Source organism: Kocuria sp. CPCC 205297 (assembly GCF_040981035.1).
Lineage (GTDB): Bacteria > Actinomycetota > Actinomycetes > Actinomycetales > Micrococcaceae > Kocuria > Kocuria marina.
In genome coordinates this window covers 230,685-284,937 of the sequence record NZ_JAVKPY010000003.1, presented here as the reverse complement: position 1 = coordinate 284,937, position 54,253 = coordinate 230,685, and the positions used below count along the sequence as shown (strand labels likewise).

Annotated in this window: 46 protein-coding genes and 2 pseudogenes (1 of these 48 running past the window's edge); 28 read left to right on the top strand and 20 right to left on the bottom strand. The window is 70.4% G+C overall.

The features are described from left to right. Positions 1-151 (top strand): transposase (locus RF650_RS04280; RefSeq protein WP_368814157.1); only part of this gene is annotated, 151 nt, incomplete at its 5' end. A 192-nt stretch (positions 152-343) separates the two neighbouring features. Here the strand turns inward: RF650_RS04280 and RF650_RS04275 are convergent. Further along, positions 344-643, bottom strand: a complete 300-nt coding sequence (locus RF650_RS04275) for an AzlD domain-containing protein (RefSeq protein ID WP_313361878.1) — start codon at positions 641-643, stop codon at positions 344-346. 1 nt (position 644) lies between these two features. Continuing rightward, positions 645-1,355, bottom strand: coding sequence for an AzlC family ABC transporter permease (locus RF650_RS04270; protein ID WP_368814154.1), 711 nt, complete (start codon positions 1,353-1,355; stop codon positions 645-647). Between the two features lie 78 nt (positions 1,356-1,433). Here RF650_RS04270 and RF650_RS04265 point away from each other — a divergent pair. The 7 genes and pseudogenes from RF650_RS04265 to RF650_RS04235 all read left to right on the top strand — a co-directional run bounded on the left by RF650_RS04265 (position 1,434) and on the right by RF650_RS04235 (position 9,903). Further along, a pseudogene (locus RF650_RS04265) lies at positions 1,434-3,491 on the top strand (alpha/beta fold hydrolase). Positions 3,492-3,592: 101 nt separating this feature from the next. Then, positions 3,593-5,500, top strand: coding sequence for a translational GTPase TypA (gene typA, locus RF650_RS04260; protein ID WP_064846062.1), 1,908 nt, complete (start codon positions 3,593-3,595; stop codon positions 5,498-5,500). Between the two features lie 50 nt (positions 5,501-5,550). Next, entirely contained in the window at positions 5,551-6,408 is an 858-nt protein-coding gene (locus RF650_RS04255; RefSeq protein WP_368814153.1) for a PIG-L family deacetylase, read from the top strand. Then, positions 6,405-6,890 carry a hypothetical protein gene (locus RF650_RS04250; protein WP_240505702.1) on the top strand — a complete coding sequence of 162 codons (486 nt, stop codon included), beginning with the start codon at positions 6,405-6,407 and terminating at the stop codon, positions 6,888-6,890. The genes RF650_RS04255 and RF650_RS04250 overlap by 4 nt, the downstream gene beginning before the upstream one ends. A gap of 62 nt (positions 6,891-6,952) precedes the next feature. Continuing rightward, a complete protein-coding gene (fdxA, locus tag RF650_RS04245) occupies positions 6,953-7,276 on the top strand; it encodes a ferredoxin (RefSeq protein ID WP_131332594.1) in 324 nt (107 codons plus the stop codon). A 4-nt stretch (positions 7,277-7,280) separates the two neighbouring features. Next, a complete protein-coding gene (gene dapC / locus RF650_RS04240) occupies positions 7,281-8,426 on the top strand; it encodes a succinyldiaminopimelate transaminase (protein WP_368814152.1) in 1,146 nt (381 codons plus the stop codon). A 175-nt stretch (positions 8,427-8,601) separates the two neighbouring features. Further along, positions 8,602-9,903 carry a citrate synthase gene (locus RF650_RS04235; RefSeq protein ID WP_131332596.1) on the top strand — a complete coding sequence of 434 codons (1,302 nt, stop codon included), beginning with the start codon at positions 8,602-8,604 and terminating at the stop codon, positions 9,901-9,903. Positions 9,904-10,051: 148 nt separating this feature from the next. Here RF650_RS04235 and galE read toward each other — a convergent pair whose 3' ends face one another. Both galE and dapD read right to left on the bottom strand, forming a co-directional pair. Continuing rightward, on the bottom strand, positions 10,052-11,068 hold the full coding sequence (galE, locus tag RF650_RS04230; RefSeq protein ID WP_368814151.1) for a UDP-glucose 4-epimerase GalE: 1,017 nt from the start codon (positions 11,066-11,068) through the stop codon (positions 10,052-10,054). A gap of 112 nt (positions 11,069-11,180) precedes the next feature. Beyond that, positions 11,181-12,152 carry a 2,3,4,5-tetrahydropyridine-2,6-dicarboxylate N-succinyltransferase gene (gene dapD / locus RF650_RS04225; protein WP_368814150.1) on the bottom strand — a complete coding sequence of 324 codons (972 nt, stop codon included), beginning with the start codon at positions 12,150-12,152 and terminating at the stop codon, positions 11,181-11,183. Positions 12,153-12,285: 133 nt separating this feature from the next. Here dapD and dapE point away from each other — a divergent pair, with 133 nt between their 5' ends. The 4 genes from dapE to RF650_RS04205 all read left to right on the top strand — a co-directional run bounded on the left by dapE (position 12,286) and on the right by RF650_RS04205 (position 16,006). Continuing rightward, positions 12,286-13,389, top strand: a complete 1,104-nt coding sequence (gene dapE, locus RF650_RS04220) for a succinyl-diaminopimelate desuccinylase (RefSeq protein ID WP_064846067.1) — start codon at positions 12,286-12,288, stop codon at positions 13,387-13,389. A gap of 119 nt (positions 13,390-13,508) precedes the next feature. Beyond that, positions 13,509-14,408 (top strand): TIGR00730 family Rossman fold protein, encoded by a 900-nt coding sequence (locus RF650_RS04215; protein WP_368814149.1) that lies wholly within the window; start codon positions 13,509-13,511, stop codon positions 14,406-14,408. Then, positions 14,405-15,679 carry a hypothetical protein gene (locus RF650_RS04210; RefSeq protein ID WP_368814148.1) on the top strand — a complete coding sequence of 425 codons (1,275 nt, stop codon included), beginning with the start codon at positions 14,405-14,407 and terminating at the stop codon, positions 15,677-15,679. Before RF650_RS04215 ends, RF650_RS04210 begins: the two co-directional genes overlap by 4 nt. A gap of 159 nt (positions 15,680-15,838) precedes the next feature. Next, entirely contained in the window at positions 15,839-16,006 is a 168-nt protein-coding gene (locus RF650_RS04205) for a DUF3117 domain-containing protein (protein WP_064846068.1), read from the top strand. A gap of 72 nt (positions 16,007-16,078) precedes the next feature. Here RF650_RS04205 and crcB read toward each other — a convergent pair whose 3' ends face one another. The 3 genes from crcB to RF650_RS04190 are packed head-to-tail and all read right to left on the bottom strand — an operon-like array spanning position 16,079 to position 17,510. Then, positions 16,079-16,450, bottom strand: a complete 372-nt coding sequence (crcB, locus tag RF650_RS04200) for a fluoride efflux transporter CrcB (protein ID WP_368814147.1) — start codon at positions 16,448-16,450, stop codon at positions 16,079-16,081. Next, entirely contained in the window at positions 16,447-16,881 is a 435-nt protein-coding gene (locus RF650_RS04195; protein ID WP_368814146.1) for a CrcB family protein, read from the bottom strand. The genes crcB and RF650_RS04195 overlap by 4 nt, the downstream gene beginning before the upstream one ends. Next, positions 16,878-17,510 carry an O-methyltransferase gene (locus RF650_RS04190; RefSeq protein ID WP_064846071.1) on the bottom strand — a complete coding sequence of 211 codons (633 nt, stop codon included), beginning with the start codon at positions 17,508-17,510 and terminating at the stop codon, positions 16,878-16,880. The genes RF650_RS04195 and RF650_RS04190 overlap by 4 nt, the downstream gene beginning before the upstream one ends. Positions 17,511-17,826: 316 nt before the next feature. Here RF650_RS04190 and RF650_RS04185 point away from each other — a divergent pair, with 316 nt between their 5' ends. Both RF650_RS04185 and RF650_RS04180 read left to right on the top strand, forming a co-directional pair. Beyond that, complete coding sequence (locus RF650_RS04185; RefSeq protein ID WP_368814145.1) at positions 17,827-18,444, top strand: hypothetical protein; 618 nt, start codon at positions 17,827-17,829, stop codon at positions 18,442-18,444. 46 nt (positions 18,445-18,490) lie between these two features. Further along, a complete protein-coding gene (locus tag RF650_RS04180) occupies positions 18,491-18,850 on the top strand; it encodes a sec-independent translocase (protein WP_085107176.1) in 360 nt (119 codons plus the stop codon). A gap of 86 nt (positions 18,851-18,936) precedes the next feature. Here RF650_RS04180 and RF650_RS04175 read toward each other — a convergent pair whose 3' ends face one another. The 3 genes from RF650_RS04175 to RF650_RS04165 are packed head-to-tail and all read right to left on the bottom strand — an operon-like array spanning position 18,937 to position 22,077. After that, positions 18,937-20,124, bottom strand: a complete 1,188-nt coding sequence (locus tag RF650_RS04175) for a P-loop NTPase (RefSeq protein ID WP_368814144.1) — start codon at positions 20,122-20,124, stop codon at positions 18,937-18,939. Then, the gene (locus RF650_RS04170) at positions 20,121-20,786 is read right to left on the bottom strand and encodes a DUF1003 domain-containing protein (protein WP_241246790.1); all 666 of its coding nucleotides are present in this window, start codon (positions 20,784-20,786) and stop codon (positions 20,121-20,123) included. Before RF650_RS04170 ends, RF650_RS04175 begins: the two co-directional genes overlap by 4 nt. Beyond that, the gene (locus RF650_RS04165) at positions 20,779-22,077 is read right to left on the bottom strand and encodes a CBS domain-containing protein (protein WP_035965335.1); all 1,299 of its coding nucleotides are present in this window, start codon (positions 22,075-22,077) and stop codon (positions 20,779-20,781) included. Before RF650_RS04165 ends, RF650_RS04170 begins: the two co-directional genes overlap by 8 nt. Before the next feature lie 181 nt (positions 22,078-22,258). Here RF650_RS04165 and RF650_RS04160 point away from each other — a divergent pair, with 181 nt between their 5' ends. Next, a complete protein-coding gene (locus RF650_RS04160) occupies positions 22,259-23,347 on the top strand; it encodes a general stress protein (RefSeq protein ID WP_368814143.1) in 1,089 nt (362 codons plus the stop codon). A 162-nt stretch (positions 23,348-23,509) separates the two neighbouring features. Here RF650_RS04160 and RF650_RS04155 read toward each other — a convergent pair whose 3' ends face one another. Next, entirely contained in the window at positions 23,510-25,117 is a 1,608-nt protein-coding gene (locus RF650_RS04155) for an aminopeptidase P family protein (protein ID WP_144997951.1), read from the bottom strand. Positions 25,118-25,316: 199 nt separating this feature from the next. Between RF650_RS04155 and RF650_RS04150 the strand changes: the two genes are divergently transcribed. Further along, positions 25,317-26,168, top strand: coding sequence for a PHP domain-containing protein (locus tag RF650_RS04150; protein WP_368814142.1), 852 nt, complete (start codon positions 25,317-25,319; stop codon positions 26,166-26,168). A 71-nt stretch (positions 26,169-26,239) separates the two neighbouring features. Here RF650_RS04150 and RF650_RS04145 read toward each other — a convergent pair whose 3' ends face one another. The 5 genes from RF650_RS04145 to RF650_RS04125 all read right to left on the bottom strand — a co-directional run bounded on the left by RF650_RS04145 (position 26,240) and on the right by RF650_RS04125 (position 31,433). Continuing rightward, a complete protein-coding gene (locus RF650_RS04145) occupies positions 26,240-27,112 on the bottom strand; it encodes a site-specific DNA-methyltransferase (protein WP_368814141.1) in 873 nt (290 codons plus the stop codon). Next, positions 27,113-28,735: a DEAD/DEAH box helicase gene (locus RF650_RS04140; RefSeq protein ID WP_368814156.1), complete on the bottom strand. Its 1,623-nt coding sequence runs from the start codon at positions 28,733-28,735 to the stop codon at positions 27,113-27,115. It abuts the gene before it with no gap. A gap of 337 nt (positions 28,736-29,072) precedes the next feature. After that, the gene (locus RF650_RS04135; RefSeq protein ID WP_368814140.1) at positions 29,073-29,306 is read right to left on the bottom strand and encodes a DUF3107 domain-containing protein; all 234 of its coding nucleotides are present in this window, start codon (positions 29,304-29,306) and stop codon (positions 29,073-29,075) included. A 90-nt stretch (positions 29,307-29,396) separates the two neighbouring features. After that, on the bottom strand, positions 29,397-30,077 hold the full coding sequence (locus RF650_RS04130) for a TetR/AcrR family transcriptional regulator (RefSeq protein ID WP_098053933.1): 681 nt from the start codon (positions 30,075-30,077) through the stop codon (positions 29,397-29,399). 39 nt (positions 30,078-30,116) lie between these two features. Next, positions 30,117-31,433 (bottom strand): glutamyl-tRNA reductase, encoded by a 1,317-nt coding sequence (locus RF650_RS04125; protein WP_368814139.1) that lies wholly within the window; start codon positions 31,431-31,433, stop codon positions 30,117-30,119. A 134-nt stretch (positions 31,434-31,567) separates the two neighbouring features. On the opposite strand from RF650_RS04125, the gene hemE reads away from it, so the two are divergent. The 8 genes from hemE (at position 31,568) to hemL (ending at position 40,582) form a co-directional block, all read left to right on the top strand. Continuing rightward, complete coding sequence (hemE, locus tag RF650_RS04120) at positions 31,568-32,737, top strand: uroporphyrinogen decarboxylase (RefSeq protein WP_368814138.1); 1,170 nt, start codon at positions 31,568-31,570, stop codon at positions 32,735-32,737. After that, positions 32,734-34,221, top strand: coding sequence for a protoporphyrinogen oxidase (gene hemG / locus RF650_RS04115; RefSeq protein WP_085107679.1), 1,488 nt, complete (start codon positions 32,734-32,736; stop codon positions 34,219-34,221). The genes hemE and hemG overlap by 4 nt, the downstream gene beginning before the upstream one ends. A gap of 118 nt (positions 34,222-34,339) precedes the next feature. Then, positions 34,340-35,056: a hydrogen peroxide-dependent heme synthase gene (gene hemQ / locus RF650_RS04110; RefSeq protein WP_098053941.1), complete on the top strand. Its 717-nt coding sequence runs from the start codon at positions 34,340-34,342 to the stop codon at positions 35,054-35,056. Position 35,057: 1 nt separating this feature from the next. Next, on the top strand, positions 35,058-36,263 hold the full coding sequence (locus RF650_RS04105; protein ID WP_368814137.1) for a ferrochelatase: 1,206 nt from the start codon (positions 35,058-35,060) through the stop codon (positions 36,261-36,263). Next, positions 36,260-37,204 (top strand): hydroxymethylbilane synthase, encoded by a 945-nt coding sequence (gene hemC / locus RF650_RS04100; protein WP_368814136.1) that lies wholly within the window; start codon positions 36,260-36,262, stop codon positions 37,202-37,204. The genes RF650_RS04105 and hemC overlap by 4 nt, the downstream gene beginning before the upstream one ends. Continuing rightward, on the top strand, positions 37,201-38,157 hold the full coding sequence (locus RF650_RS04095; RefSeq protein ID WP_368814135.1) for a uroporphyrinogen-III synthase: 957 nt from the start codon (positions 37,201-37,203) through the stop codon (positions 38,155-38,157). Before hemC ends, RF650_RS04095 begins: the two co-directional genes overlap by 4 nt. A gap of 16 nt (positions 38,158-38,173) precedes the next feature. Beyond that, complete coding sequence (hemB, locus tag RF650_RS04090; RefSeq protein ID WP_368814134.1) at positions 38,174-39,181, top strand: porphobilinogen synthase; 1,008 nt, start codon at positions 38,174-38,176, stop codon at positions 39,179-39,181. 81 nt (positions 39,182-39,262) lie between these two features. Further along, the gene (gene hemL / locus RF650_RS04085) at positions 39,263-40,582 is read left to right on the top strand and encodes a glutamate-1-semialdehyde 2,1-aminomutase (RefSeq protein WP_368814133.1); all 1,320 of its coding nucleotides are present in this window, start codon (positions 39,263-39,265) and stop codon (positions 40,580-40,582) included. Between the two features lie 148 nt (positions 40,583-40,730). On the opposite strand, the pseudogene RF650_RS04080 reads toward hemL, so the two are convergent. Further along, positions 40,731-41,420: pseudogene (locus RF650_RS04080) on the bottom strand (3'-5' exonuclease); the annotation flags it as partial. 384 nt (positions 41,421-41,804) lie between these two features. Here RF650_RS04080 and RF650_RS04075 point away from each other — a divergent pair. Then, positions 41,805-45,350, top strand: a complete 3,546-nt coding sequence (locus tag RF650_RS04075; protein ID WP_131332611.1) for an ATP-dependent DNA helicase — start codon at positions 41,805-41,807, stop codon at positions 45,348-45,350. Continuing rightward, positions 45,347-48,856 carry a UvrD-helicase domain-containing protein gene (locus RF650_RS04070; RefSeq protein ID WP_368814132.1) on the top strand — a complete coding sequence of 1,170 codons (3,510 nt, stop codon included), beginning with the start codon at positions 45,347-45,349 and terminating at the stop codon, positions 48,854-48,856. The genes RF650_RS04075 and RF650_RS04070 overlap by 4 nt, the downstream gene beginning before the upstream one ends. Here the strand turns inward: RF650_RS04070 and RF650_RS04065 are convergent. Next, a complete protein-coding gene (locus tag RF650_RS04065) occupies positions 48,784-50,007 on the bottom strand; it encodes a macrolide 2'-phosphotransferase (protein ID WP_242670636.1) in 1,224 nt (407 codons plus the stop codon). The genes RF650_RS04070 and RF650_RS04065 overlap by 73 nt on opposite strands. An 85-nt stretch (positions 50,008-50,092) precedes the next feature. Here RF650_RS04065 and nudC point away from each other — a divergent pair, with 85 nt between their 5' ends. Beyond that, a complete protein-coding gene (nudC, locus tag RF650_RS04060; protein ID WP_131332613.1) occupies positions 50,093-51,067 on the top strand; it encodes an NAD(+) diphosphatase in 975 nt (324 codons plus the stop codon). Next, the gene (locus RF650_RS04055) at positions 51,064-52,854 is read left to right on the top strand and encodes an ATP-dependent helicase (RefSeq protein ID WP_368814131.1); all 1,791 of its coding nucleotides are present in this window, start codon (positions 51,064-51,066) and stop codon (positions 52,852-52,854) included. The genes nudC and RF650_RS04055 overlap by 4 nt, the downstream gene beginning before the upstream one ends. 111 nt (positions 52,855-52,965) lie before the next feature. Here RF650_RS04055 and RF650_RS04050 read toward each other — a convergent pair whose 3' ends face one another. Both RF650_RS04050 and RF650_RS04045 read right to left on the bottom strand, forming a co-directional pair. Continuing rightward, a complete protein-coding gene (locus RF650_RS04050) occupies positions 52,966-53,787 on the bottom strand; it encodes an alpha/beta fold hydrolase (protein WP_207387885.1) in 822 nt (273 codons plus the stop codon). Beyond that, positions 53,784-54,253: the end of an NAD(P)/FAD-dependent oxidoreductase gene (locus RF650_RS04045; protein WP_144930622.1), read on the bottom strand. Its footprint extends 1,009 nt past the window's final position; 470 of the gene's 1,479 nt are visible here — the last part of the coding sequence; its start codon lies off the right edge, out of view; it ends in the stop codon at positions 53,784-53,786. Before RF650_RS04045 ends, RF650_RS04050 begins: the two co-directional genes overlap by 4 nt.

The window sequence follows — 54,253 nt, the reverse complement described above, 5'->3', positions numbered from 1 at the left end:
CGGGCCCACGGAAGCGGTCAATGGCGTCATCGAGACCATGCGTCGCGTCGCCCGCGGCTTCCGCAACTTCGACAACTACCGGTTACGGGCTCTGCTCGCCGCAGGCGGTCATCGCCCCTGGCGGAGAACCGCTACCCACACTCAGCTGTGAAGGCCCGGTTAGGTATGCCTGAGTTTGTTGAGGGTGCACTCACCAGAATAGGGAAACAATATTTGATCTAATGGTTCGAGTGAGCTTGCGACCCCGTCGTCGGCTCATCGCAGATGCGCGCGGGGCGTGTGTGCTCACTCACTGCGCGGTGGGGCTCAGAGTTTCCGGGGCCGCTCGAATTATCTCGACAATTTACAGGAGTAATCCCGACAATGAATATGCCGCGAATCCCGCGATGAATGCCATCAGGAAATTCTTGCTCACCGCGTTCACGATCACGGAAATCACCGCCGCGAGAATCAATCGGCTCAACTGCACCCCGGAATCGGCCTCCAGCAATGTATAGGCGACCAGGATCAACATGAGTCCCGCGGGGAGCAGGGTGGAGATCTCCCGCAGGTCCTCGCGATCGCGGAACCGATGGGCCAACAACACGGGGAACAGGCGCAACGAATAGGTCACGGCGGCGCACACGACGATGGCTGCGAGCATCTCAGGCGCCGCCTTCCGCGGTCTGGGGCGAACGACCGTGCCGTGGGCGTTTGACGAGGACGACGCATAGCACCGCGTAGCACAGCATGGCACCGAGCAGGAACAGGTCGCGGGGCAGCAGCAGCCCCACCGCAATGGAGGCCAGGGCAGCGAGCACGATCATCACGCGCTGCGAGGCCGCGCTCAGGGCGCTCACGAACAACAGGGTGAACAACCCGGTCAGTGCGAAGTCGAAACCGTCGAACGATTCCGGGATGAGTCCGCCGGCCACGGCTCCGACCGCGGCACCGAAGACCCAGTAGAACTGGGAGATGCCCTGGATCAGCATGAGCTCGTGCTGCGTGGTGGGGCGCACGCCGCTGTTGATCAGCGCATAGGCCTCGTCGGTCAGGGCATAGGGGCCGTAGAACTTGGCGAAGGGCGAACGCAGCAGGTGGGTGGGATAGGAGAAGCCGTAGAAGATGTGTCGGCTGTTGACCAGCAGAGTGGTCACGGCGATCTGTAGCAGGCCCGCTCCCGCCGAGACCAATCCCACGAGCAGGAACTCGATCGAGCCCGCAAAGACCACGAGAGCCGTGAGGGGCGCCAGGTAGGGAGCGAACCCCAGCGAGACCGCATAGGCGCCGAAGGCCATCCCGAGCGGCAGGTATCCCATGGCCACGGGAACCGTGACGCGCACCGCCCACGCCAACGTCCCCTTGTCCGAACTCATGCGTTCCACTCCCATCTGCCACCGCTGCGCCACGTGGCCGAGGGCCACGTTAGTGGCTGGGGTGACACGTGGGCGCTTATGCGTGACCGGCACGTCTGTAATGTGACTCATATGACACCCCGTTATGAAACTCCCGAACAGCTCGTGGCCACCCCACGACTCACCGGATTGAGCGGACACCGGAACGGCCCGGTGATCGCCCTGCGGCAGGAACTGTCCTCAGACGGTAAGCGCTACGTCAAACACGCGTGGTCGGTACCCCGCCCGACCGACGGCGATCGTGCACCTGTCCCCCTGACCTCCGGTGATCATGGAGTCCAAGAGGTGTGCCCGGCGCCGTCGGGGGAGCTCTACTTCACGTCCGACCGACTCATGGACGGGGACCACGAGAAGCGCTCCCGGTTGTGGTTGCTCCCCGAACGGGGCGACGCCCGCATGGTGCTGGACATGCCCGAGGGCATCTCGGACCCCAAGCTGGGCGGGGACATGCTGTTCTTCCTCTCGGGCATGTACCCGAGTGCCAAGGGTGCGGCGGACGAGCTCGCCCGCAACCGTGAACTGCACGAATTGCGTGAGGAATCCGGGGCGAGTCCCATGCTCTACGACCGCGCGCCGTTCCGGTACTGGGACCACGACCTCCCAGCCGCCGAGACCGCCCTGTGGTTCGTGGACACCGCCGCGCTCGCCGAGTCCCGGGACGCGGGGGAGGCCGTGCGCCGCGTGGATCTGCCCGCCGGGCGGTTGACGCGCTACTCGGTCGCCCCGGACGGCACCTGGCTGATCGCACAGTTGACCGCGTGGTTGCCGGAGGGCTGGGAACGGTCCCAGCTGTGGCGGGTGCCGATCACGGCAGACGGCGCCGGTCAGGCCGAACTGTTCCGGGACGCCACCGAGGAGGACTGGTGGGAGCCCGGGCCCGTCTCCCCGGACGGCAGCCGGGTCGTCCTGGAGCGGGACGTCGTGTGGCGCGACGGCGTCAACCTGCAGATCTCGCTGTGGGTCCACGACCTGAGCACGGGTCGGGACACGGAAGTGGTGCCCACAGACGAATACTGGGCGGGGGAATCCCGGTGGATCGATGACGACTCCTTCGTGTGCACGTCCGACTATCAAAGCCGGGGGATCGTGCTGCGGGTCACGTGCCCGCGGGGCGGGGACTCCTCGATCGACGTCCTGGCCGGCGGTGCCGAGCAGCCGTGGACCTATTGCGCGGTCCATCCCGTGGGGGACGCGTTCTACGGTCTGCGGGCCACCTACGACCACCCCCTCGAGGCGGTGACGTGGTCCGGTCGGGAGTTCTGTGCCGAGCCCACCCGGATCGACGGTCTCGTGCCCGACGACGCCGTCCCCGGCCGCCTCGAGGAGGTCACCACGACCGCCGAGGACGGGACGAGCATCCGCGCGTGGCTCGCGCTGCCCGAGGGGGAAGGAACCGAACACCCGTTGCTCGTGTTCGTTCACGGTGGGCCGTGGGCGTCCAACAACCAGTGGAGCTGGCGTTGGAATCCGTGGCCGTTCGTGGCCCGCGGTTATGCCGTGCTGTTCCCCGACCCGGCCATCTCCACGGGTTACGGACAGGCCATGATCGACCGCGGTCAGCAGGAGCTGGGCGGGGCGCCGTTCACGGACGTGATGGCCCTCGTGGAGGCCACGACGCAGCGGGCGGACATCGATGCCCAGCGCCAAGCCCTGCTGGGCGGTTCCTACGGCGGGTACATGGCCAACTGAGTGGCCACCCAGACGGCGGACCGGTTCCGGTGCATCGTGACCCACGCGTCCCTGTGGAACTTGGACTCCATGGGTGCCACCACGGACAACACCGAGTGGCGTGAGGCCATGGGCCCGGCCCAGGCCGCCGTGTACTCACCGCACCGGTTCGTGGACCGGATCCAGGTCCCCATGCTCGTGATCCACGGGGACAAGGACTACCGTGTCCCGATCTCTCAGGGCATCGAGCTGTGGTCCGATCTGCAGCTGCGCACCCGGGTGGAGGGCCACCGGTTCCTGTACTTCCCGGACGAGAACCACTGGATCCTCAAGCCGGCCAACTCGCGGGCGTGGTACGAGACCGTGCTCGCGTTCCTGGCCGAACACGTGCTGGGTGAGGAATGGCAGCGCCCCGAACTGCTCGGCTGAGCACACGGGAGACATGCATCACGTGTGCTCCGGGTGGTGGCGGAGGGGAGTAGAATCGCCACGATTCCCCTCTGCATCCACTCATGAAGAGAGACCTGTGCATGTCTGAAACCACCACCCAGCGCGCCGATCTGCGCAACGTGGCCATCGTGGCCCACGTTGACCACGGCAAGACCACCATCGTCGATGCCATGCTCCAGCAGACGAACGCGTTCTCCAGCCACGGAGAGGTCGAGGAACGGGTCATGGACTCGGGCGACCTGGAGCGGGAGAAGGGCATCACCATCCTGGCCAAGAACACCACGGTGTTCTACGACGGCCCCGCGGCCAACGGTGAGACCATCACGATCAACGTGATCGACACCCCGGGTCACGCCGACTTCGGTGGCGAGGTGGAGCGCGGTCTGTCCATGGTGGACGGCGTCGTGCTGCTCGTGGACGCCTCCGAGGGCCCGCTGCCCCAGACCCGGTTCGTGCTGCGCAAGGCCCTCGAGGCCAAGCTGCCCGTGATCGTCGTCGTCAACAAGGTGGACCGCCCGGACGCCCGGATCGACGAGGTCGTCTCCGACACCATGGACCTGCTGCTGGGCCTGGCCTCGGACATCGCCGAGGACCACCCGGACCTGGACCTGGACGCCGTCCTGGACGTGCCCGTGGTCTACGCCTCCGGCAAGGCCGGCCGTGCCTCCACCGACCAGCCCGGCAACGGCGAACTGCCGGACAATGAGGACCTCGAGCCGCTGTTCCGCACCATCATCGAGCACATCCCCGCGCCGTCCTACAACCCGGACGGCGTGCTGCAGGCGCACGTGACCAACCTGGACGCCTCCCCGTTCCTGGGTCGCCTGGCCCTGCTGCGCATCTTCAACGGGACGCTGAAGAAGGGCCAGACCGTGGCGTGGGCGCGTCACGACGGAACCCTCAAGAGCGTGCGCATCTCCGAACTGCTGGCCACCAAGGGCCTGGACCGGGTGCCCGCGGAGAGCGCCGGGCCCGGTGAGATCGTGGCCGTGGCCGGGATCGAGGACATCACCATCGGTGAGACCCTCACGGACCTCGAGAACCCCGAGCCGCTGCCGCTGATCACGGTGGACGATCCCGCGATCTCCATGACCATCGGGATCAACACGTCGCCCTTGGCCGGACGCGTCAAGGGGGCCAAGGTCACCGCGCGCCAGGTCAAGGACCGCCTGGACAAGGAGCTCATCGGTAACGTCTCGCTGCGCGTGCTGCCCACCCAGCGCCCGGACGCGTGGGAGGTGCAGGGCCGCGGTGAGCTGGCCCTGGCCATCCTCGTGGAGCAGATGCGCCGCGAGGGCTTCGAGATCACCGCGGGCAAACCACAGGTGGTCACCAGGACCGTGGACGGCAAGGTGCACGAGCCCTACGAGCACATGACGATCGATGCTCCGGACGAGTTCCTGGGTGCGATCACCCAGCTCATGGCCGCGCGCAAGGGCCGCATGGAGGGCATGAGCAACCACGGCACCGGGTGGGTGCGCATGGAGTTCAAGGTCCCCTCGCGCGGTCTGATCGGCTTCCGCACCAAGTTCCTCACGGAGACCCGTGGCGCGGGCATCGCGTCCTCCTACGCGGACGGCTACGAGCCGTGGGCCGGGGAGATCGAGTACCGCACCAACGGTTCCATGATCGCGGACCGCGCCGGTGTGGTCACCCCGTACGCCATGATCAACCTGCAGGAGCGCGGCTCGTTCTTCGTGGAGCCCACCTCCGAGGTCTACGAGGGCATGATCGTGGGTGAGAACTCCCGCGCGGACGACATGGACGTGAACATCACCAAGGAGAAGAAGCTCACCAACATGCGCTCGTCCACGGCGGACAGCTTCGAGAACCTCACGCCCCCGCGCAAGCTCACGCTCGAGGAGTCCCTCGAGTTCGCGCGCGAGGACGAGTGCGTGGAGGTCACCCCGGAGGCCATCCGCATCCGCAAGGTGGTCCTGGACGCCAACGAGCGCCTCAAGGTCGCCCGGCAGCGGGCGCGCGCCTGATCGTGGCCGATCCTCGATACCCGGGCGGGGGACACGCGACCGAGGGGGCGGTGGAGACACTGCTCCCCGGGGGCGTGGACCCCGCCCGGGCTCGTGTGTTGTGGGTGCACGCCCACCCGGACGACGAAGCCATCGTCACGGGCGTATCCATCGGGTACTACGGCGCGCTGGGCGCCACCACGGTGTTGCTGACCGTGACGCGCGGCGAACGCGGTGAGGTTATCCCGCCCGCCCTGCGTCATCTCGAGGTGGGCCAACCCGGGTGCCCGGACACCGACGGCACCGCGCTGGGGCTCTACCGCGTGGGTGAGCTCGACGCCGCCGCGGCCGCCATGGGGCTCGCGGACCGGTTCTTCGCGGGGGAGCCCCCCGCCCACGATCCCACCGAGGGTTTCGCCAACGGCGCGGACAAGTACGTGGATTCCGGGATGAGCTGGGGGCCCGACGGCCGCCCGCAGCCCGCCGAGGACGTCTCACCCGCAGCGCTCACGGCGGCGGATCCGCAGGAGGCCGCCGCCCACGTGGCCGCAGCTATCCGTGCGGTGCGTCCCCACGCCGTGATCACGTACGACGACGACGGCGGGTACGGTCACCCGGACCACGTGGCCACGCACGGGGTCACGCTGCGCGCCGTGGACCTCGCAGCGTCAGCACCGGACACCGCCCACGACGCGTGGGACGTCCCCCTGACGTGGGGGATCGAGAGCGACGTGAACCCCTCGGACGAACGGCCGCAAGCGGCGATCCACGGTGATCTGGCGGTGAAGCGCGCCGCAATGGCGGCGCACGCCACACAGATCACCCTGGGCGAGGACCCGCAGGGCACCACGTACGAGCTGTCCAACGGCGTGCCGCAGACCCTCAGTGCCACCGAGACGTTCCGCCTGTTACGCCGGGGCGGACAATGAGCGCGTCCGGACTGCGCCGCACCGCCCCGTGGGAGAGCGCCCCGGCCGTGCAGACCGCCGGCGACCACGCGCCCGGGGGAGCCGAGAAGCAACGGCCGGGAGCGGCGTCGTCGTTGGTGACGGCACTGCTCACGGGACTCGTGGCGGGAGCGGTGGCCACGGCCATGCACGCCAACATCTGGTACCTGGACGGCTGGTGGCTCCCGTGGGGGCTCGTATTCTCCGGGGCGCTGCTGCTGTGCGCGAGCGTGTGGTGCGGTACCGCGACCCGGCGCGTGTGGGCGGCTGCCGTCCCAGGGCTCGTGACGTACGTGATCGCCTGGGCCACCGCGTACCTGCGAGAGGGCTCGGCGCTCGTGGTCACCACATGGGCCGAGCCCGTGGGGATCGTGGGGTTGCTGTGGTTCGCCGTGATCTTCGTGGCGGTCATGGCCTCCGTGATTGTTACGGGGCATTGGCTGGTGCGCTCGCGGGCGCGGTAGCCTCGAATGCCCGCCGCTAGAATGGTCGAGGACTTGGGAACAGAAGGAGAGGTTCGTCAACCGTGACTTACGTAATTGCGCAGCCGTGCGTGGATGTCAAGGACAAGGCCTGCGTGGAGGAATGTCCCGTGGACTGCATCTACGAGGGCGAGCGATCCCTGTACATCCACCCGGACGAGTGTGTGGACTGCGGTGCGTGCGAACCGGTGTGCCCCGTGGAGGCCATCTACTACGAGGACGACCTCCCCGAGGAATGGGCCGAGTACTACAAGGCGAACGTGGAGTTCTTCGACGATCTGGGCTCTCCGGGTGGGGCCGCCAAGCTCGGCAACACCCACAAGGACCACCCCATGATCGCGGAACTGCCCCCGCAGAACCAGGACTGATCCGGTGAGCGTGGCCCGCGGATTCGGTCTGAACCTGCCCGACTACCCCTGGAACTCCCTCGCGCCGTACCGCCGGACCGCGCAGGAGCACCCGGATGGTGTGGTGGACCTGTCCATCGGGACCCCGGTGGACCCCACGCCGCTCGTGATCCAGGATGCACTCGCCGCCGCCGCGGACGCCCCCGGGTATCCCACGACGCACGGGACCCCCGCGCTGCGGGAGGCCGTGGCCGCGTGGTTCGCCGATCGTCGCGGTGTGCCCGATCTGGACCCGGACGCCGTGATGCCCACGGTGGGGTCCAAGGAACTCGTCGCGTGGCTGCCGCTGTTGCTGGGTCTGGGCCGGGGCGACGTCGTAGTGCGTCCCGTGGTCGCCTACCCCACGTACGACATCGGGGCGCAGATCGCCGGCGCCGAGGCCGTGGCCGCGGACTCGCTGGACGAGCTCGAGCCCTCGGTGCGCGAGCGCGTGCGCATGGTGTGGGTCAACTCGCCGGGCAATCCCACGGGCATCGTGCGGGACGCGCAGAGTCTCAAGCGGCTCGTGGACCAGGCCCGCTCGCAGGGGGCCGTGGTGGTCTCCGACGAGTGCTACGCCGAGCTCGGCTGGGGTCAGTGGGATCCCGCACGCGGTGGCGAACCCGTGCCGTCCGTCCTGGACCCGCGCGTGAGCGGCGGGGACACGTCCCTGCTGTTCAGCGCGTACTCGCTGTCCAAGCAGTCGAACCTCGCGGGCTACCGCGCGGCGTTCCTCACGGGTGACCCCGCGCTGATGCCCTCGCTCATCAACTCGCGCAAGCACGCCGGGATGATCGTGCCCTATCCCGTGCAGGAAGCCATGCGCGTGGCCCTGGGGGACACCGCGCACGTGACGGCGCAGAAGAACCTCTACCGGCAGCGGCGCGAGGCACTCAAGCCCGCCGTGGAGGCCTTCGGGCTCACGATCGAGCATTCCGAGGCCGGCCTGTACCTGTGGGCCACCGCCGGTGAGGACACGTGGGACACCGTGGAACGCTTCGCCCGCCTGGGCATCGTGGTGGGCCCCGGGACCTTCTACGGGGACGCCGGGCACGGCTACGTGCGGCTGTCCCTGACCGCGAGCGACGAGCGCATGGCGGCCGCCGTGCAACGGCTCTCAGGCGCCGTCTGAGCCCGTCGCACACGGGTGGGCAAGTGGAATCCCGATCACACCAACGGGTAGGTTGGTGGGGAATGACAACGTGTTCCCGCCCGGTGCGCACCGACCCGAACCGCCACGACGGCGTGGGGGTGAACCGCACCGCGAACCCGTCGTGGAACACCTAGCGAACCGTGAAGGACACATCATGGCAGAGGCCAAGAAGTCCACCGACAAGGTGGAGCTGAACTACGAGAAGGGCAAGTCCCTCGAGCTCCCCGTGCTGGAGGTGACCGAGGGCAACAAGGGCTACGGCGTGGGCTCCCTGCTCAAGGAGACCGGCAACGTCAGCTTCGACCCCGGGTTCGTGAACACCGCGAACACGCGCTCCACCGTGACCTACATCGATGGCGCCCAGGGCATCCTGCGCTATCGCGGCTACCCCATCGAGGAGCTTGCGGAGCACTCCAACTTCCTGGAGACCGCCTACCTGCTGATCTACGGCGAGCTTCCCACGCGTGAGCAGTACGAGGACTTCCAGCACCGCATCACCACGCACACCATGGTGCACGAGGACATCAAGATGTTCTTCAACGGCTTCCCCCGCTCCGCGCACCCCATGCCCGTGCTGTCCTCGGCCGTGTCCGCGCTGTCCACCTTCTACTCGGACTCCCTGGACCCGTTCAACAAGGAGCAGGTGGAGATCTCCACCATCCGCCTGCTCGCAAAGGTCCCCACTCTGGCCGCGTACGCGTACAAGAAGTCCGTGGGCGAGCCGCAGCTGTACCCCCACAACAACCTCAACTACGCGGAGAACTTCCTGCGCATGTGCTTCGGTGTGCCCGCCGAGGACTACGAGGTGGACCCGGTGGTCGCCAAGACCCTGGACATCCTGTTCATGCTGCACGCGGACCACGAGCAGAACTGCTCCACCTCCACGGTGCGCCTGGTGGGTTCCTCCCACGCCAACATGTTCGCGTCCGTCTCCGCGGGCATCAACGCCCTCTACGGCCCGCTGCACGGCGGTGCCAATGAGGCCGTGCTGGCCATGCTGGACCAGATCCAGAACCGTGGGCTCTCCGCGGACGAGTTCATGGAGAAGGTCAAGAACAAGGAGGACGGCGTCCGCCTCATGGGGTTCGGGCACCGTGTCTACAAGAACTACGATCCCCGTGCCCGCATCATCAAGGGCTACGCGCACGACGTCCTGGCCAAGATGGGCGGCAACAACGAGCTGCTGGACCTGGCCATCGGCCTGGAGGAGAAGGCCCTCGCGGACGACTACTTCGTGGAGCGCAAGCTCTACCCGAACGTGGACTTCTACACGGGATTGATCTACAAGGCCATGGGCTTCCCCGAGAAGATGTTCACCGTGCTCTTCGCGATCGGCCGCCTGCCCGGCTGGATCGCGCAGTGGCGCGAGATGATCGAGGACCCCGAGACCAAGATCGGCCGCCCCCGCCAGCTCTACGTGGGCGAGGGTGAACGCCACTACCCGACCGCCAACTGAGTTCCCCGGTCAAACCGACGAGCCCCGATCACCGTTCGGTGATCGGGGCTCGTTCGTCGGTGCGGGGCGGTGACGCGCGGCGGCTCCGGAGGGCCGGGCCGACGTCAGCGCGCGCCGCGCCCGCTACCCGACGACGCCGCCGCTCGGCTCAGCCGTCGTAACCGTTCGGGTTGTTCTTCTGCCAGTTCCAGTGGTCCCGGCACATGGTGTCGATGTCCCGGTCCGCGGACCAGCCCAGTTCGGCGAGGGCGGAGGAGGGATCGGCGTAGGACACAGCGGCGTCGCCGGGGCGGCGCGGGGCGATCTCATAGGGGATCTCCCGGCCCGAGGCCTTCTGGAATGCCTCGCGGACCTCCAGCACGGAGTAGCCGCGGCCGGTGCCCAGGTTCCACACGTGCACGCCGTGGTCCCGGCTGATCCGGTCCAGAGCACGTAGGTGTCCGTCCGCGAGGTCCACCACGTGGATGTAGTCGCGCACGCCGGTGCCGTCCGGGGTGGGGTAGTCGTCGCCGAAGACCATGAGCTTCTCGCGCCGGCCCACGGCCACCTGCGCGACGAACGGCATGAGGTTGTTGGGGATCCCCGAGGGGTCCTCACCGATCCGCCCGGACTCGTGCGCGCCCACGGGGTTGAAGTAGCGCAGGAGGGCCACGGACCAGCGGTCATCGGAGGCCGCGAGGTCCGTGAGCATGTCCTCGATGTGTTCCTTGGTACGGCCGTACGGGTTCTGCGCGTCCATGGACAGCTTCTCGGTCAGCGGCATGGTCTCCGGGGCGCCGTACACGGTGGCCGAGGACGAGAACACTATGCTGCGGCACCCGTTCTCCTCCATGGCCCACAACAGGTTCACGGTCCCGCTGACGTTGTTCGTGTAGTACCACAGCGGCTTCTGCGCCGATTCCCCCACGGCCTTGAGCCCCGCGAAGTGGATCACGGCGTCCGGGCGGTGCTGCGCGAACACGCGGTCCAGACCCTCGCGGTCCAGCAGGTGCACCTCTTCGAACGCCGCGACGTCGCGTCCGGCGAGTTCCGCCACCCGCTCGAGCGACGTCTTGGTCGAATTGGACAGGTTGTCCAGGACGACGACGTCGTGCCCCGCCTCGAGCAGCGCCAGAACCGTGTGCGAGCCGATGTACCCGGTTCCCCCGGTGACAAGAATCTTCATGGTCCCCACCCTATCCAGTGGACCTCACGAAAACGCGCGGCCGGGCCCGCGAGCTGCGGGACCCGGCCGAGCGGCGTCGTCGTCGCGATCCGTGGACGCGCGACGGCGGGGATCAATTGGCGTGCAGTGCGGCGTTGAGCTCCACCGTGCTGCCCTGGCGGGGCAGCGCCTCCACGGCGCCGTTGGTGGAGTTGCGGCGGAACAGCAGGTTGTTCACGCCGGAGAGCTCGGACGCCTTGACCACGCGGGGTTCGGCGTCACCCTCGATGAGGCTCACGCGGGTACCGGCGGTGACATACAGGCCGGCCTCGACGACGCAGTCGTCACCCAGGGAGATGCCCACGCCCGCGTTGGCGCCCAGCAGGCAGCGCTGGCCCAGCGTGATCCGCTGCTTGCCGCCGCCGGACAGCGTGCCCATGATGGATGCGCCGCCGCCCACGTCCGTGTGGTCCTGGACCACGACGCCGGCGGAGATCCGGCCCTCGACCATGGCCTCGCCGAGCGTGCCGGCGTTGAAGTTCACGAACCCCTCGTGCATCACGGTGGTGCCCTCGCCCAGGTAGGCACCGAGGCGCACGCGGTCCGCGTCACCGATGCGCACACCCGAGGGCACCACGTAATCGACCATGCGCGGGAACTTGTCCACGCCGAGCACGGTCACGGTCCCGCCGGCGCGCAGGCGCAGCAGGGAGCGGGTCAGTTCCTCCGCGAGCACGGGACCGCGGCTGGTCCACGCCACGTTCGCGAGCTTGCCGAAGACGCCGTCCAGGTTGAGGGTGTTGGGCCGCACCAAGCGGTGGGACAGCAGGTGCAGGCGCAAGTAGGCGTCCGCGGCGTCCTGGGGTGCGTCGTCCAGGTTGATCACGGTGGTCACGATCTCGGACCGCACGTTGCGATCCGGGTCCGTGGTGGCGGCCACGCGCAGATCCGCCTCGTAGCTCGTGTCCGGGTTGGCGCTCAGGCTCGGCGCCGGGTAGAAGACGTCCAGCACGGTCCCCTCCCGCTCGCCGGAGTCCACCACGGTGGCCAGCCCCACTCCGGAGGCGATACGGGAATTCTCGGTGCTCTCGCTCGTTGAAGTCATGGGCCCATCCTAAAAGATGCCCCGTGACCCCCGGTGTAGATGACCCGGCCCACGCGGCTCGTCATTGAGGCCCCTCGGCAGCCGACCGCGACGCCCACTGCGGGGCGCAGGGGCGAACTGTAGGCTGGCACGCATGAGCTCAGACGCTTCCGTGACCCTCGACCTCACCATGGATCCCGCGGATCTGACCGCCGCGCTCGTGGACGTGGAGTCCGTGTCCGATCACGAGGGCCCCCTGGCCGACGCCGTCGAAACAGCCCTGCGCGCTCTGCCCCATCTCAGTGTCCACCGGGACGGGGACACCGTGATCGCCCGCACGGACCGCGGCAGAGACGAACGCGTGATCCTCGCCGGCCACCTGGACACCGTGCCCCTGCCCACCGTGGAGGGATCGCTGGGCGGGGTCCCGGCCACGCGGCGTCGGGAAGCGGACGGGGACGTGATCTACGGCCGCGGCACCACCGACATGAAGGGCGGTGTGGCCGTCCAACTGGTGCTCGCGCACGAACTCACCGAGCCCAACCGGGACGTCACCTACGTGTTCTACGACCACGAAGAGGTCTCGAGCGATGCGAGCGGGCTGGGCCGCGTGATGCGCAACAGCCCCGAACTGCTCGAGGCGGACTTCGCGGTGCTGCTCGAACCGACCAACGGGACCGTGGAGGGCGGGTGCAACGGCACCATGCGTTTCCGGATCACGACCCACGGCAAGGCCGCCCACTCCGGGCGCTCGTGGATCGGGGAGAACGCGATCCACAAGCAGGCGGACGTCCTGGCCCGGCTGAGCGCGTACGAGGCGCGCACCGTGACCGTGGAGGGCCTCGACTACCGCGAAGGGCTCAATGCGATCCGGATCGGCGGGGGAGTCGCGGGCAACGTGATCCCGGACACCGCGTGGGTCGAGGTCAACTACCGCTTCGCCCCGGACAAGTCCCTCGAGCAGGCACAGGACCACATGCGCGAGGTCTTCACCGGGTACGAGCTCGAGTGGCAGGACCTCTCGCCGGCGGCCCGTCCCGGGCTGGACCGGCCCTCCGCCGCGCAGTTCGTGGCCGCCGTGGGGCGGGAGCCCATGCCCAAGTACGGCTGGACGGACGTCGCCCGCTTCTCGGAGGCCGGGGTGCCCGCCGTGAACTTCGGCCCCGGGGACGCCCTGCTCGCCCACACCGACGACGAGCACGTGTTCGACGACGCCGTCCGGGCCTGCCACCGTGCGCTCGCGTCCTGGTTGTCCTGAGCGCGGGGTGATCGGGTATCCGATCCGCGGCGGGAGAGGTTGGCTCGAGTACTCACCGCGTTGCATGCCGCAGGGGAGTTCTGCGGCGTCGTGCAGCACGAGAACGTAGCCTGGTGGGCATGCACACCCCTGAGACACCGCACGAACGTTCCCTACCCCCCGAACGTCACAAGGGGCCGGTGGTGCTGCGCCGCAAACAGCTGCATCGGCGCACGTCCGACCAGCGTTTCCTGGACCAGCGCCCCGCCGAACCGGACGACTTCACCCGCACCGACCCGTGGCGCGTCCTGCGGATCCAGGCGGAGTTCGTCGAAGGCTTCGACGCACTCGCGAACCTGGGCCCCGCCGTCTCGGTCTTCGGGTCGGCGCGCACCGCGCCGGGGCACCCGGAGTACGAGCTCGCGCGCGAGCTGGGCCGGGAAATCGGCAAGGCCGGCTACGCCGTGGTCACGGGCGGCGGCCCCGGCGTGATGGAGGCCGCGAACAGGGGAGCGGTGGACGTGGGCGCGCACTCGGTAGGGATCGGCATCGAGCTGCCCCACGAACAGCGCCTCAATGACTGGGTGGACCTGGGCATCAACTTCCGCTACTTCTTCGCGCGCAAGACCATGTTCGTGAAGTACAGCCAAGGCTTCGTGGCGCTGCCGGGCGGCTTCGGTACGCTCGACGAACTCTTCGAGGCACTGACCCTCGTGCAGACGGGCAAGATCACGCGTTTCCCGGTGATCCTGGTGGGCACGGACTACTGGGGCCCGTTACTGGACTGGATCACCACCACGCTGGTGGCCGACGGCAAGGTCTCCACCGCGGACCTCGAACTGTTCCGGGTCACGGACAGCGTGGCCGAGGTCGTGGAGATCCTCACCGCGGTCCACGCCGACGACGACGGCATCCCGGTCTCCGACCCCGCCCCGGGTGCCTCTCCCGTCCCGGGGAGGACAGCGGTCGACGCCGCGGCGCCCGGTTCCGGGGGCGACGACGCCGCTCCCGCGGATGGCGCCCCCGGTTCCGGCGCGTGAGTTCCACGGCGGTGGCGGACCCCGCGCGCAGCGCGCACGACTCCCGTGCGGGGAGGATGCGTCGACTGTGGGCGGCGGCTCCGTGGTGGCTCGCCGTGCTCGTGGTCTACGGGGTGTCGCGGGTCTGGGGCTGGGCGGTGTTCACGGTCGTGGGTGCCCAACAGGGTCCCGGGCCGTGGGGCAACGGCGCCCTGGGGTACCTGGATTTCGTGAACACGTGGGACGCCGACTGGTACCACACCATCTTCCGGGAGGGGTATCCGTTCCAGGTGCCCCGGGACTCGCTGGGCACGGTGTCCGAGAACGCGTGGGCGTTCTACCCCGTGTTCCCGCTGCTCGTGCGCGGCATCGACGCACTGACCGGGACCGGGTGGGCCGTCACGGCCGCCACGGTGTCCCTCGTGGCCGGTTTCGGTGCGGCCCTGGTGTTTTACCGACTGGTGTGCCAAGCACCCGTGATGGCCGGGCCCCACACTCCCGGGGGCGTCTCACGCCCGGCACTGTGGGCCGTGGCTGTGTTCGCGTTCAACCCCGTGGCACCCGTGCTGCAGACCCCGTACGCCGAGGCGCTGAGCATGCTGTTCTTGCTGAGCGCCATGCTGTGCGTCGTGCGGGACCGGCCCGTGTGGGTCACCGTGTTCGTGGTGGCGCAGGCACTGACCCGACCCACCGGCGTGGCCCTGGCCGCGGCGCTGGGGGTGTGGTGGTTGTGGCGCAGCGTGGGGGACGTGCTCGCGCGACGTCGGGCGTGGTACCGGTGCCTGGACCGCTGGCTCGTGGTGGCGCTGATCGCGTGTGCTGCCGCCCTCGCGTGGCCGGCCATCGCGTGGGCCGTCACGCGGGAGCCCATGGCCTACACCGAGACGGAGGCCGCCTGGCGCGGGAGCCAGCACGTGATCCCCGTGCTGCCGTGGTTCCACGAGGCCACCGATCTGCTGGGCCCGATCGCCGGACTCGTCGCTCCCGTGGTGCTCGTGGCGGCGGTCGTGATGCTGTTGCGCTCGGACACGGTCAAGCGGGCCCTGCCGTTCTTTGTCCGTGTGTGGATCGCGGCCTACGGGTGCTATCTGCTGCTCGTGCTCAACCCGCAGAGCTCCACGTTCCGGTTGCTGTTGCCGTGGGCGCCGCTCGCCGCCGCCCTGGTGCACGTGAGCGACTCGCGCGCCTATCGGGTGCTGCTCGTGATCTTCGGGGCAGTGCTGCAGATCGTGTGGGTCGGGTGGCTGTGGCACTGGAAGCAACTACCCGGCGGTGGCGACTACCCGCCGTGACCCCGCGCGGCGGCCCATGCCGCAGGCGCTGTCCACACACGCGCTGTGCGCTACGGCACAGATGGTTCCGAGCGCTCCCGGGTCGTGTGCCGGGTCACGGTACTGGCTGAGCGTTCGATAAGATAGCGAGCGTAAGTACTCACGAAGAGGAGCTCATAAATGGCGGCCATGAAGCCGAGGACGGGTGACGGACCCATGGAGGTCACCAAAGAAGGACGCAGTCTGATCATGCGGGTCCCCCTGGAAGGCGGAGGGCGTCTGGTGGTGGAACTCAAGTCGGACGAGGCCGCGGAATTGCGCGAGTGCTTGGCTTCGGTGACGCAGTAGCACGGACACACCCCACGCCCGTGTCGCGAGGGCCCCTCACCTCGAGTGAGGGGCCCTCGCGACGTTCGGGGCTCAGAACGCCCAGTGGCTCCCGAGGGTGAGCCCCGCGGCCACCGCGAGCAGACTCCACAGGACGGTTCCGAGCACCGACACCACCGCGGCCCCGGCACGTTGTTCTCGCGCGAGCCGTACGGCGTCCACCATGGCCGTGGAGAACGTGGTGTAGCCACCGCACAGCCCGGTGCCCAGGGCGAGCGCCCACACGGGTCCCAGAACCGCGCTCAGTCCGGTGACCACACCGAGCATGAACGACCCCGTCACGTTGATCAGCAGTGTGGCCGCGGGGAAGGTGGGAGCCCACCGGGCGGTGACCCCGCGGTCCACGAGGAAACGCAGGACCGCTCCCACGGCGCCGCCCAGGGCCACGGCGGGCGCCGCGATCACCGCGCCGCTCCCGCGGTGGGCGTGCCGCGGCGTCGTCCCCGGAGCCAGGCGCCCACCGCGAGACCCGCGGCCGCGGTGGCCAGCCCCGCGACGAGCATCAGCACCGCGTCACCGAACGCGGCCGCGCTCGCCCCGGAGCGCACGCGCTCCCACAGCTCCAGTGCGAAGGTCGAGTAGGTGGTGAACCCGCCGAGAAGTCCGGTGCCGAGCAGCATGCGCGCGGTGTGGGCACCACGGCGCTCGCGGCCGGGGCGGGTGAGCGCTTCGAGCAGCAGCCCGAGCAGGAAGGCGCCGGAGGCATTGACCGCGAACGTGGCCCACGACCACCCGGATCCTGCCGGAAGCACGAGGGACACCCACCAGCGGGCCAGACTCCCCGCGGCGCCGCCGAGGGCCACGAGTCCGGCGTCCTTGAACAGGGAGCCGCTCACAGCCGGACGGCCAGCAGTACACCCGTTCCCGTGGGCACCACGGCCGTGGACAACCGCGGTTCGTCCCGCAGGGTGCGCACGACGTCGCGCATGATCACGGTCTCCTCCTGGCGCTGCGCGGGCTGGGGGACTAGGTCCTGGTGCAGGGCGTCGTTGACCACGAGCATCCCGCCGTGACGCAGCAACCGGGCACCCTCGATGACGTACTCGGCGGTGTTGACCACGTCCGCGTCGATGAACACCATGTCGTACGCGTTCTCGGTGAGCCGCGGCAGCACCAGGGAGGCCGCACCGGAAATCGTGCGGGTGCGTTTGGTTTCGAAACCGGCCTCGCGGAACGTGTCCCGCGCGGCGCGCAGGGCCCGGATGTCGGTGTCGATGGTCGTGAGGACGGACTCGGACGGCATCCCGCGCAGCAGCGCGAGCCCCGAGACGCCCGCACCGGTGCCCACTTCCACCACGGTCGCGGGGCGGGACGACGACGCCAGGACGGTCAGCAGCGCCGCGGTGGCCGGGGTCACGGGGTCCAAGCGCAGGGCCAGGGAGCGCTCGCGCGCACGGAAAGCGGTTTCGTCCTCCGTGGCGTAGGCCTCGCAATAGGCCCAGCTCGTGGTTTTATCCGTGCTCATGGACGCGGCGTGCCCTTCACTGCTGTGTGTGCCCGGATCCCCGCGGACCCAGCGCTTCGACGTGGCGAGCCCGGCGTCATGTCCGGGCTCACGGTGCTTCAGCTTATCGCGGTCTGAGGGCACCGCCGGGAACGCCCGGTCGGTGTCCAGATCGCTGTCAGAATCCTGCCGCACAATTGGGGCGTCGAACGCGGCCGCCGCAGGGCGGTCGCAGCAGGGGACGAACAGGGAGGGGGACGGGGTGTCCACACGGGTCGCGGGTCGCAGCAGGGTGCGCCGGCCCTGGCGTCGGCCGAGTCGGCGGGCCGTGGGTCTCATGACCGCCTTCGCGGCCTGCGTGTGCGTCGCCCTGCTGGCCACCGCCGTGTGGAGCGTGGGCAAGCAGGTGCAGCAGCGCCAGAGCGCGGACGCTCGGTCGGAGGCCACGTGGTCACCCGGTCCCCGGGGAATGGTAGACACCACCTCGGAGGCCGACATCCAGAGCCTGCGCGCCCGGGGGTGGGCCGTTCCGGGTCTGGCCGCGAAGGGGTACTCGGTCGCGGACATCCAACAGTTGCAGGTGGGGGGCCAGCCCGTCGTGGCGGTGGCCCTGCACAACGATCACGGCTCGGTGACCATCGTGGAGCAGCGCGGCGACATCAATCCCGACAACCCCATGGACGGCATCACCGGGCTCCCCGTGGGCGCCGAGGGCATGCACCGGTCGGTGCTCGACGGCGCGCGGTTGTGGGTGGACCGCTCCCAACCGTGGCGCGCGGTGATGGTGCGCCCGGACGCCGTGTACACCCTCACATCGGACACCGCACCGGCCACCCTGGCCCAGACCGTGAGCGCCGTCGTGGCGGAGGACCGGGGACGGGTCAGCCTACCCTCGCAGAAGGACGAGAGTTTCGGGGCCACGGTCGCGGACGGACTCAAGGAAATTTTCGGTTAAGGACCGCCCCCACCGGGGCGTTCCACGACGTTGATAGGCTCAGCGGGTGTTCGGGATTTCAGGCGGGGAAGCCATCATCATTCTCATCGTGGCCCTGGTGATCATCGGGCCCGAGCGGTTGCCCGAGTACGCCGAGAAGTTCAAGGACATGGTCAAGTCCATCCGGCGCTACGCCACGGGTGCCACGGACGATCTCAAGGCGACTCTCGGCCCGGAATTCTCGGACCTCGACTGGCGCAAGCTCGACCCCCGGCAGTACGACCCGCGCGTGATCGTGCGTGAAGCGCTGCTCGAGGACGACGAGGAACAGAACCGCCACCAGTACGAGGCCTCCACCGTGGCCGCACCCACGGTGCGACGGCTCGCACGAGGCGAACGCGCCCCGTTCGACACCGAGGCCACGTGAGCCGTCGAGCGCGGCGTGAACAGACGGGTAGGTGCCGGGCGAGCGGGAAGCGGGCCGTGCGGCGGCGTCGTCCCGAGGGAGATCGCTCAACCGCGCGGCGTGATGCCCAGATTCTTACCGGCCAGCCCGCGGCCCTGCTGATCCAGGGCGCGCGCGACGGCCCACAGCTGCTCGGCGGCGGGGGAGTTCGGCCGATCCCATACCGCGGGCACGCCGCGGTCCGAGGCCTCCCGCACGGTGACGTCCAGGGGGACGCTGCCGAGCAGGGGGACGGGGTAGCCCAGGCGCTCGGACAGCGAGCTCGCGATCGTCTCGCCACCGCCCGCTCCGAAGACCTCCATGCGCGTGCCGTCCGGCATGACCATCGCGGACATGTTCTCGACGACGCCCGTGACCTTCTGCTCGGTCTGCTCGGCGAGCGTCCCCGAACGCTGGGCCACGCTCACGGCGGCGTGCTGGGGCGTGGAGACCACGACCACGCCCGAGCGGGGCAGCAGCTGACCCACCGAGATCGCGATGTCCCCCGTGCCCGGGGGCAGGTCCAGGAGCAGGTGGTCCAGGTCCCCGAAGTGCACGTCCGTGAGGAACTGCTCCACCGCGCGGTGCAGCATGGGGCCGCGCCACGCCACGGGCTGGGCGGGATCCACGAACATCCCGATCGAGATCACCTTGAGCACCCCGCGCGAGCGGTGACCGGCCCCAGCCGCGCTGTCCTCGGGCCGGCGGTCCGCACCCTCCGGGACCTCCACGACGGGCGGCAGGATCATGTCCTCCACGCGCGTGGGTGGTTGAGCGATCCCCAGAAGACCGGGTACTGAGAAGCCGTGGATGTCCGCGTCCACGATGCCCACGGTGCGTCCCATCGCGGCCAGCGCGGCGGCGATGTTCACCGTCACGCTGGACTTTCCCACCCCGCCCTTGCCGCTCGTGATCGCGTGCACGCGGGTGAGTGAATGCGGGTCCGCGAACGGGTTGGTGCGGTGGTGCCCGAGCTTCTCCTGCAGTTCCTGGCGCTGCGCCGGGGTCATCACACCCACGTCCACGGCGACGTCGCGGACGTCCGGGAGCTCGTTCAGGGCGGCACGGAGATCCGCTTCGATCGTGGTGCGCATGGGGCACCCGGAGACCGTGAGCAGCACGGTCACGCGTGCCGTCCCGCCTTCGAGGACGGCCTCGGGGATCATCCCGAGCTCGGTCACCGGGCGGCGCAGCTCGGGGTCGATCACGCCGTCCAGGGCTGCGCGCAGTCGGGGGTCGATGGTGCTCCCGTTCACTGATGCGGTCCTTCCTGCTCGGGGTCCTCGAGCTCGATCTTCTTCGCACGCGGGGCCCTGGTGGAGCCGTCGGACTTCTTGCCCTCGGACTTCTTGGTCTTGGACTTGGTGGCCTGGGACTGCGCGGCGGCCTGACCGGCGGCGCGGCGGTCCTGGTCCTCGAGGATCTCCTCGAGCAGCCCGCGCAACTCGGAGCGGACGTAGTCGCGGGTCGCGACCTCGCGCAACGCGATGCGCAGGGACGCGATCTCCCGGGTGAGGTACTCGGTGTCCGCGAGGTTCTGTTGCCCGCGTTTACGGTCCTCCTCGGCGACCACGCGGTCACGGTCGTCCTGCCGGTTCTGCGCGAGCAGCAACAAGGGAGCGGCGTAGGAGGCCTGCAGCGAGAGCATCAGTGTCAGCAGCGTGAAGTTCAACGCGCGCGGATCGAACTGCATGCTCTCGGGCGCCAGGGTGTTCCACGCCAACCACACCGTGACGAACACGGTCATCCACAGCAGGAACTGGGGCGTGCCCATCCAGCGGGCGAAGGACTCCGTGAGCCGCCCGAAGGCGTCCGGGTTGGGGCGGAAGCGGGTCAGGTACCCCGGGCGTTTCTCGCGCGGTTGGTCCAGGGGGCCGGGCGAATACTGCGAGGACGCGCTGCGCCGGGGATTACTCATACCGCTTACCCACCTTCCGGACCGGGGTTCCGTCGTCGTACGTGCGCCAGTCCTCGGGCAGCAGGGCGTCCAGGACGTCGTCGATCGTGACCGCACCCACGAGCCGGTCCTGGTCGTTGACGACCGGCAGGATCGTGAGGTCGTACGTGGCCAGTTCGCGAGCGACGTCGGCTAAGGACGCCTGGTCCGAGACGGGCTCGATGGACCGATCGATTAGGTTACCAATCGCCTCGGGCGGCGGGTAACGCAGCAGTCGCTGCGTGTGCACGAGACCCAGGTACTTACCCGTGGGGGTCTCGAGCGGCGGGCGGCACACGAGCACCGCGGATGCCGCGGCCGGGATGATCTCCTCCTGGCGGATGTGCGCGAGCGCTTCCGCCACGGTGGCCTCCGGGGGCAGCACGATGGGGACGGGCGTCATGAGCGAACCGGCCGTGCCCTCCTCGTACTCGCGCAGGCGTCGGACGTCCTCCGCGTCCTCGGGTTCCATCATGGTGATGAACCGCTCGGCCTCCGCTTCCGGCAGTTCGTTGAGCAGGTCGGTCGCGTCGTCGGGGTCCATCTCGGCGAGCAGCGTGACGGCGCGCTCGTTGTCCAGGTGGGTCAGAATGAAGACCTGGTCGTCCTCCGGCAGCTCCTCGAGCACGTCCGCGAGCCGCTCGTCCTGCAGTTCCGCCGCGATCTCGAGCTTGCGCTTGTCCGGCATGTCCCGCAGCTCGTCCGCGATGTCCGCGGCCTGGTCCTCCTCGTGCTGCGCGATCCACTGCGTGGCCGGTTGCGGCCCCGCGTTGGACGGGTCGTCCGCGTCCTCCCAGTCCACCACGAGCGTCTGATTTCGACGCCGGATCAAGCCTCCCGTGGCCTGCGACCTGCGCACGAACAACTGCGAAATGACCCAGTCACCCCGGTTGTTGCTCTTCTCCATGGCCACGTCCTCGATCGTGGCGGTCCCGGAACCGTCCAACAGCACCACGGTGCGGTCGAAGAGCTCGCCCACGGCCAGCGTCTCGGCACCGCGCTGCTCGAAGCGGCGCAGGTTCACGAGCCCGGTGGAGATGATCTGCTCCGCGTCGATGCTCGTAACACGCGTCATGGGCACGAACACACGCTTCTTCCCGAGCACCTCCACCACGAGACCCACGACGAGCGGGCGGGTGCGCACCGACGGTTTGCTACCCGGGCGCAAGAGCACCACGACGTCGCGCAATCGCCCCAGGCGGTCGCCCAACGGGTCGAAGACGTCCAGGCCGATGAGTCTCGCGACGAAGATCTTGGAAAGGTTTGTGCTCACCCGCCCAGCCTAGTGAACCGTGCTGTGCGGTCCCATTCCTGGAGTGGGGGATCAGAACCCGGGCAATACCGGTTGCTGGGCACCCGATCCGGGGTGGGTTCACCGGCCGCCGTGTTCACCCGCTGCGATGATCCAGGGTTTTCCCGGCGGGCTCGTGGGTGACTACGGGACAATGGATGGCATGAGCAACTCGAAACGAGGCCCCGCCCAACTGTCCATCGCCCCGGAAATGCCCCGCGGTGAGGTGGTGGGCCGTTACCGGACCTACGCCCTGGCGCAGAAAGCCGTTGACTACATGGCGGACGAACACTTCCCCGTGGCCATGGTCTCGATCATCGGCAGCGACCTCAAGTCCGTGGAGCAGGTCACCGGTCGGCTCTCCTACCCCAAGGTCGCCCTGCAGGGTGCGCTCAACGGTCTGGTCTTCGGCGCGTTCTTCGGCCTTTTGATGTCCCTGCTGGGCGGGGCCAACATGGCTTCGTCCCTGTTGCTCACCATGATCCTCGGTGGCGCGTTCTGGATGCTCGTGGCCACCATCACGTACGCCATGTCCCGCGGCAAGCGGGACTTCACCTCGACCAGCAGGATCGTGGCGGGCAGCTACGAGGTCCTCGCCGCCCCGGAAGTCGCGGGTCAGGCCCGCCAGGTGCTCAACGGCATGGAGGGCGGCCACGTGGTGGGGCAGCGCGGGCAGAACTCGGGTCAGGGGTACCGCGGTCCCTCCGGTCCGCAGGGCAGCCAGTACCCCGGTGGCCCGCAGCACGGTGGACCGGCCCAGGGCGGTCCCGTCCAGGGCGGACGGCCGGGCGCTCCGGGTCAGGGCGCCCCGGTTCACGGTGCTCCGGTGCAGGGTGATCCCGGGGGACAGAACGCTCCCGGCAGTTCCGAGCCGCGCTACGGTGTGTTTCTTCCGGGTGCAGATCAGCAGCAGGAAGACACCAACCGCTCCGCGAAGTTCCCGGACCTCCCGGACGGACGCCCGCAGTACGGTATCCGGCTCGAACCCTCCGACGCCGCCCCGGCCGGTGGACAGCCCGCACCGCAGGCCCCCGCGAACGCCGCCGCTCCGTCCCACCCCGCGGCCGACGCTCCCGCTCCCTCCACAGACGGGGCGTCATCGGGCACGATCCCCGCGAACCCGGCTCAGTCGGCCGGCCGCGCGGCGCCGTGGACACAGCCGGGTACCCCCGAGGCACCGCGCGAGGGCGGGTCCACCCCGCACAACGGACAGGACACGACCCAGCGGCCGCACGGCGAGGACCAGCGCTGACCCACGGCACACGCGCAACAAAATTTCGGGCACGCCAGAGCCACAAATGGTGCCCGAAGGTGGCGCAGGAGTGACTGGGAGTTCGGCGGCGTCACGCACAGAGAGCGATCCCCGGGTCCTGACATGCGGGCCCGGGGATCACTCTCCAGGTGTTCCGGGGGGTTACGCCGCGGGGCCCGCGCTGGGGCCCACGTTCTCGTCCCGGTTCCAGATGCCCTGGATCCACGACTCCACGTCGTCGGGGTTGCGGGGGAGGGCCTCGGAGAGGTTCTCGTTGCCCTGCTCGGTGATCAGCACGTCGTCCTCGATGCGCACACCGATGCCGCGGTACTCCTCGGGGATCGCGAGGTCCTCGTTTTTGAAGTACAACCCGGGCTCGATCGTGAACACCATCCCCGGCTCGATCACAGCGTCCAGGTAGAGTTCACGCTTGGCCTGGGCGCAGTCGTGCACGTCCAGTCCCAGGTGGTGGCTCGTGCCGTGCGGCATCCAGCGGCGGTGGTGCTGACCGGCCTCGGACAGGGAGACCTCCGCGGACACCGGCAACAGCCCCCATTCCTCGAGCCGCTGGGCGAGCACCTTCATGGCCGCGGCGTGGAGGTCCCGGAACTTGTTACCGGGGACGGCGACGTCGAACGCGGCGTCCGCGGCGTCGAGCACGGCCTGGTAGATCCGGCGCTGCACGTCCGTGTAGCTGCCGGTCACGGGCAGGGTGCGGGTGAGGTCCGCGGTGTAGAGCGACTCGGCCTCCACACCCGCGTCCACGAGGATCAGCTCGCCCGGCTTGACCGAGCCGTTGTTGCGGATCCAGTGCAGCACGGTCGCGTTGTTCCCGGACGCCGCGATGGTGTCGTAGCCGAGGTCGTTGCCCTCAAGCCGGGCGCGGGAGAAGAACGCGCCCTCGACGACGCGCTCGCCGCGTTCACCGCCGATCGCGCGCGGCAGCACGGAGACGATGTCCTCGAAACCGCGGATCGTGGCCGCCACGGCCTCACGCAACTGCCCGATCTCGTACTCGTCCTTGATGAGCCGCAGCTCGCTCAGGGCCTCGGCCAGGGTCGCGTCCTTGGTGTCCGACTGCTCGAGGTCCACGCCCGTGTTGATCCGGGAGGTGTCCACGAGCGCGTCCATGTTCAGGTCCACGTCCCGCACCAAACGAATGCTGAGACCACCCAGGGCGGTGTTGCCGGCGTCCTTGGTGACCGCGGTCTCCAGAGCGGAGAGGTCCTCGGTGGGCAGCGCGAATTCGTCACGTAATTGCGCCAGCGTGGGGCGGGGCCCCACCCAGAACTCACCGTTCTTGGCATCCGCGTAGAACTCCGCGGAGTCCCGCCCGGCCATGGGGTGGAAGTACAGGGTGGAGGTGTGGTCGCTGCCGTCGTCTCCCTGACCCTGCTCGGTGGGTTCCATGACCAGCACGGCCTCGGGCTCGTGGTCCACTCCCATGCCCGTGAGGTGCGCGAACGCGGAGTGCGGGCGGAAGCGATAGTCGGTGTCGTTCGAGCGCACCTTGGGGGCGCCCGCGGGGATCACGAGGCGCTCGCCGGGGAACATCCGGGAGAGCCGGGCACGGCGCTGAGCGGCGAACTCCGCGACCTCGGCGCGCGGCGTCGTCGTGTGCTCCGGAGCGGCCCAACCCGAGGCCATGAACTCGCGGAACTCCGCGTTGTCGGGGCGCTGCGAGCGGTTGTCCACCCGCTCGTCCATGGGCTGCGCGGCGTCCTCGCTCGCGTGATGGGAAGCGGTGGGGTGTGCTGAGCCTTGGCTCATGGACGCGGTCATCTCCTTCGGGGCGCGGGCTCCCGCGCAGGTCGCGATGCTGGCGGAATGTTCTCGTCCATGGTGCCACGCCGGTCAACCCTGGCCCGTGGGCAGCGAGGACCGGGCGATCGGTAGCGATGGCTCGGCCTCGTCCGGTCGGCGCGTATCGCGGGCCGACCCACCGCGGTCCGCGGGTATCGTGGAGGTGATGAGAATCGACCTGCACACCCACTCCAACGCGTCGGACGGCACGGAGTCCCCGGCGGACGTGGCCCGCGCGGCACACCGGGCCGGTCTCAACGTCTTCGCGCTCACCGATCACGACACCACCGCGGGGTGGCAGGAGGCGGGGGACACCGCCGTGTCCCTGGGGGTCGCGTTCGTACCCGGCATGGAGATCACGTGCACCACCGCGGGCGGTATCTCGGTGCACATGCTCAGCTATCTGCACGGCCCGGACCACGCACCGCTGCTGGACGCGATCGAGGAGTCCCGGCGCAGCCGACTCTCCCGCGCGCACAAGATGGTGGACCTGCTCGCGCAGGACTACCCGATCAGCTGGGACGACGTCATGGCCCACGTGAGTCCCGAGGCCACGGTGGGCCGCCCGCACATCGCGGACGCCCTGGTGGAGCTGGGCGTCGTCCCAAACCGCTCCGCCGCGTTCTCGGACATGCTCTCCGGGCGATCTAAGTACTACGTGCGGCACATGGCCCTGGACCCGGTGCAGGCCATCAAACTCGTGCGCGCGGCGGGCGGGGTCCCGGTGTGCGCGCACCCCATGGCCCCGTTGCGCGGTCGCGTGGCCACCCCGGCTGATTTCAACGCGATGATCGACGCCGGTCTGGCCGGCGTGGAAGTCGCCCACCGGGACAACCCGGACGAGTCCCGCGCGGTGCTCATGAAGCTCGCCGCGGACCACGATCTCATCGTCACGGGATCCAGCGACTACCACGGCGCGGGCAAGCCCAATCGGTTGGGGGAGAACTCCACGTCCGTGCGTTCGCTCACGAGGATTTGCGAACAGGCCACCTCCGGGGTGGAGGTCCGCTGGCCGTGAGGCCGGGGCGCACGGCACGGTCCTGACGACGTGTCGAAGAACAGTCGGGATGCAGCGGCTCGTGAACCGGATCAGGACGCGCTGAACACCGCCGTATCCGGCAGGCGCCGACGCATGACGTCCACGGCCTCGGGGTTGGAGTCCACGCACACGAACTTCCGGCCCAGTTGCTCGCTGACCGCGCCCGTGGTCCCCGAGCCTGCGAAGAAGTCCAACACCCAGTCCCCGGGACGCGAGGACGCCGTGACGATCCGGCGCAACACCCCGGCGGGTTTCTGCGTGGGATAACCGGTCTTTTCCTTGCCCGTGGGGGAGACGATCGTGTGCCACCACACGTCCGTGGGCAGCTTGCCGCGCGCGGCTTTGACGGGACCCACGAGCCCCGGGGCCATGTACGGCTCCCGGTCCACGTCCGCGGAGTTGAAGTGGTAGGCGGTCGGATCCTTGACGTAGACCAGGATCGTGTCGTGCTTGGCCGGCCATCGTTTGGCGGTGCGTCCGCCGAAGTCGTAGGCCCAGATGATCTCGTTGAGGAAGCACCGGCGGCCGAACAGCGCGTCCAGCAGCACCTTGACGTAGTGCACCTCGCGGTAGTCCAGGTGCACGTACAGCGTCCCGTGCGTGGCCAGCACGCGCCGGGCATGCATCAGCCGGGGTTCCAGGAAGCCCAGGTAGTCCGCGAACGAGTCCTCGTAGCGCAGCAACGAGCCCATGATCGTTTCGTAGGAACGCCCCGCGAAGCCCACGCGATCGCCCTCGCCCGCGGTAACGGGGACGGAGCGAGTGGTGCGGCGCACCTGGTCCCTGCCCGTGTTGAACGGGGGGTCCAGGTACACCAGGGAGAACGCCTCGTCCGGCAGCCCCTCCAGCACGCTGAGGTTCTCACCGTGCACGATCGCGCTGGTGCCCTCCGCATCGAATGCGAAGGGCTCCCACTGCGCCATCTACTCTCCCGCTGCAGAGGACTGCTGCGCCTGCTGACCGCCCTGGGCAGCCTTGTTCTGCCCCGAGGAACGACGACGCCGCCGGCGCCGCTTGGTGCCCTCGCCCGTGTCCTCCACGGAGGTCTCCCGGGAACGCTCGCCCTGCTCGGAGCGGGGCCGCTGGTTCTCCGCATGGGAGCGCCCCGCGGAGCCGCCGCGGGGGTCGGAACCGCCCGAGCGGCGTCGTGCGCCGGAGCCGTTGCGGCCACCGGAACCACCGCGACCGTCGCGGCCCGAACGCTTCTCGGAGTGCTGCGGCCTGCCGTCACCGAGGTCCTCGAGCTCCTCGGCGTCGAGGCCCTCGAGCGTGCGCTGCGACTTGGGCAGCTTGCCCTTGACGCCGCGCGGGATGTTCAGGTCCGTGTAGAGGTGATCGGAGGACGAGTAGGTCTCCACGGGTTCGGGCACGCCCAGCTCGAGGGCATTGTCGATCAGGCGCCAGCGGGGGACGTCGTCCCAGTCCACGAACGTGATGGCCGTGCCCTTGTTGCCCGCGCGCCCGGTGCGCCCGGTGCGGTGCAGGTAGGTCTTCTCGTCCTCGGGGCACTGGAAGTTGATCACGTGGGTGACGTCCTCAACGTCGATCCCTCGCGCGGCGACGTCCGTGGCCACAAGCACGTCCACCTTGCCGTGACGGAACGCGCGCAGCGCCTGCTCGCGGGCACCCTGGCCCAGGTCGCCGTGCAGGGGAGCGGCGGCGAAACCGCGGTGGATGAGCTCGTCCGCGAGCTTGGCGGCCGCGCGTTTGGTACGCGTGAAGATGATGGTCCGTCCCCGGCCCTCGGCCTGCAGGATGCGCGCGACGACCTCGTCCTTGTCCAGGTGGTGGGCGCGGTAGATGACCTGACGGATGTCCTTCTTGGTGCTGCCCTCGTCCGGGGCGGCCGCACGGATGTGCATGGGCCGGGACATGTACCGCCGTGCCATGGCCACCACGGGGCCGGGCATGGTCGCGGAGAACAGCATGGTTTGGCGCACCTGCGGAACCGTGGCCAGCAGCTTCTCCACGTCCGGGAGGAAGCCCAGGTCCAGCATCTCGTCCGCCTCGTCCAGCACGACCATGCGCACGTGGCTCAGGTCCAGGAAGTGCTGGCGGTTGAGGTCGATCAGGCGTCCGGGGGTGCCCACGACGACCTCCACGCCCTTTTCGAGCTCGGCGATCTGCGACTCGTAGGGGCGGCCACCGTAGATCGTGGCCACGCGGGCGTTGCGGGTCTTGGCGGCGATCGCGAGGTCGCTGCCCACCTGGACCGCGAGCTCACGTGTGGGGACCACGATCAGTGCCTGGGGGGCGCCGGGCTTCTTCAACTGGGCCCAGCCGTCGTCGTCACGGCCCACGGCGCGCTGCAGTGCGGGGATGCCGAAACCGAGGGTCTTGCCGGTACCGGTCTTGGCCTGGCCGATGATGTCCTGGCCGGACAGCGCGATGGGCAGCGTCATGGCCTGGATGGGGAACGGGGAGGTGATGCCGTGCTCGGCGAGCGCGTCCACGATGTCCTGGCGGACGCCGAAGTCCGCGAACGAGGACTCGGTCACGGGTTCGGCGGTGTCGACCGCCTGGGTCCCGGCCTCGTCCGGCTCGATGATGTCGTGTTCGGGTGTTGCAGTGATATCGGTCACGAATGTCCTTCACGGGTCGGCGCGGGGCACCACACCGGATCATCGGCCGGGCCGTCCCGGAGGACGGAGCGGCACGAAGCGGGGGCCGCCGCGCTGTGAGAGGAAGCCGATCGTGAAACGCACCCCGCCCGGGCGCTCAGCGGAAGGCGCGGGACCTTCCGGGCGCGGGCCGAAGCCGGGTAACAAGTGAACGTGACGGTCTCATGGGACGACCGGTCATCCTGATAAACACGTCCAGTGTACCCGCAAAACGGTGAGGCCCCCGGACGCGGTGGTCCGGGGGCCTCACGGCGTGGGCGGTTCAGCCGAGGGGCAGGGGGGTGAAACCCACCTTTCGCTTGGTCTCCTGGCCGGTCTCCACGTAGCCGATGCTCGCGGAGGGGACGACGGTGGTGGAACCCTTGGTGTCCCGCAGCACGAGCGGTGCGCCGGAGCTCAGCGCCTCCGTGACCTTGGTCTGCACCTCGTCCGCGGAGAGGTCGGCGTTGACCACGAGCTCGCGGGCCACGTTCTGAATCCCGATCTTGATTTCCATGAGTACCTCCTGCGGCGTCACCGGCCCACGGTGATCACGGGCCGGACCATGTCTTCCAGGTGCCGCGCACCCCGGTGAGGGGCGGGCGCGTCAGCCTCGGTCGTTGCCGATCAGTTTAGGAGCAGGTTCCCGGCGCTCCTCGTCGAGCGTCCTGATTCCGCCCCAGGCTAAACGGAAAATCCGGTCCTGGACCTCTTCGCGTGTGCCCGCTTCCGGGTGGCGGGTCCAGAACACAGCGGAGGTCTGGACCAGGTGCACGAGGCCCCGGGACAGCATGGTGGCCTGGGCCGGTGGCATGCCCGCTTTGGGTCCGAGCACCGCGGCCACGGCCACGGCGACCCCCTGGTAGAACTCGTCCAGTTGCGCCGCGACCTCGGGGAAGGACATGAGGTCCGCGCTGAACACGAGTCGATGGGCCTCCGGCTGGCTGTTCACGAACTCGAAGTGGGTGTCGATCACGTTCTGCACCCGCGCCTTGTTGGTCTCGGCGCTGGCCAGGGACCGCTCGAGCTTCTCGGACAGTTCCGCGAGCGTGAACTGCACGAGCGCCAGGAACAGGTCCCGCTTACCCGGGAAGTGCTGGTAGAGCACCGGTTTGGAGACCCCGGCCGCGGCGGCGATCTCGTCCATGGAGGTCGAGTGGTAGCCGCCTTCGGAGAACACCCGCAGTGCCGTGCTCAACAGCTGCTCCCGCCGCTGGTCCCGGGTCATGCGAGGGGCCCGCGTGTGGCCGGTGGGCGCGGGCGCGTCGCGTGCATCGGGAGCGTTCATGGGGTCCTCCTCTGTGACGGGCCCTCGCCCGTCGTGGCTTCAACCGGCCGCGCGGGGACGGGGGGTGTCTGAGGGGGATCGTTCAGCGAGGGGATCCCGATCCGCGGGGAGGGTCTGCGGTGGCGCGACCTCCAGACCGAACAGCGCTTCCAATCCGGAAATGTATTCGTCCGCGCGGCCCTCCGCGGCGAGCTGACGGGCACGGACGGTGGGGATGTGCAGCAGTGAGCGGACCATGCGGCGCATGGCCATCTCGATCTGTTCCTCCGCGCCGGTGCAGCCGTGGTGGGCACGGACCTTCTCGAGTTCGGTGTCCAGCACGGCCATGGTGTGCTTGCGTAGCGCCACGATGGCCTGGTCCATGGTGCGGGCGTTCTGGGCCGCCGCGAAGCCCTGGGCGGCCTCGTCCACGATCTCGCGCGCCGCGCTCACGGACTCGCGGGTCTCCTCGGGTGCGGCCACGCGCACCGATTCCAGGGTGATCAGCTCCGCGTCCGGCAGGTCCGCGACGGCGGGGTCGAAGTCCCGCGCGAGCGCGAGGTCGATCACGGTGCGCGGTCCGCTCGGGAAGGCGGACGCCGGCATAGGGGCGGAGCCGCCCGAGCAGCCGATCACGACGTCCGCGCGGCGCAGTGCCGCCGGCAGCTCGACCTCCGTGACGGGGGAGCCGCCGCGCTGGTCCGTGAACTGCTGGGCGCGTCCGGAACCGGAGTAGACCTCGATGTCCGCGCAGCCGCGGTCGCGCAGCGCGGCCATGGTGGCGCCGGCGTACGCGCCGGTGCCGAAGATCAGGGCGTGCCGGTCGGGCCAGCTGCCGCGGGTGATGTCGTCGGCGAGGTCCAGGGCCACGGACACGATGGAGCGTCCCCGCTCACCGAGGCCGGTGCGGGCCCCGACCTCACGTGCGGTGCGGGCGGCGGCCTCGAACAACTGCACGAGGTGTCCCGAAGCGGTGCCGGACTGGCGGGCCTGGTTCAGCGCGCGGCGGACCTGTCCGGTGATCTCACGCTCGCCCACCACGGCGGACTCCAGACCGGAGACCACGGTGAACAGGTGTTGCGGCACCTCGGTGCCGTGGTAGGTGTCCATGGTCTCCAGGACGAAGCGTTCGTCCAGCCCCGCGCGCTCGGCCACACGTTCGGCGAGCTGCTGCTGGGCCAGGGCGACGTCGCGGGTCCCGTCCTCGGGCAGCTCACCGTAGAGTTCGAGCCGGTTGCACGTGGACAGCGTGATGGCCCCCGAGAGCGCCCCCTGGGACACGGCTTCCTCGGCCACCCCGAGAGCCCCCGTGCTCAACCGTGCGACGGTGTTGAGGTCGACGGAACGGTGCGATGCGACAAGACAGAAAAGAACCACAATCCGGCCATCCTAGACGAATTCATCCTGGCTCGCTCAGCATAACCACTGGGCGCGCCCGGCGCAGAGATTGCATTCCCGGCGGACACTACGTCATCAAAACCGGCGGGCTCCTTTGGCACAATGGGGCCATTATGGCTTCCCAGAATGATCGCACCGTAGAATCCCGCCGCGCCGAGTCCCCCCATGATCCCGCCGCGGCCACGGAGCCGGGCGGCGATCACGCGTGGGAGCAGCGCATCGCCGCGCTGCCCACCGAGCACCCGCTGCGCTCGGCGGGAGTGGCCGACTCCCCCCTGATCAGTACCCTGCGGGGGCTCCCCGCCGCGCACACGCCCGTGTGGTTCATGCGTCAGGCGGGTCGCTCGCTGCCCGAGTACCGCGCCGCCCGGGAGGGCACGGGGATGCTCGAGGCGTGCCTGAGCCCGGAACTCGCCGCGGAGATCACCCTGCAGCCGGTGCACCGGCACGGCGTGGACGCGGCCATCTTCTTCTCCGACATCGTGGTGCCCATGAAGCTCGCCTCGGTGGCCGTGGACATCGTGGCCGGGCGCGGCCCGGTGCTCGACCACCCCGTGCGCACCGCCGCGGACGTCACCGCGCTGCCCGAACTGCCGGACTCGGCACTGGACCCGATCCGCGAGGCCGTGGCGCGCACGGTCGCCGAGCTCGGGGACACCCCGCTGATCGGTTTCGCGGGCGCGCCGTTCACGATCGCCGCATACGCCGTGGAGGGCGGGCCCTCGCGCGACCACTTGCGCCCGCGCACCATGATGCACGCGGACCCCGCGTCCTGGACCGCTCTGGCCGAGTGGGCCGCGCGCACCTCCGGAGCGTTCCTGCGCGCCCAAGTGGAAGCGGGGGCCTCGGCCGTGCAGTTGTTCGACTCGTGGGCGGGCTCCCTGTCGCTCGCCGACTACGAGGCGCACGTCCAGCGCCACTCCGCGGACGCGCTCGCCGCCGTGGTGGACCTGGGGGTACCGCGGATCCATTTCGGCACGGGTACGGGCGAGCTGTTGGCCGCCATGCGGGACGCGGGAGCGGACGCCGTGGGTGTGGATTACCGCACCCCGTTGGACGTCGCATCGCAGCGTCTGGGTGGGCGCACCGTGGTGCAGGGCAACATCGATCCCGCGCTGCTCGCCGCCCCGCGGGAGGTGTTGCACGAGCACGCCCGCGACGTTCTGCGCCGCGGTCGCAGCGCCCCCGGTCACGTGGTCAACCTGGGCCACGGCGTGCCGCCGGAGACGGACCCGGACGTACTGAGCGAACTGGTGACCTTCATCCACAAGGAGACTCGGTGACAACTTCCCCCGGTGCCCAGCGGCGCACCGCGCCACGGCGTCCTCGCACGGCTCTCGTGGTGGGCGGCGGCGTCGCCGGGTTGACGGCCGCCCGTGACCTGGCGCGCGCCGGTCTGCGCGTGACCCTGGTCGAGGCCTCGGACCACTTCGGCGGCGCCGTGGGTGCCCACGAGGTGGCGGGACTCGTCCTGGACTCCGGCGCGGAATCCTTCGCCACACGCTCGGACGCCGTACCCGATCTGCTCGAGGAACTCGGGCTCTCCGACCGCGTGGTCACCCCCCATCCCGCGGGCTCCTGGTTGCAACTCCCTGAGGGCGCGGTGCCCGCCCCCAAGTCCGGGGTGCTCGGGATCCCCGCGGACCCCACCGCACCGGAGCTGCGCAAGCCCCTGGGCCGGGCGGGCGTGGCCCGTGCGCGCATGGACAGGGCGCTGCCGGCCCGCGTGGGCGCGGGGGAGCGTTCCATCGGCGGTCTCGTGCGTGCCCGCATGGGCCAGCGCGTGCTGGACCGGTTGGTCACCCCGTTCGTCTCCGGGGTCTACTCGACCCACCCGGACGAACTCGACGTCGACGCCGTGGCCCCCGGTTTGCGCGCCCGCTTGCGCGAACTCGGCAGCCTGGGCGCGGCCGCGGGTGCACTGCGCACAGCGAGCCCCGCGGGTGCGAACGTGGCCGGTCTCGACGGCGGGATGAACCTGCTCAGCGAACGGCTCGTGCGGGACGCGGAGCGGTTGGGCGTCAAGCTCGTGACCCGCTACGACGTCATCGCCCTGGACCGCGACCCGCGCAGGCCCGGGTGGATGGTGATCCAGCGCCAACCAGTGAACGGGGACAAGACGGCCGTGGCCCGCGGGGAACTGCTCGTGATGGCCACGGACGGACCCACCACGGTGCGCTTGCTCGGCACGCAGGTCAGCGACGTCCAGAACTTCACGCCTCGCTCGGGGCCCCGGATCGCGCTCGCCACCCTCGTGCTGGATTGCCCCGCCCTGGACAGTGCACCCCGCGGGACCGGTCTGCTCGTGAGCGACGACGTGCGCGAGGTGCGCGCCAAGGCCCTGACCCACGCCACGGCCAAGTGGAAGTGGGTGGCTCGCGAGGCCGGGGAGCACCGCCACGTGGTGCGGTTATCCTACGGCCGGGCCACCCCGCGTGGATCGGGCCCCTCCCCGGAGGTCACGCTCGAGGACAAGCACCTCATCTCGCTCGCCCTCGGGGACGCGAGCACACTGCTGGGCGTACCGATCGAGCCGGAACAGCTCGTGGGCGCGGACGTCGTGCGGTGGCACACCGCCCTGCCGCGCACGGACGCGGGTCACAGCGCCCGCGTCACGGGGTTCCGCCGGGCGCTCAAGGACGTCCCGGACGCCGCGGCCGTGGGGGCGTGGCTGTCCGGTACGGGACTCGCGGCGGTCGTCGCGGACACCCGCCACCAGGTCAGGACCCTGCTCAAGCACCACGGGTTCGACGTGACCCCGAACTGAGGGACCGCCGCGCGCGGGACCGAGCCGTGCGACGTCGTCCGCGCAGCCCGGGCAGTTCTGCGCGGGACGAGAACCACCGAACGTGAACAGAACGAGAAGTCGAAAGGGAGCACACACGATGAGTGAGCACGCAACCGAGGCACGCCAGGACGCGGCACAGGCCGGCGGGGACACGCTGTACTGGGCCGGTTACACGGTGTTCGAGCGGACGGGTGAGCGCCCGCGGGACGCGGACTCGCAGGCCAACCGCAGCGCGTTCGACGAGCTGGTGAAGGACCTCGAGGGTCGGGGCGTCACCGTGCGCGGCGTGTACGACGTCTCCGGGATGCGCGAGAGCGCCGATCTGATGCTGTGGCTCACGGGCAAGGAACCGGACGCCCTGCAGGCCGCGATCCGGCAACTGCGCCGTCAGCCGCTGCTCGCGGGCACCCGGCAGTCCTGGAACGCCATGGGCGTGCACCGCGAGGCGGAGTTCACGTCCAACCATTCGCCCGCGTTCGCGCGCGGTGCGGAGGCTGGCGCGTGGGTGTGCGTCTACCCGTTCGTGCGCTCCTACGAGTGGTACTACATGAACCCGCAGCGCCGCGGGGAGATGCTCAAGAACCACGGCATGAAGGCCCGCGAGTACCCGCAGGTGCTCGCCAACACGATCGCGTGCTTCGGGCTCAACGACTTCGAGTGGCTGCTGGCCCTGGAGGCCCCGGAGCTCGTGGACCTGGTGGACATCATGCGCCACTTCCGCAACACCGAGGCACGCCTGCACGTGCGTGAGGAGACCCCGTTCTACACGGGGCGCCGGATCACCACCCACGAGATTGCCGAGGTGCTTGACTGAGATGACTGACACCCGAGAGACCAATGCCCTGAGTGCCGAGCGCGCCAACGCGCCGCACAGCTTCGACGCCCTGATCCTCTCCTCCTTCGGCGGGCCGGAGGGTCAGGAGGACGTGATCCCGTTCCTGCGCAACGTCACGCGCGGCCGCGGCATCCCGGACGAGCGGCTCGAGGAGGTGGCCACCCACTACCGTGCGAACGGCGGCGTGAGCCCCATCAACGCCCAGAACCGGGCGCTGCGCGATGCGCTCGAGGCCGAGCTGCGGCGTCGTGGTGTGGAGCTGCCCGTGCTGCTCGCCAACCGCAACTGGGACCCGTACGTGGCGGACGTTCTGCGCGAGAGCCACGAGCGAGGGTACCGGGACCTGCTGGTGCTCGCCACGAGCGCGTACTCCGGGTACTCCAGCTGCCGCCAGTACCGGGAGGACTACGGCGTGGGCCTGGAGGAGACGGGGCTGCAGGACGAGCTGCACGTGGAGAAGATCCGGCAGTACTACGACTCCGAGGGTTTCCTGCGCCCCTACGCCACCAAGCTGCGTGAGTCACTGGAGGCTCTGCGGCAGCGCACGGACGGTGCGCTCCGCGTGCTGTTCACGACCCACTCGGTGCCCATGACGGACGCGCACGCCGCGGGTCCCGAGCGCATGGACTTCGAGGGGGACTCCGCCTACGTGGCGCAGCACCTCGCGGCCGCGCGTTGGATCGTGGAGCAGGCGGGAGAGGAGATGAGCGGCGTGGAGTGGGAGCTCGTCTACCAGTCCCGCTCCGGGCCCCCGAGCGTGCCGTGGCTCGAACCGGACATCTGCGACGTGATCGAGGAACTGCCCGGTCAGGGCGTCACGGGCGTGGCCGTGGTGCCCCTGGGCTTCGTCTCCGACCACATGGAAGTGATGTGGGACCTGGACACCGAGGCCCGCGACGCCGCCGCGCACGCGGGGCTCGAGTTCGAAAGGATCCCCACCGCGGGGACGGACCCGGACTTCGTCGCGGCGCTCGCGGATCTCGTGGAGCAGCGCCTGGGCACGCCCACCGCGCCCCCGAGGCTGTCGGTGTGTTCACAGGGCACATGGTTCGACAACTGCGCCCCCGACTGTTGCGTCAAGGTCCTGCGCGGTCAGGACGCACCCCGTCCCACGATCGCCCAGCGACCCGTGGGGGAGCCCATCCCCGTGGGCCTGGACGAGTCCGGGGACGTGACCTACCGATGAGCGGCGCCGATTTCACCGTGGGCACCCGCGGTTCGCAGCTGGCCATGACGCAGAGCCGCTGGGCCGCCGAAGCCTTGGCCAGCGCGAGCGGACTCGACTACGAACTGGTCACCGTGCGCACCGAGGGCGACGTGCTCACCGGGCCGCTGTCCCAGTTGGGCGGTACAGGGGTCTTCGCCACGGCGTTGCGGTCCAAGGTGCTCGACGGCGCCGTGGACCTGGCCGTGCACTCCCTCAAGGACTTGCCCACCGCGGCGGTCACGGGGCTCACCATTGCCGCGCTGCCGCAGCGTGAGGACCCGCGGGACGCCCTGTGCGCCCGTGACGGTCTGACCCTCGACGAACTGCCGGAGGGCGCGGCCGTAGGCACGGGCTCGCCGCGGCGCGTCGCGCAGTTGCGCGCGCTGCGCCCCGACCTGCGCATCGTGGACATCCGCGGCAACGTGGGCACGCGGCTCAACCGCGTGGCTCCCGGGGACCCGGGGGACCTCGACGCGGTGGTGCTCGCGGCGTCGGGCCTCAAGCGCCTGGGCCTCGAGGGGCGGATCACCGAGTACCTGGATCCGCACCGGATGCTGCCGGCCCCGGGCCAGGGTGCGCTCGCGCTCGAGGTCTCGGCGGAACTCGCGGCGGACTCGGGTCTCGCGACCGGTCTGGCCGCGGTGGACCACCTGCCCACGCGGCTCGCGGTCACCGCGGAGCGCTCGGTGCTGGCTCGCCTCGAGGCGGGCTGCGCCGCACCTGTGGGAACCTTCGCACGCCTCGTGGACGGTGATCTCGAACTGGACGTCGTCGTGGCGAATCCGGACGGCTCCGAGGTCATGCGCCGCACGGAGTCCGCGCCGGAACCCTCGGTCGAGGCCGCGCGGGCTCTCGGTCAGCGGGTCGCGGATGACCTGTTGGCCCACGGCGCGGACCGGTTGGCACGGTTGAGCCTGTGACCGCGGCGCGCGTGCTCATCACCCGCGACCCCGCTTCCGCGAGCGCCCTGGCGGCGCTGCTGCGGGAGCGCGGGTACGAGCCGTGCGCCTCGCCCCTGCTCGAGGCCCAGTTGCCGTCGGACGTGGAATCACTGCGGGAGCTGCTGGCCGAGGCCACCGGCCCGAGCGGTCCCACGTGGTTGTGCGTGACGTCCGCGACCACGGTGGCGGCGCTCGCCGCGGTCGCCCCCACCCCGCAGTGGGGTGCCGCGCTCGACGCCGCTCGGCGGCCCTCCGCTCGTCACCGCACCGAGGCCGGTGGGCCCGCCCTGCGGGTCGCCGCGGTGGGCGAGGCGACCGTCCGCGCGCTGGGGGAGTATGGTGTGGGCGTGGATTTCGTCCCCGCGCGCGTCTCGAGCGCGGCGGGCATGCTCGCCGAGTGGCCCGAGGAGCACCCGGATGCATCCGGGGCCCCGGTGCGGGCCCTCGTGCCGGTCTCGGCGCTCGCGTCCGACGCCCTCGTGAGCGGACTGCGGGAGCGGGGGTACGACGTCGTGCGGATCACCGCGTACGACACCGTCCCGGCCCCGGCGGACCGCCCGCTGCGCGCACCCGGTGCCGGGACCGCAACCACACCGGAAGCCCCCGAGGAATGGGGCGCCGACGCCGCTCGGGCCGCGTGCGCGTCCGGTGAGCTGGCCGCGGTGGTGGTCACGGCGCCGTCGCGCGCGGACGCCCTGCTGGAGGGCATGACGCCCGCGGCCGCCACGGCGTGGATCGCGATCGGGGAACCGACCGCCCGCGCGCTGCGGGCCCGCGGAGTCGACCCGATGACCTCCGCGCAACCGACCCCAGCGGCCCTGGCCGACGCCGTGTCGCGGGCGCTGGGTGAGCCGGACACTTCGGCGCCGGAGCGGGACGATCACGCCGAGCCCGCGACGACCCGCCCCTCGACGACTCAAAGATTTCGATGATCAGGAGATGTGAACCATGACCGACCATGACGTGTCGTACGACCTCGTGTCACGGCCCCGCAGACTGCGCAGTACCCCGGCCATGCGCCGGTTCACCGCGGAGACCCGCGTGACGCCGTCCGAGCTGATCCTGCCCGTGTTCGTCAAGGAAGGACTCGACGAGCCGCAGCCCCTGGCCTCGATGCCCGGTGTGGTGCAGCACAACATGGACTCTCTCAAGCGCGCGGCCGCCGAAGCCGTGGAGCTGGGGCTGGGCGGCTTCATGTTGTTCGGGATCCCGCAGACCCGCGACGCAGAGGGCTCCGCCGCGCTGGACCCGGACGGCATCCTCAACCGCGGGATCCGTGCCGTGCGTGACGAGGTGGGGGACGACATCGTGGTCATGTCGGACCTGTGCCTGGACGAGTTCACCGATCACGGCCACTGCGGTGTGCTGGATGATCAGGGCCGCGTGGACAACGATCGCACCCTGGAGATCTACGGCCGCATGGGCCTGGCCCAGGCCGAGGCCGGCGCCCACATGCTGGGACCCTCCGGGATGATGGACGGCCAGGTGGGCGTGATCCGCGCGGCACTGGACGCTGCGGGCCGCGAAGACGTGTCGATCCTCGCCTACAGCGCCAAGTACTCGTCCGCGTTCTACGGCCCGTTCCGCGAGGCCGTGGACTCCACGCTCACGGGTGACCGCAAGACCTATCAGATGGATCCTGCGAACCGCCGGGAGGCCCTGCTGGAGCTGCAGCTGGACCTGGACGAGGGCGCGGACATGGTCATGGTCAAGCCGGCCATGAGCTATCTGGACATCCTGCGCGAGGTCGCGGACGCGTCCCCCGTGCCGGTCTCGGCGTACCAGATCTCGGGTGAGTACGCGATGATCGAGGCCGCCGCGGCGAACGGCTGGATCAACCGCGACGCCGCGATCTGCGAGTCCGTGCTGTCCATCAAGCGCGCCGGGGCCAACTCGATCCTGACCTACTACGCGACCGAGCTCGCCCGCTGGTTCCACGAGGAGAACGGCAGGTAACCCCAGAACCCCCGCGCCCGCGCCGTCGCGCGGCACGGTCCCACCGGGAGAGCCTCCCGGCGAAAGGAATGAAGTGATCTCATGAGTGTTTCGCAAGAACTGTTCGACCGCGCCCAGCGCGTCATGCCCGGGGGCGTCAACTCGCCCGTGCGCGCGTTCAACTCCGTGGGCGGTACCCCGCCGTTCATCGCCGCGGCCAAGGGCCCGTACCTCACGGACGTGGACGGGCGCGAGTACGTGGACTTGGTGTGCTCGTGGGGCCCCGCGCTGGTCGGTCACGCGCATCCCGTGGTCACGGAGGCCGTCCACGAGGCCGTGGAGCGCGGTCTCGGTTTCGGCGCCACCACGCGCGGTGAGACCGAACTCGCCGAGCTCGTGGTGGACCGCGTGGCCCCGCTCGAGGAAATCCGCATGGTCTCCACGGGCACCGAGGCCACCATGACGGCGCTGCGCCTGGCCCGCGGGTTCACAGGTCGCGACCTGGTGGTCAAGTTCGCCGGGTGCTACCACGGTCACGTGGATTCGCTCCTGTCGGAGGCCGGTTCCGGTGTCGCGACCCTGGCCCTGCCGGGTTCCGCGGGGGTCACCGAGGCCACCGCCGCCCAGACGCTCGTGGTGGCCTACAACGACGTCGCGGCGCTCGAGACCGTCTTCGCCGAGCACCCCGGTGAGATCGCCGCGGTGATCACCGAGGCCGCTCCGTGCAACATGGGCGTGGTCACCCCGGAGAACGACTTCAACGAGCACATCCGTCGGATCACCCGGGACAACGGCACCCTGATGATTCTGGACGAGGTTCTCACGGGCTTCCGCGTCCACGAGGCCGGGTACTGGGGGCTCAGCAACCAGAACGGTGAGGACTGGGTCCCGGACCTGTTCACGTTCGGCAAGGTCATCGGCGGGGGACTGCCCACCGCCGCACTGGGCGGGCGCCGCGAGATCATGGAGTACCTGGCCCCCATGGGCCCGGTGTACCAGGCGGGCACGCTGTCCGGGAACCCCGTGGCTATGGCCGCGGGGATCGCGACGCTCAAGTGCGCGGACCGGATCGCGTATCAGACCATCGACCGCCGTTCCGAGCAGCTGCAGGCGGGGGTGCACGAGGCCCTCGATGCCGCCGGGGTCGATCACTCAATCCAGGTGGCCGGCAACCTGTTCTCGGTGGCCTTCGGGACCGGTGCCCGCGGGGTGCACGACTACGCGGACGCCAAGGCCCAGGAGAGCTTCCGGTACACGCCGTTCTTCCACTCCATGCTGGATGCCGGGGTCTACCTCCCGCCCTCGGTCTTCGAGGCGTGGTTCCTCTCCGCGGCGCACGACGATTCGGCCATGGACCGGATCCTCTCGGCCCTTCCCGCCGCGGCTCGTGCGGCAGCGGAGGCTCGACCCGCCGAAGGCTGATCCGCTCCGCCTTTTCTGTACGCCTTTTCCTGTACGACGACGGCGCGGCGCCGCCCGGGTGGTTCCCGGCGGTGCTGCGCCGTCGTCATTGCGCAGTGCGACGGCCGCGGTCGTGTGCGTGACGGTCGCTGTAGCGGTGCGGGTGGGGTCAGGGGTGCGAGCGGTCCCAGGGGCGCGGGTGGACGGGCCACGTGCCGTCCACCACGGCCTCGGGATCTCGGCGCCGGAAGTACTCCTGCAACGACGCCGCTTGCTCGGCTGCCCAGCCGATCTGCAGTTCGTGCAGCTCCTCCGCGGGTCGTTCGAGCTCTGCGAACCGTTCGACCAGGGCGGTGGCGAGCCGCTCGGTGGCCAGTGCATCCGCGGCGGAGGTGTGTGCGGCATCCAGGACCACGCCGTACTCCTCGCACAGTGCGCCCAGCGTCCGCTTGCCGCGGCGGTAGCGGTGCACCTGCTTGTTGAGCACGAACGGGTCCAGCACGGGCATCGGGGCCGGGGCGGGCAGACCGTGGCGCTCGCTCTCTCTCGCGAGGACCGTGAGGTCGTAGGCGGCGTTGAATGCGAGCACCGGGATCCCCGCGCGCCACAGCCCGCTCAGCACGTCGTGCAGTTGCGCGGTGACCTCCGCGGCGGGGCGGCCCTCGGCGCGGGCCCGCTCGGTCGTGACGCCGTGGACCGCGGCGGCCTCCGCGGGGATCTCGATCCCGGGATCGGCGAGCCACTCCCATTCCCGCGTCACGGTCCCAATGGCGTCCACGAGGACCACCGACGCCGTCACGATCCTCGCCTCCTGTGGATCCCGCCCCGTGGTCTCGAGGTCGAACGCCGCGCGCTCGCCGGCGGTCCACGACGGCGCGGCGCCGACCTCCCTGCGAGCCGCCCCGTGGGGGACGGTTGCTGCGGTCGCCGCGGGCTCGGCGGCGTCGTCGCCGGCGGTCTGTGCTACTTCGGACGCGCGGTCGCGTGAGGGCGCGGAGCGGGTGTCGGCAGCGTTGTCCCGCGTGAGTTCAGGCGCGGGCTCGGGCGCGGCGTCGAACAGCGTGGGCTGCTCGGGCTGCGGCGCGGAGGGCTCCTCGGGGTCCGCCGCGGGTGGCGGGGGCGGCACGTCGAAGAGTGCGGGCTGTTCGGTGTCACCTGTGTCGTGCGGGGAAGCCATGCGACCACGGTACCGGTCGGTGCGCGGGCCGTTATGCGTGTCGGATGACCGTGATGTGATCACCACATGCGAACGCAGCGTGAACCGTCTTGGCGCGTCCTCCCGCCCCGCGGTGTCGAATCCGGCGGGGCGGACCCGGAGCTGGACCCCGCGCAACGCACCGTCGTGGAGCTACCGGCCGACCACGGGCCGGTCCTCGTGCTGGGAGCGCCCGGGACGGGGCGCAGCACGGTGACCGTGGAGGGTGCGGTGCGACGGATCGTCGAGGGAGCCGATCCGCAGCGCCTGCTCGTGCTCGCGCCATCGCGTGAACTGGCGGCCACGCTGCGGGACGAGATCAGCCGCCGTGCGCGCGCGACCATCAGCACGCCGCTCGTGCGCGCGTGGCAGGCGTACGCGTTCGACGTCCTGCGCCGCGCACAGGCCCAGGACCTGTTGTCCGGGGTCACCACCACACCGGTGTTGTTGTCCGGGCCGGAACAGGACGCGTTCCTCGCGGAGATGATGCGCGGGCACGCTGCCGGGTACGGCAGCCCCGTGGTGTGGCCCGCGGAACTCGATCAGGCGCTCGGCACGCGCGGCTTCCGCGGCGAATTGCGCGAGCTGTTCGACCGCATGAACGAATACCGCCTGGCGCCCGACGTTCTGGCGCGCTGGGCGCAGCCCCTCGGTCGCCCCGAGTGGCGCAGCGCGGCGGCGTTCCGCGCCGAGTACCAGCAGATCCGCGCCCTGCGCATGCCCAACGCCTTCGACCCGTCCGAGCTCGTGGACCGCGCGGCCCGCGTCCTCGAGGAGAATCCGGATTTCCTCGCCCGGGAACAGGACCGGTTGGACGTCGTGCTCGTGGATGACCTCCAGGACGCCACCCCGTCCGCCCACAGGCTCATTGGCGTGCTCACCCGGGGCCGGGACGCCGTGTTCACCGCCAATCCGGACACCACCGTCCAGGGGTTCCGCGGGGCCCGTCCGGACCTGTTGCGCACGCTCGAGGACCGGGTGGGCACCCCCGCTCGGCCACTGCAGCGCTTGCAGCTAGGCACGAGTCACCGCATGCCACTGCGGGTCAAAGAGGCGTGGCAGCGCGTGGCGCGGGCCATCTCGGTCGTACCGGGGGCCCGCGTCCAGCGCGCCCCCGAGCAACCCCGTGCGACCGAGCACATCGCCTCCCAGGCAACCGACGCCCACACAGCCGACGCCCTCCACGCCGCCGACGACGCCCACCCTGCCGACGACGCCGCAGCGCCGGGTTCGGTGCGCGCGGCGCTCTTCGATTCGCCCACGGCCCAGGCGCGCTGGTGCGCGGACCACTTCTTGCGTTTGCACGTTTTGCACGGCGTGCCCTACCGGGACATGGCGGTGATCGTGCGCAGCGGTTCTCAATTGTCGGCGCTGACCCGGCAGCTGTCGGCGCTGGGCGTGCCCACGACCACGTCCGCGGCCGAGACCCCCTTGCGCGAGGAACCCGCGGTGATCCCGCTGCTGCATGCCCTGCGCTTGTTGCTCGCGGCGCAGGATGCGGTCGCGGAACCGGACGGAGCACTTGATCAGGAAGCACAGGAGGCCGGCCCGGGCCGGGGTGGGCAACCGGGCGACGATCCCGATTCCGCTTCCGGAACGTCGATGGAGGGCTCGGAGGCCGAGGACGCGGACCGTGAGCGGGCCGCCCACCGATCCATGCTCACGGCCAGTGCCGCGGTGGCCCTGTTGACGTCGCGGATCGGCGGGGCGTCCCCCATGGAGGTGCGCCGGATCCGCCAGAAACTGCGCGGTTACGAGCTGCGTACCGGTGGTGGACGCACGAGCGACGACCTCCTCGTCCAGGCGCTCGCGGACGGTGTGTTGCTCGAGCTCGCGGAGGTGCACTCGGATTCCGCGGCGCGCGTCGCTGACATGCTCCAGGCCGGTCAGGAGGCGCTGGACGAGCCCGGCGCCACCGCTGAATCCGTGTTGTGGGCCCTGTGGGACGCGTCCGGGGTCGCACCGCGCTGGCGGCGTCGTGCCCTGGCCGGGGGAGCGGAGGCCGTGCGGGCGGACCGGGACCTGGACGCAGTCGTCGGACTGTTCGAGGCCGCCGAACGGTTCGTGGACCAGGTCCCGGGCGCCACGGCACGGGCGTTCATGGACTACATGGACCACCAGGAATTGCCCATGGACACCCTGGCGGCCCGAGCACCGGCGGAGGACAACGTCTCGGTGATGACCCCCGCGGGGTCGGCGGGCCGGCAGTGGGCGCACGTGGTCGTCGCCGGGGTGCAACAGGGGGTGTGGCCCAACACCGCCCTGCGCGGTCAGTTGCTGGGAACGGACGTGCTCACCGACGCCCTGGACCACGGGCCGGAACAGGCCACACGGTTGAGCGCGGTGGACCGGTTGCGGCAGGTGCGCTTCGACGAACTGCGGCAGTTCGCCACGGCCGTCTCCCGCGCCACGGCCGGCCTCACGGTCACCGCGGTGGCCAGCCAGGACGAGCAACCGTCCGAGTTCGTGGACCTCGTGGCCGGTGGGAGCCGCGACGATCCCGGCATCTCCGTCGAGGAACTGAGCGCACCCGAACCCCTCACGTTGCGCCAGCTCACGGGTGCGCTGCGCCGCACCGTGCAGCAACCGGACGCGGCCGCCCACGAACGAGAGGCCGCCGCGCGTCTGCTGCATGATTTCGCCGCGCTCGCAGAGCCCGTACCGGGTGCCGCACCCGAGCAGTGGTGGGGCCGCAACGCTTTGTCCACCGAGGACGCGCTGTTCGCACCGGACGAGGCGGTACGGGTCTCCCCGTCCACGATCGAGACGATCCACCGCAGCCCGCTCGACTGGTTCGTGAGCGAGGCCCATGCCACCGAGGTGACCGATCTGCGGCGCAGCCTGGGAACGCTCGTGCACGACATCGCCGAGCGACTCCCGGACGCCGACAGCGTCGAGTTGATCGCGCACCTGCGCCGCCGCTGGCCCTCCCTGGGCATGCCCCACGGCTGGACGGGGGAGCAGGAGCTCGAACGCGCGGAGAAGATGTTGCGTAAGTTCGCGCAGTACTCGCGGGAGATGCGCTCCGAGCACGGGCGCGAGCTCGTCTCGGTGGAGGGCAGTTTCGAGGTCCTGGTGCGCAGCGAGGCCCGGGACGCCCTGCTGACCGGGCGCGTGGACCGGCTGGAGGTGGACGCCCACGGGCGCCACGTCGTCGTGGATCTCAAGACCGGCAAACACCAGCCGACCAAGAAGGACATCCCCGAGCACCCGCAGCTGGGCGCGTATCAGGTGGCATTGCAGGCCGGCGCCGGGCGGGCCATGCAGGAGGCCTCCCGCACCGAGGATCTGCATGAAACCCGACGTCCGGAGCGCATCGAGCTGCCCGAGGGCGCCGTGTCCGCCCAACCAGGGGGAGCGCTGCTCGTCCAGCTCGGCGGCCCCGCGGCGTCGCCCGGTGTGCAACTCCAGGACCCCCTGGACGAGGAACACCGCTGGGCGCGGGACCTCATCACGCAAGCGGCCCTCCTCGTGGCGGGCACGCGATTCGAAGCGCGGCACACCGCGGATCAGGAGGCCGGGTTCGGGATCCGGTGCTCCGTCCCGTGGCTGTGTCCGCTGTGCGCCCAGGGAAGGCAGGTCACAGAGCAATGACCCAGCAGGATTCCGCCCCCCAGCCCCGCTCACCGCAGGACGTCCGGTACTCCCCGTACGAGATCGCGGAGGCGCTCGGGGACTTCCCGCCCACCGAGCAACAGGCCGCGGTGATCGCGTCCCCGTTGACCCCACGACTGGTCGTGGCGGGCGCGGGCTCGGGTAAGACGACCACCATGTCCGATCGCGTCGCGTGGCTTGTGGCCAACGGGCTGGCCCGCCCGGACGAGATCCTCGGGGTCACCTTCACTCGCAAGGCCGCGGGCGAACTGTCCCAGCGGATCAACCAGAAGCTGCGGAACCTGCGCCGCGCGGGACTCATCGACGAGTCCGAGGACGACGACGCCCCGGCCGCGGCGCAGGAGCCCACGGTCAGCACGTACCACTCCTACGCGAACTCGCTCGTACGCAGTTACGGGCTTCGGCTGGGCGTGGAATCGGACACCGTCCTGCTCGGTCAGGCCCAGGCCTGGCAACTCGCACACGACCTCGTGCAGAGCTGGGACGGCCCGTTGCCCGCGACCGTGCCCGCCGCATCCACGCTCACCACGGGTCTCATGCAGTTGGCGTCCGAGGCCTCGGAGCACCTCGTGGAACCGCGCCGGATCCACGAGTTCGTGGGCCGGCTGCGTGCGATGTGCCTGGACACCCCTCCGGACGGGCGGAAGAAGTCCCCGGGGCGCAAGGTGCAGGACGCCGTGCGCCGGATGGAGCAGACCGAGGTCCTCGCGCAGCTCGTAGAGCGCTTCCGCGCGGCCAAGCGCGTGGACTCGGCGCTCGACTACGGCGATCTGCTGGCACTCGCGGCACGGATCGTGCGGATGGACCCCCACGCGCGCGCGGTCGAGCGGGAACGTTTCTCGGTGGTCCTGCTGGACGAGTTCCAGGACACGTCCCACGCCCAGTTGGCCCTGTTCTCGGGATTGTTCGGGGAGGGGCACTGCGTCATGGCCGTGGGCGATCCCCAGCAGTCCATCTACGGCTTCCGGGGGGCGTCCTCCGGCCAGCTGTTCAGTTTCGTGGAGAACTTCCCGGTCCGGGGGTCCTCGGACGTGGAGCCGTCCCGGTTCGCGGACACGAGTTTCCTCACCACGGCGTGGCGCAACAGCCTCGCGGTCCTCGAGGTGGCGAACGCCGTGGCCGAGCCGCTGCGCACCCCGCCCGCGTGGAGCCGTTCCGCGGCCACGGTCGAGGTCCCGCCGCTGGACCCGGCGCCGGGTGCGGTGCGCGGTCGTGTGCGGGTGAGCCGCTACTTCACGGACACCGAGGAGGCCCAGGCCGTGGCCGCGTCGATCCACGACCAGCGGGCCGCGCATCAGGGCCAGGCCCCGGACGAGATGCCCACCATGGCCGTGCTGTGCCGCAAACGCGCGCAGTTCGAACCCCTGCGCCTGGAACTCGAAGCCCGGGACATCCCCTACGAAGTGGTCGGGCTGGGTGGGCTGTTGCACACCCCGGAGGTCGCCGACGTCGTCGCGATGCTCCACGTCCTCACCGATCCGGGCCGCTCGGACGCCCTCGCCCGATTGCTCGCCGGTGCCAGGTGGCGGCTGGGTGCACGCGACCTCGCGGCACTCGGCGACTGGGCCGCGGCCCTCGAGCGCGGCCACGAGCGGGCCGCGCGCGGCGAGGATCCGGAGCCCGCCGACGACGCGGCCACCACCGGCGAGAATGCCGAGGAGCCCGTGGTCATGGCGGACATCGTGGACCGCGCGAGCCTGATCGAGGCGCTCGAGACACTGCCCCCCGAGGGCTGGGTCTCCTCGCGCGGTCGCGGGATCAGTGCCGAGGGCGTGCGCCGGTTGCGCGCATTGCGCCGGGACGTGCGAGACCTGCGCAGTGTGCTCGGGGACGAGCTGACCACCGTGATCCACGAGGTCGAGACCGTGCTGGGCCTCGATATCGAACTCGCAGCGCTGCCCGGGGAGGATCCCGTGCACGCGCGGCGCAACCTGGACGGCTTCCACGACCAGGCGGTCCAGTTCACGGCCACGACCCGCACGCACGACGTCGCCGCGTTCCTGGACTGGCTCGAGGCCGCGTCCCACGAAGAGAACGGCCTGGAACTTCCGCCCGCGCACACGCGCCGGGACGCCGTACAACTGCTCACGGTCCACGCCTCCAAGGGCCTCGAGTGGGACCACGTCTACGTCCCCGGGCTCAACAAGAACGACTTCCCCTCCAAGAAGTCCTCCGCGTGGACCCTGGAAGCGGCCAAGCTGCCGTGGCCGTTACGGGGCGACGCCGCTCAGTTGCCCCAGTGGGATGCGCGCGTCTCGGACGTGCGCGAACTCGAGAGTTCTTACGAGGAGTTCGCGGAGGACGTCGAACAGTACGACCTCGCCGAGGAACGTCGGTTGGCCTATGTCGCGTTCACACGCGCCAAGTCCCTGCTCGAACTCTCCGGCAGCGTGTTCCGGGGCACCGCCCAGGAGGTCAAGGAGGCCTCACCGTTTTTGCTCGAAGCGCGGGAGTTGCTCGAGGGATCGAGCCCCGGTTTCGAGGCGGGTCCTTGGGTCGAGCCGGAACCGGATGCCACCAACCCGCAGCGGGACACCCGGGTCAGCGCGCTGTGGCCGTACGACCCCGTGGAGGGACCGGAACTCGTGCGCACCGAACGCTCCGCGGACGGCGAGCACATGGAAACCGTGATCGCTCCGGCACACCGAGGCCGCCGAGAGGTCATGGAACGCGCTGCCCGCGCCGTGGCCGAGCGCGGTTTCCCGGACACCCGCGAGCTCACGGACGAGGAGTTGGCACAGGGGCCCTCCGGTGACGTGGTCACGCGGTGGCGGCGCGAGGCCGAACTGTTGCTGGGTCGCCGCGCGGCGTCCGAGGAGGACCGCAGCGTGCACATGCCCTCCCACGTCTCGGCGTCCGCGCTCGTGGCCATGGACACCGATCCCGAGGGGTTCATCAGCAGTCTGCGCCGACCGATGCCACGCAAACCGGGCTCCGCGGCCCGGGCGGGCACGGCGTTCCACACGTGGGTTGAGAACTACTTCGGGGACTCCGCGATTTTCGACGCGGACGAACTGCCCGGTTCCGACGACTACGTGGACGAGGACCTGGACCTGCCCCGGCTCGCCGAGACCTTCCGGAACAGCCCGTGGGCGTCCCTGGAGCCCTACGCGATCGAACTGCCCGTGGAGACCCCGGTGGGGTCGCTCACGGTGCGCGGTCGGATCGATGCCGTGTTCCGCACCGCGGACGGCTGGGAACTCGTGGACTGGAAAACAGGGCGAATCCCGCACGGTCGGGAGCTCAAGCGCAAGTCCGGGCAGCTCGCGCTGTACCGGTTGGCGTTCGCGCGGTTGCACGAGGTCCCGGTGGAGCTTGTGTCGGCGGCGTTCTACTACGTGGCCGCGGACCAGGTGGTGCGTCCCCACGACCTCGCGGACGAGACGGAACTCGAGGCCGTGGTGAGCTCGCTCTACGAGGTGGGCGTGACGGATCCGGACGCCGCGGAGGAACCGCCGGTGGAGGAGCCGCGCTCGCCGGAGTGATGGTCGGGGGACAAGCCGTCATCGCTGGGGTGACCGTCCGGGGCGGAGTCGTCGTCGAGGGCGCGGCCGTCGGAGTCAGTGCGGTCCACCGAGTCGACGTCGGAGTCGCCGGCCCGATCCGCACCGGACGCGGCGGCCGACGCGGTCGAGGCGGGCGGCGGACCGGCCACCCCCGGGGACGGCGACGCGCTGGCCCGCACGTCCGCCGCGAGGGTCGTGAGCATCCGCTGGGCGTTGTCCACCATGGACGTGATGCCCCGGTCCACACCGCGCACGAGCCATTCCGCGAGCGCGAACTCGGCCTTGAGGTGCGCGCGGCGCAACAGATGGCGGTCCGGGGGTTGGACGGCCGCCACGGAGTAGGCCTCTAGCACGGTGTCCGCGAACGCGGGGTCTGACATGCCCACGAGCCATGAGAAGTCCACGGCGGGATCGCCCACGTGCAGATCGCTCCACCCCGTGAAGGACGCGAGTGAACCGTGGTCCACGGTGATGTTGTCCTCGTGTAGGTCCCCGTGCACCACGCGCGTGGAGAACTGCCACAGCGTGGTGTCCTCGAGGGCCTCCTCCCACCGACGCAATAGGTCCCCGGGGATCAGCCCCGTGGTCGCGGCCTGATCGAGATCGTGGAGCATGCGCTTGCGGCACTGTTCGGCGCTGTAGGCGGGCAGGTCCGCGTCCATCACGAGCGCACGGGGCAGAGAATGAAGGCACCCGAGCGAACGGCCCAGTTGCACGGCCAGGGGGGCGCGCGGCGTCGCACTCGGGGAGGGCGTGTGCACGGGAGGTTCGGGATGTTCGTTCTGCCGCTGGAACTCCCGCAGGCTGAGCGTGTGACCCGGCAGGTGCGAGTAGACAAAGGTGCGCAACCCGTCCTGCGCCACGGACCCCGCGACCGTGGGCAGGTGGAACGGCAACCGCGAGCGCACGGACGGGGTGAACGCCTGCAACACCAGGTGCTCGGTCTCCAGGCGCATGCTCGCTTCGGTGTTCAGGGGACTGCGGACGCGCCAGCGGCGACCCTCGGAGTCCTGGACCACGCACGAGCGGAAATCCGCGGCGTCGTCGGGAGAAGGACCGGTGGCCACAGGGGCCACCCCGGGCACGGCCGCGGCCGCGACGGCGGCCAGCAATTCGGGGGTCGTTCTCACCTCACCCACCCTACCGGCCTCGGCCCGGGGCGGGCTGTCCACCGCGGCCCGTGAGGATGTCCGGACCCCGGTCTACAGTGGTCGGATGATCTCATCCCAGGACCGTCCCGGCGCCGTCGCGCCCCTGCTCGACGACGCCCAGCTGCCCTTCGCCGGGCGCCCCTTCGACCGGGACGCGGTCGCCCGGGAGCACCGCGATCTCGTGGCTGAGGCGCTCGCCTCGCCCACCGCGCGGGTGCTCGTGCTGCGGGGCTCCCAGGCCCCCACGCGCGACGGCGCCCTGGTCCTCCCGCTCGTGGCGGAGGTCCCGGGACCCACGGATGATGCCGGCCGCCCGGACGTGTACCTGGGCCGCCTGGCGGACGGCACCCAGGTGATCCTGCGCACCTTCCCCGAGGACACCCAGCTGTCCGGTCTCGACGGTGCCCGGTGGGAGGGGCTGCGCACGCTGGCCACCGTGGTGGACCCCGAGCAGACGTCGTTGCTCGTCACGGCGCAGGCGGTGGCCTTGTGGCACCGCGACCACCCGCGGTGTCCTCGCTGCGGGGCGCTCACGCAGAGCATCCGCTCCGGGTGGGCCCGGCGCTGCCCCGAGGACGACTCGCTGCACTTCCCCCGCACGGATCCAGCGGTCATCGTGGCGGTGGTCGAGGACGGCCCGGACCCGGCATCGCCGCGCATCCTGCTGGGCCGCTCTGCGGCATGGGCCGGCAACATGTACTCCACGTTCGCAGGCTTCGTCGAGCCGGGGGAGTCCGCCGAGCAAGCGGTCGTGCGCGAGGTGGGCGAGGAGGCCGGGATCACGGTGGACACCGTGCAGTACCAGGGCTCTCAGCCGTGGCCGTTCCCCCGCTCCCTGATGCTGGGCTTTCGCGCCGTGGCCCACACGTCGGTGGCCGAGGCGGACGGCGAGGAGATCCTGGACGTCCGGTGGTTCACGCGCGAGCAGCTGCTCACGAGCACCCGCACCGGTGAGGTCACGCTGCCGGGGAGGGTGTCGATCGCGCACGCGCTGATCGTCAGCTGGCTGGGCGAGGACCTCCCGGGGACCGACTGGTGAGCGTGGAGCAGAGCGCCGAGGAGCGGATCCTCGGAGGCCTGGACCCGGAGCAGCGCGTGGTCGCGACCACACTGAACGGTCCGGTGTGCGTGCGCGCTGGAGCGGGCACCGGCAAGACGCGGGCCATCACCCACCGCATCGCGTGGGGCATCGCCTCGGGGGTCTATACCCCCCAGAAGACCCTGGCCCTGACCTTCACCGCGCGCGCCGCCAATGAGATGCGCCAGCGGCTGCGGGCTCTCGGGGCTCCCGGTGTGCAGGCCCGGACCTTCCACTCTGCCGCCCTGCGCCAGCTGCAGTACTTCTGGCCGCAGGCCGTGGGTGGGCCCCCGCCGGGGCTCGTGAACCACAAGGCGAGACTGATCACCGAGGCCGCCCAGGCCATGCGCCTGACCACGGACCGGGCGACCGTCCGGGACGTCGCGGCCGAGATCGAGTGGGCCAAGGTCTCCATGCACACCCCGGACACCTATCCGCAGGCGGCGGGCCAGCGGGACATGCCCGCGGGCTACGACGTCCGCACCATGCAGCGGCTCTACCAGTCCTACGAGGACCTCAAGGCGGACCGGCACCTGATCGACTTCGAGGACGTCCTGCTGATCACGGTGGGGATCCTGGAGGAGGACGAGCGGATCGCCGCGGCGGTGCACGCGCAGTACCGCCAGTTCGTGGTGGACGAGTACCAGGACGTCTCGCCCCTGCAGCAGCGGCTGCTGGACGCGTGGCTCGGCTCCCGGGACGATCTCTGCGTGGTGGGGGACGCCTCCCAGACCATCTACTCCTTCACGGGCGCCACGTCCCGGCACCTGCTGGAGTTCCCGTCCCGGTACCCCGGGGCGTCCGTGGTGGAGCTGATCCGCGACTACCGCTCCACCCCTCAGGTGGTCAACACCGCCAACCGGCTGCTGGCCGCGCGCCGCCCGTCCCTCACGTCCACCCCGGACACGTGGGCCACACCGCTGCGCCTGGTCTCCCAGCGCCCCGCGGGCCCCGAGCCCGCGTGGAACGAGTACCCGGACGACGAGGCCGAGGCCGCGGGCGTGGCCGTGCGGATCCAGGACCTGATCGACGACGGCGTGGCCCCGCACGAGATCGCCGTCCTGTTCCGCACCAACGGCCAGTCGCAGGCGTTCGAAGCCGCACTCGCGGATGCGAACATCGGTTTTCAGCTGCGTGGCTCCGAACGGTTCTTCAACCGGCCCGAGATCCGGCAGGCCATCGTGCAGATCCGTTCCGCCGCACGCACCGCGGGCGCGGACCGCGCGGACGTCCCCCAGCAGGTGCGGGACATGCTCGGTTCGCTCGGCTACACGGAGCGGGCCCCGCGCTCCGACAGTGCCACGCGCGCCAAGTGGGAGTCCCTGCGTGCACTCGTCTCGCTCGCGGACACCATGGCCCGCCGCGCCGTGGCGGACGGCGAGACGCTGTCGCTCGCCGGTTTCGCGCGGGAGATCGAACGCCGTGCGACCACCCAGGAGGCCCCGGTGGTGGACGGGGTCACGCTCGCGTCCCTGCACTCGGCTAAGGGCCTGGAGTGGGATGCCGTGTTCCTCGTGGGGCTCTCCGAGGGACTCATGCCCATCAGCTTCGCCGATACCCCGGATGCCATGGACGAGGAGCGCCGGCTGCTCTACGTGGGGATCACCCGCGCGCGGGAGCACCTCGTGCTCTCGTGGTCGCTGTCCCGGACCCCGGGCGGTCGGCCCAACCGGGCCCGGTCCCGTTTCCTCGACGCCGTGCTGCCCCCCGCGCCGCGCACCCCGGCACGACGCCGCGGCGGCCGCTAAGCGGGTGCGGCCGAGGCCCGGCCGGGACGACCGGTACCACCACCCGGTGACGCGCTGTGTGGTCGCAGCGCGGCGGGTGAGCGTGGACCGGGACCGGCCCGTGTGGCGTCGTCAGCTGCGCTCCGCGCTCGCCCAGAACTCGGTGGCCAGGCGGGCGAACTCGTCGGGCCGCTCGATCATGGGCCCGTGGCCGGTGTCGGGAAACCGGTGGCTGCGAGCCCCCAGGGCCTTCGCCCCACGGGCGAGGTGACGGAAGGGCAGCACGGTGTCCTTGTCGCCCCACATGATGAACACGGGAACACCGGTGGCCCGCACGCGGGGGAGCAGCCGGCGCCGCCAGGGCCGCTTCACACCCGCGATCGAGCCGATCGAGCGCAGCATCTGCAGCATGGCCTCGGAGCCGCCGGGGCGCTGCGCGAGCTCGTAGCCGCGTTCCACGCGCTCGGGCGTGGCCAGGGCGGGGTCGTGGTACATGGCCCGCTCGGAGCGCAGCGCACCCTTGCGGCTCGGTGCCAGTGCGCGCTCGCCCACCCCGGGCAGCGCCGCGAGACGCAGGGCCGGGCTCACGCCCCGTCCGAATCCTGCGGAGTCCACGAGCAGCAGGCTGCGCACGAGTTCCGGGTGGTCGGCGGTGAGCTGCATGGCCACGGCCCCGCCCAGGGAGTTGCCGGCCACGTGGGTCGGCGCAATGCCCTGGGCGCGCACGAACTCCGCCACGCGGGAGGCGAGATTCGAGAGGCTCATGCCCTCGGTGGGGACCTCGGAGCCACCGAAGCCGGGGAGGTCCACGCTGATCACACGGTGCCGCGCGGCCAGACGCTCGTGCTGCTCGTCCCAGTCGGCCAGGCTGCGTCCGATCCCGTGGATCAGCAGCACCGGGGTGCCCTCACCGGTCTCGCGCCAGCTCAGCCCGTTCCACATCTGCGTGCTCACGCGCCCACCCCCGAGGTGGTGCGGGCGGGCACCGTGAACTCCAGTTGCTCGTCCTTCTCGGCACCCGGACGGAACAGCACCCGGTCCCGCAGGTAGTTCTGCCGCACGTTCCATGCCCCGTCGCGGCCCTGGCGGGGCAGCAGGTGTGCGCCACGCTGGATGTAGCCGGAGGCCAGGTCGATGAGCGGGCGCAGCCCGGTGCGGGGGCCGGAGTACCGGGGCGTGACGGCCACGGCGCCCTCGCGGTCCATGCGGTCCAGCAGCCGCCGGAAGTACTCTGTGATCAGGTCCACGCGCAGGGTCCACGAGGAGTTCGTGTACCCGATGGCGAAGGCCATGTTGGGGACGCCGTCGAGCATCATGCCGCGGTAGCTCACGCGCGCGGCCGGATCCACGGTCTCCCCGTCCACCACGAGATCCATGTTCCCAAGAAACTGCACGTTGAGCCCCGTGGCGGTGACGATCA

Bases quoted from the DNA above. Each gene is read 5' to 3' on its own strand.
- RF650_RS04275 (WP_313361878.1), bottom strand. From the start codon at position 643: ATGCTCGCAGCCATCGTCGTGTGCGCCGCCGTGACCTATTCGTTGCGC.
- RF650_RS04270 (WP_368814154.1), bottom strand. From the start codon at position 1,355: ATGAGTTCGGACAAGGGGACGTTGGCGTGGGCGGTGCGCGTCACGGTT.
- typA (WP_064846062.1), top strand. From the start codon at position 3,593: ATGTCTGAAACCACCACCCAGCGCGCCGATCTGCGCAACGTGGCCATC.
- RF650_RS04250 (WP_240505702.1), top strand. From the start codon at position 6,405: ATGAGCGCGTCCGGACTGCGCCGCACCGCCCCGTGGGAGAGCGCCCCG.
- RF650_RS04235 (WP_131332596.1), top strand. From the start codon at position 8,602: ATGGCAGAGGCCAAGAAGTCCACCGACAAGGTGGAGCTGAACTACGAG.
- galE (WP_368814151.1), bottom strand. From the start codon at position 11,068: ATGAAGATTCTTGTCACCGGGGGAACCGGGTACATCGGCTCGCACACG.
- dapD (WP_368814150.1), bottom strand. From the start codon at position 12,152: ATGACTTCAACGAGCGAGAGCACCGAGAATTCCCGTATCGCCTCCGGA.
- dapE (WP_064846067.1), top strand. From the start codon at position 12,286: ATGAGCTCAGACGCTTCCGTGACCCTCGACCTCACCATGGATCCCGCG.
- RF650_RS04215 (WP_368814149.1), top strand. From the start codon at position 13,509: ATGCACACCCCTGAGACACCGCACGAACGTTCCCTACCCCCCGAACGT.
- RF650_RS04205 (WP_064846068.1), top strand. From the start codon at position 15,839: ATGGCGGCCATGAAGCCGAGGACGGGTGACGGACCCATGGAGGTCACC.
- RF650_RS04190 (WP_064846071.1), bottom strand. From the start codon at position 17,510: ATGAGCACGGATAAAACCACGAGCTGGGCCTATTGCGAGGCCTACGCC.
- RF650_RS04185 (WP_368814145.1), top strand. From the start codon at position 17,827: ATGACCGCCTTCGCGGCCTGCGTGTGCGTCGCCCTGCTGGCCACCGCC.
- RF650_RS04170 (WP_241246790.1), bottom strand. From the start codon at position 20,786: ATGAGTAATCCCCGGCGCAGCGCGTCCTCGCAGTATTCGCCCGGCCCC.
- RF650_RS04160 (WP_368814143.1), top strand. From the start codon at position 22,259: ATGAGCAACTCGAAACGAGGCCCCGCCCAACTGTCCATCGCCCCGGAA.
- RF650_RS04155 (WP_144997951.1), bottom strand. From the start codon at position 25,117: ATGAGCCAAGGCTCAGCACACCCCACCGCTTCCCATCACGCGAGCGAG.
- RF650_RS04150 (WP_368814142.1), top strand. From the start codon at position 25,317: ATGAGAATCGACCTGCACACCCACTCCAACGCGTCGGACGGCACGGAG.
- RF650_RS04145 (WP_368814141.1), bottom strand. From the start codon at position 27,112: ATGGCGCAGTGGGAGCCCTTCGCATTCGATGCGGAGGGCACCAGCGCG.
- RF650_RS04135 (WP_368814140.1), bottom strand. From the start codon at position 29,306: ATGGAAATCAAGATCGGGATTCAGAACGTGGCCCGCGAGCTCGTGGTC.
- RF650_RS04130 (WP_098053933.1), bottom strand. From the start codon at position 30,077: ATGAACGCTCCCGATGCACGCGACGCGCCCGCGCCCACCGGCCACACG.
- hemE (WP_368814138.1), top strand. From the start codon at position 31,568: ATGGCTTCCCAGAATGATCGCACCGTAGAATCCCGCCGCGCCGAGTCC.
- hemQ (WP_098053941.1), top strand. From the start codon at position 34,340: ATGAGTGAGCACGCAACCGAGGCACGCCAGGACGCGGCACAGGCCGGC.
- RF650_RS04105 (WP_368814137.1), top strand. From the start codon at position 35,058: ATGACTGACACCCGAGAGACCAATGCCCTGAGTGCCGAGCGCGCCAAC.
- hemC (WP_368814136.1), top strand. From the start codon at position 36,260: ATGAGCGGCGCCGATTTCACCGTGGGCACCCGCGGTTCGCAGCTGGCC.
- hemB (WP_368814134.1), top strand. From the start codon at position 38,174: ATGACCGACCATGACGTGTCGTACGACCTCGTGTCACGGCCCCGCAGA.
- hemL (WP_368814133.1), top strand. From the start codon at position 39,263: ATGAGTGTTTCGCAAGAACTGTTCGACCGCGCCCAGCGCGTCATGCCC.
- RF650_RS04075 (WP_131332611.1), top strand. From the start codon at position 41,805: ATGCGAACGCAGCGTGAACCGTCTTGGCGCGTCCTCCCGCCCCGCGGT.
- RF650_RS04070 (WP_368814132.1), top strand. From the start codon at position 45,347: ATGACCCAGCAGGATTCCGCCCCCCAGCCCCGCTCACCGCAGGACGTC.
- nudC (WP_131332613.1), top strand. From the start codon at position 50,093: ATGATCTCATCCCAGGACCGTCCCGGCGCCGTCGCGCCCCTGCTCGAC.